This window comes from Streptomyces glomeratus (genome assembly GCF_021462825.1).
Taxonomy (GTDB): Bacteria; Actinomycetota; Actinomycetes; order Streptomycetales; family Streptomycetaceae; genus Streptomyces; species Streptomyces glomeratus.
This window is the reverse complement of record NZ_JAKEEB010000019.1, coordinates 1-57,671: the sequence shown is the minus strand read 5'-3', so window position 1 is coordinate 57,671 and position 57,671 is coordinate 1. Positions and strand designations below refer to the sequence as shown.

Here is a 57,671-nt window from a genome sequence, read left to right as displayed (position 1 = left end):
AAACGCACCGGCGCCAAGGTCACCTTTGTGCCCGCCCAGGACCCGATCGTCAACTTCCTCGGCTCGAAGATCGCCGGCGGCCAGCCGCCGGACGTCGCCCTGCTCCCGCAGCCCGGCGCCATCAAGCAGGCCGTGCAGAAGAAGTGGGCCAAGCCCCTCGGCCCAGAGGCCCGGGCCGAGATCGGCAAGAACTACTCCCAGGGCTGGCAGGACATCGGCAAGGTCGGCGGCACCCAGTACGCCGCGTACTACAAGGCCGCCAACAAGTCCCTGATCTGGTACAACGCGAAGGTCTTCCAGAACGCGGGAACCAAGGAGCCGGCGCGCTGGGAGGAGCTGCTGAAGGTGGCCGGGGACGTCTACGACTCCGGGGTCACCCCCTTCTCCATCGGCGGCGCCGACGGGTGGACCCTGACGGACTGGTTCGAGAACGTCTATCTCTCCCAGGCGGGCCCGGACAAGTACGACCAGCTCGCCCGGCACAAGATCAAGTGGACGGACCCGTCCGTGAAGGACGCGCTGGCCACGTTGGCGCGGATCTGGGGCAGGAAGGACTACATCGCGGGCGGTCCCGACGGCGCGCTGCAGACCGAGTTCCCCGCCTCGGTCACCCAGACCTTCACCGGAGGCACCCAGCCGAAGGCGGGCATGGTGTTCGAGGGCGACTTCGCGCAGGTCAACATCGGCGAGACCAAGGCCGAGGTGGGCACGGACGCCAAGGTGTTCCCGTTCCCGGCGGTGGGAGGCCAGGCGCCGGTGGTCTCCGGCGGTGACGCGGCGGTCGTCCTGAAGGACTCCCGGGCGGCGCAGGCACTGGTCACCTTCCTGGCCTCGCCGGACGCGGCGACCATCCAGGCCAGGCTCGGCGGCTATCTCTCACCGAACAAGGCGGTCCCGCTGTCCGCGTATCCGAACGCTGTGCAGCAGAAGATGGCCAAGGCGCTGATCGCGGCCGGCGACGGCTTCCGCTTCGACATGTCCGACCAGGCCCCGCAGGCCTTCGGCGGCACGCCCGGCAAGGGCGAGTGGAAGGACCTCCAGGACTTCCTGAAGAACCCGGCGGACATCGCGGGCACACAGGCGAAGCTGGAGAAGGACGCGGCGGCGGCGTACGGGAGCGGGAGCTGACCGGCGATGACGTCGGCCACGGCGGCGGGGGCGTCCGCGGCCCCCGCCGCTCCGAAGAGTCGCAAGAGCGTGACCGGCACCCGGAAGACCGTGGCGGCCCTCTTCCTGCTGCCCGCCCTGGTGCTGCTCGGCGCGCTCGTGGTCTACCCGATCGGGTACTCGGTCGTCCGCAGCTTCGGGGACGCGTCCGGCGACGGCTTCGCCGGGTTCGACAACTACAAGGCGCTGTTCACGGACGACGGCATCCGCACCGCCCTCAAGAACAACATCATCTGGGTGGTGTTCGCGCCGACGGTGTCCACCGCGCTCGGGCTGGTCTTCGCGGTGCTCACCGAAAGGGTCCGCTGGGGCACGGCGTTCAAGCTGGTCGTCTTCATGCCGATGGCCATCTCGATGCTCGCCGCGGGGATCATCTTCAGGCTGGTGTACGACCAGGATCCGGACAAGGGCGTCGCGAACGCGGTGTGGGTCGGGATCCACGACACCTTCGCGCAGTCGTCCGCGTTCCCCAAGGCGCACCCCGGCCGTGAGTCGCCCCTGACGGCGCAGGGAGGCGGTTTCATCACCCGGACCGCCGTCCACACGGGCCGCCCGGTCGCCCTGCCCCTGGTCGGGGTCGCCCCCGACCAGATGCCGAGCGGCGCGAAGAAGGCCGTGCAGGCCGAACCCGAGCCGGGGAGGATCACCGGCACCACCTGGCAGGACTTCACACGTGGCAAGGGCGTCGGCAGGCTCGGGGCGGTCGACCCGTCGGAGCTGGGCTACGCCGGGATGAGGATCGAGGCGGTCAAGGACGGCAGGGTGGTGGCCTCGGCCGAGGCAGCCGCCGACGGCACGTTCACCCTGCCCGCCCGGGCCGACGGCGCCCGGCTGCGGCTGCCGGCGGGCAACTTCAAGGAGCCGTACAACGGCGTGGACTGGCTGGGGCCGTCGCTGGTCACACCGGCCATCATCGGCGCATATGTGTGGATGTGGGCCGGCTTCGCGATGGTGCTGATCGCGGCCGGGCTCGCGGGGCTGCCCCGGGAACTGCTGGAGGCGGCACGGGTGGACGGCGCGAACGAGTGGCAGGTGTTCCGCCGGGTCACCGTGCCGCTGCTCGCGCCGGTGCTCGCGGTGGTCACGGTCACCTTGATGATCAATGTGCTGAAGATCTTCGACCTGGTCTTCATCATTCCGCCGGGCTCGTCCCAGGACGACGCGAACGTCCTGGCCCTGGAGCTGTACCGGAAGGGCTTCTCGGAGGACCGGCCCGGTATCGCGAGCGCGATCGCGGTGTTCCTGCTGCTGCTGGTGATCCCGGTGATGGCGTTCAACATCCGTCGGCTGCGGCGGGAGGTCAGGCGATGACCACGCAGGTCCGAACTCCGCCGAAGGCGGCGCACGTCACCGTCGTCCGACCGAGGCGCTCCCTGGCCGCGCGGCTCGCGGAAGGCGTCGGCGGCGGTCTGGTCCGAATGTTCCTGATCGTCGTCGGCCTGTTCTGGCTGGTGCCGACGATCGGCCTGCTGCTGTCCTCGCTGCGCTCGCCGTCCGACATGAGCACGTCCGGCTGGTGGACGGTCTTCGGCAAGCCCTCGCAGCTGACCGTGGAGAGCTACCAGAAGCTGCTGGAGAACGGTGACATCACCAACTCCCTGCTGAACACGGTGCTGATCACCGTCCCGGCGACCGTCCTGGTGGTGGTGATCGGCTCCCTGGCGGGCTACGCCTTCGCCTGGATGGAGTTCCCGGGCCGCGACTGGTGGTTCCTCGCGGTGGTCGGTCTGCTGGTCGTGCCCGTACAGGTGGCGCTGATCCCGATCGCGGAACTGTTCGGCAGGATCGGTCTGTTCGGGACGGTCTTCGGGGTGATCCTCTTCCACACCGGCTTCGGCCTGCCCTTCGCGGTGTTCCTGCTGCGGAACTTCTTCGCGGAGCTCCCCCGGGAGCTGCTGGAGGCGGCCCGCCTCGACGGCGCGGGCGAACTGCGGCTGTTCGCCCGGGTCGTGCTGCCGCTGGGCGGTCCGGCGATCGCGAGCCTCGGCATCTTCCAGTTCCTGTGGGTGTGGAACGACATGCTGGTCGCGCTGGTGTTCACCAAGTCGGGCACCCAGCCGATCACGGTGGCCCTGCAGACGCAGGTACGTCAGTTCGGCAACAACATCGACGTCCTGGCGCCCGGCGCGTTCATCTCGATGGTGGTCCCGCTGGCCGTGTTCTTCGCGTTCCAGCGTCAGTTCGTGTCCGGTGTCATGGCGGGCGCCGTCAAATAGCGGCGCCCGTACGGCAGTTCGCGGGGTGGGTCGCACCACGGCCCACCCCGCGCCGTTCACCTCGGGTTTCCTTCGCCGTTCCCCCGCATGTCGCACCCGGGCGTAACCAAACCAGTCCATCGGACGTTTTCGGGCAGTATGCCCGTGCCGACCCATGGATTCCCCTTGCCCAGGTTCAGTGTCATCGTTCCCGCGTACAAGGTTCAGGCGTACCTGGAGGAATGCCTGACATCCGTGCTGGACCAGTCGTATCCCGATCTCGAAGTGATCGTCGTCGACGACTGCTCTCCGGACGCCTGCGGCGCCGTCATCGACGAGTTCGCCGCCCGCGACACCCGCGTCCGCCCGCTGCACCTGCCGGAGAACGTGGGGCTCGGCCGGGCCCGCAACGCGGGGCTCGAGCAGGCGAGGGGCGACTATGTGCTCTTCCTGGACGGCGACGACTGCCTGACCCCGGACGCCCTCCAGGACATCGCGGACCGGCTGAAGGCGGCCTGCGAACCGGACGTCCTCGTCTTCGACTACGCCCGCACGTACTGGACGGGAAGGACGGTCCGCAACCGGCTCTCCGGTCTGCTCACCGAGGAGGGCCCGGCACCCTTCCGCCTCGACGACCGGCCCGGCCTGCTCTCCCTGCTGATGGTGGTGTGGAACAAGGCGTACCGCCGGGAGTTCCTGGAGCGGGAGGGCTTCACCTTCCCGCCGGGCTACTACGAGGACACGCCGTGGACCTTCCCGGTGCTGCTGACCGCGGAGACCATCGCCACCCTGGACCGGGTCTGCGTCCACTACCGCCAGCGCCGGCAGGGCAGCATCCTCCGCTCGACCAGCCGCAAGCACTTCGACGTGTTCGACCAGTACGACCGGGTCTTCGCACACCTGGACGCTCATCCGGAGCTCGCGCGGTGGCGGCCCCTACTGTTCCGCCGGATGGTCGACCACCTGGCCACGGTGTTCGTCCGGCGTGGCCGGCTGCCCCGCGGCAGTCACGCCGAGTTCCTGCGGCGGGCCCGCGCCCACTACCGCCGCCACCGTGTCCCGGGCGCCCCTTTGCGCGCGCGCCATCTGCTGGTCCGGTTCGGCGCGCACCGCACCTTCCGGCTGCTGTCCCTGACCTCCCGTCTCGCGCGCGGCGCCCGGCTCCTGGCCGCCCGCGTGGGCCGCCGGTCGGCCGGCGCCGCGCTGCGGGTGCACTACCGCCTCCAGCGGTGCCTCCCGCTGCGCGCCGACCGGGCCGTCTTCGCCAGTGACGCCTCAGGCGGGTACGGCTGCAACCCGGCCGCCCTGGAGTCCGCGTTCCGCAGGCTTTTCCCCCGGATCCGCACCGCGTGGATCGCCCACCCCGAGCACCACCACACCATCCCGGCGGCCACCCGCCGGCTGCGGCCCGGCACGGCCGCGTACTGGACGGCGCTGGCCCGATCCCGGTACCTCGTGCACAACGCCGACTTCGGCCCGCGGCTGGTCAAGCGTCCCGGCCAGATCCTGGTCCAGACCCGGCAGGGCACCCCGCTCAAGCGCATGGGCCTGGATCTCCGGGACCGTCCGGCCGCCGCCCGCGGCACCGACTTCGCGCGGATGCTGCGCTCCGCCGACACCTGGGACTACGTCGTGTCCGGCAACCGCCACTCCACCCTGGTGTGGGAGCGCGTGTTCCCGTCCCGGTTCACGACACTGGAGTACGGCCTTCCGCGCAACGACATCTTCGCGCGGGCGACCTCGGCGGACGTGACCCGGCTGCGCGAGACGCTCGGCATCCCCGCGGACTCGGTGGCGATCCTGTACGCGCCGACCAGCCGCGACTACCTGCGAGGACCGCGTCCCGGCCTCGACTTCGAGCGTGTCCTGAGCAGGCTCGGCCCCCGCTTCGTGCTGCTGACCCGGGCGCACCCCTCGTACCGCGAGCCGCTGACACGGGCGACCGGCGGCCGGCTGATCGACGTCAGCGACCACCCGAGCGTCGAGGCGGTGTGCCTGGCCTCGGACGCGCTGGTCACCGACTTCTCCTCGCTGATGGTCGACTACGCCAACCTGGACCGGCCGATCGTGGTGTACGCGGACGACTGGGAGGCGTACGAGGCGGCCCGCGGCACCTGCTTCGACGTGCGGGCCTTCCCACCGGGCGCGGTCGCCTACAGCGAGGACGAACTGATCGACATCTTCGCGACGGGCCACTGGTGCGGCTCGCGTTCGGCGCGGCTGCGGGCCGCGTTCCGCGAGCGTTTCTGCCCCTACGACGACGGGCGCGCCGCCGAGCGGATCGTGCGCCGGGTCGTGCTCGGGGAGAGCGCCGTGCTGCCGTCGGTGGTCCCCTTGGCGGGCCGTCACCCGGTCCCGTCCGCCGCCGCGGGCCTGCCCGCCGTACCACTTGCCGTCGTCCCGGCGCCCGGAGGTCCCGTCCCGGTCGCCGAGCGCCTGTGACCCCCTGAACCACCCGGAGTTCCGCATGCCGCGCAGACCCACCCCCACCAGGCCGTTCACCTGCCGCCCTGCAGGACGGCCCGGGCGCTGACGCACCCGCACGCCCACGACGCACAGGCCCCGGCACAGGCACCGGGGCCCGAGAGAAAGACCAGAATGCCCCGCTTCAGCATCATCGTCCCCGCCTTCGGGGTCGCCGGCCGCCTGTCCCAGGCGCTGGACTCCGTCCTCAGCCAGTCCTACGGCGACTTCGAGCTGATCCCGGTCTGCGACGCCCCGGACTCCTCCGCGGGCTCGGTCGCCGCCGCGTACGCCGAGCGGCATCCCAGGGTCGTCCCGCTGACCTCGCCGCCCTCCGGCGGCGTGGGCGTGGCCCGTACGACGGGGATGGCGGCGGCGGCCGGGACGTATCTGCTGTTTCTCGACGGCGACGACGTCCTCACACCCGGCGCGCTGGCCGCGATCGACGCGCGCCTGACGGGGACCGGTGACGTGGACGTCCTCTTCTTCGACCACGAGCGGGTCCACTGGTGGGACGCCGAGACGTCCACGCCCCCGCTGGGCCCGGCGCCCGACGGGGCCTTCGCGCCCGGCCGGGCGCCGGCGCTGACCGGGGTGTCCGTGCCCGCGTGGAGTGCCGCCTACCGGCGCGCGTTCGTCGTCGGGCACCGGCTCACGTTCCCGGCGAGCCACTTCACCGACATCGGCTGGGGCGGTCTGGTCACGCTCACCGCCGAGCGCATGGCGGTTCTGCGGTCGGTGTGCGTACGGCATCTGGTGCGACGGCAGGGCAGCCGGCTGCACAGCCCCGGAGCCCATCAGCTCGACCTCCTCGACCAGGTCGAGCTGGTCCTCACCCGGGCCGCCGACATCGCCCTGCCCGCCGACCGGTTAAGCCCTCTGTTCGAGCAGCTCTTCTCCGCCGTCCTGCGGACCGCCGCGCATCCGGAGCGGCTGCCCGCGCATCTGCGGCGTGCGTTCTTCCGGCGGGCGAGCCGCCTGTACCGACGTCACCGCCCGGCGGGGTTCCGGCCACCGGCGGGCAGCGTCGGGGTACAGCACCGTCTGCTCGCGTCCGGTGCCTACGACGCTTTCCGTGCGCTGCGGGCCTTCAACCAGGGCGTGGCGCAGGCGGCGCGGCGCACCCCCCGGTCCCGGGGGCTGCGCACCCGCGCCCGGTACGCGTTGCAGCTGCGCCGCCCGCTCGACGGTGATCTCGCCGTGTACTGCGCGTACTGGGGCCGGGGCTACGCCTGCAATCCGGCCGCCATCCACGCCAAGGCCCGGGAACTGGCCCCGCACATCCGCTCGGTGTTCCTGGTGGAGCCGGAGGCGGTGGCCGGCCTGCCGGACGACGTGGAGTACGCGGTGATCGGCAGCCGCGCCGCCTGGGAGGCGCTCGCGCGCGCCAAGTACCTGATCAACAACGCCAACTTCGCGGACGGCGTCGTGAAGCGCCCCGGCAGCGTGCACCTCCAGACCCAGCACGGCACCCCGCTGAAGAAGATGGGCGTCGACCAGTCGACGTATCCCGTGGTCGCGGCCGCCTCCGGGAGCTTCACCAAGCTGCTCACCCGGGTGGACCGCTGGGACTACAACCTCTCCTCCAACCAACACTCCACGCGGATGTGGGAGCGGGCGTTCCCGGGCTCGTACGAGACCCTCGAGTACGGCTATCCGCGCAACGACGTGTACTACACGGCGACCGCCGACGACGTGGCCCGCGTCCGCCGCGAGCTGGGCATCCCCGAGGGCAGGACGGCCCTGCTGTACGCGCCCACGCACCGCGACCACGACACCGGCTTCGACGCGCGCCTGGACCTGGAGGCGTTCTGCGAGGCGATCGGCGACGCGTATGTGGTGCTGCTGCGCGCCCACTACTTCTACGACCGGGGCTCGGCGCGCGGCGACGGCCGGATCATCGACGTCACGGGCCACCGCTCCTCCGAGGACGTGTGCCTGGCCGCCGACGCGCTGATCACGGACTACTCGTCGATCATGTTCGACTACGCCAACCTGGACCGGCCGATCGTCGTGTACGCGGACGACTGGGACGTCTACCGGGAGGTCCGCGGCGTCTACTTCGACCTGATGGAGGCGCCGCCGGGCCGGGTGGCGCGTACGCCCGAGGAGCTGACGGCGGTCTTCCGCGACGGCGCGTACGCGGACTCCTCCGCCGCCGCCCTGCGGGCCGCCTTCCGGCAGCGCTTCTGCCAGTTCGACGACGGGCGCGCCGCCGAGCGCGTGGTGCGCCGGGTGCTGCTGGGCCAGCCGCCCGAGTCGATCCCGCCCGTGATCCCGCTCGCCGAGCGCGTCCCGGCCCCGGCCCACTCCCTGGTGAGGAGCTGACCTTCGTGCCCCGCTTCAGCGTCATTGTCCCCGTCTTCAAGGTGCAGGGCTTCCTCGGCGAGTGCCTGGACTCGGTGCTCGGGCAGTCCTACGCCGACTTCGAGGTGATCGCCGTCGACGACCGCTCGCCCGACGGCTGCGGAGCGATCCTCGACGAGTACGCCGAGCTCGATCCGCGCGTACGGGTGCTGCACCTGCCAGAGAACGTCGGTCTCGGCCGGGCCCGCAACGCCGGGATGCCGTACGCCACGGGGGACTACCTGTTCTTCCTCGACAGCGACGACACGCTCACCCCGGGGGCGCTGCGCGCGATCGCCGACCGGCTCGAGGAGACCCGCGACCCCGACGTCCTCGTCTTCGACTACGCCCGCACCTATTGGTGGGGCGGCACCCGTCGCAACGTCCTGGCCCGGGTGCTCGCCGAGGCGGGCGGGGGGACCTTCACGGCGGCGGACAACCCCGAGATCCTCGACCTGCTGATGGTGGTGTGGAACAAGGTCTACCGCCGGGACTACGTCACCGCGCACGACCTCGACTTCCCGCCGGGCTACTACGAGGACACGCCCTGGACCTTCCCCGCGCTGCTGAGCGCCCGGCGGATCGCGGCCCTCGACCGGATCTGCGTGAACTACCGGCAGCGCCGCCAGGGCAACATCCTGTCCACCACCAGCCGCAAGCACTTCGACATCCACGACCAGTACGAGCGGGTCTTCGCGTACGTCGACGCCCATCCGGAACTGGACCGCTGGCGCCCCTATCTGCACCGCAAGATGGGCGAGCACTGTCTGGACATCCTCGCCAAACCGGACCGGCTGCCCGCGTCCGACAAGGGCGAGTTCTTCCGCCGCACCGCCGAGCTGTTCCGCCGGCACCGCACCCAGGAGCCGGTCCCGCCCGAACTGCGCGTTCTTCAGGGCGGCTACGCCCGCTACCGGGCCCGGCAGCGGGCCGCCGCGCTCGGCGGCGCGCTCGGCAGGCGGGGAGAGCGGGTCCGCGGGGCGGCGGCCACGCGCGTCAAGGGCATCTGGTCCCGGGCGCACGCGCTGCGGCCCCTGGACCCGGATCTGGCCGTCTACTCGGCGTTCTCGCACCGGGGTGTCCTCGGCGACCCGGCCGCCATCCACCGCGCGGCATGTGAGCTCGCCCCGCACATCCGGGGCGTGTGGGTCGTGCGCCAGGACCAGGCGGAGCACCTTCCACCGGACATCGAGTACGTGCTCCCGGACTCGCTGGCCTACCACCGGGTCACCGCGCGGGCCACGTACTTCGTCAATAACGTCAGCTGGCCAGGCATCCTGGTCAAGCGCCCCGGCACCGTCCACATCCACACCCATCAGGGCACCCCGCTGAAGTACATGGGGGCCGATCTGCTGGGCAAGCCGGGCGCCCGCCACGGGGTGGACGTGCCGCAGATGCTGCGCCGCGCCGACCGCTGGGACTACAGCCTGGTCGCCAACCGCCACTCGGAGCTGGTCTGGGACCGCGCCTACCCCTGCCATTTCTCGTCGGTCCGCACCGGCAGCCCCCGCAACGACGTCCTGGTGGGCGCGGGGCCCGCGGACGGGGCCGCCTTCCGGTCCCGGCACGGCATCCCCGAGGACCACACGGTCGTGCTGTACGCGCCGACCCACCGGGACCACGTCCGGGGCGGCCACGCCGACCGCTTCGACCTGGCCCGGTTCGCCGAGGATCTGGGGACGGGCCGCACCTTGGTCGTCCGTCTGCACCCCTCGCTCGCGGAGGGTCCGGCCCGCGGCCTGGGTCTGGCCGAGCTGCACCGCCGCGGCGTGCTGGTGGACGCCACCGACGAGGCGCATGTCGAGGAGGTGATGCTCGCCTCGGACGTCCTGGTCACGGACTACTCGGCCCTGATGTTCGACTACGCCAACCTGGACCGGCCGATCGTCGTGCACGCCGACGACTGGGGCGCGTTCACGGCCGCGCGGGGCGCCTACTTCGACATCACGGCACAGGCGCCGGGTCATGTCTCGCGTTCGTACCGGGAGCTGGCGTGGCTGTTCGCCTCGGGGTGCTGGCGGGACGCGGAGTCGGCGCGGCGGCGGGCCCGCTTCCGGGCGCGGTTCTGCGAGTTCGACGACGGGCAGGCGGCACGGCGGGTGGTGCGGACGCTGATGCTGCGCGAGCCGGACGTCCCGGTGTCGATCCCGGCCCCGGCGGCGGGCGACGTGGATGCGCTGACCACGGCATGAGAACGCGCCCGGCACCGGGAGGGAATCTCACCGGCGCCGGGCGCGGGTCGCGTGGTTACTCGACGACCAGCTCGACCGGGATGTTGCCGCGGGTCGCGTTGGAGTAGGGGCAGACCTGGTGGGCCTGCTCGATCAGCTTCCGGCCGGTCTCCTGGTCCACCGAGTCGGGCAGCTCGATGCGCAGCGTGACGGCGAGGCCGAAGCCCTCGCCCTGCTTGCCGATGCTCACCTCGCCGGTCACCGCGGCGTCGCTGACGTCGACCTTGGCCTGGCGGCCGACGAGGCCGAGCGCGCTGGCGAAGCAGGCGGCGTACCCGGCGGCGAACAGCTGCTCGGGGTTGGTGCCCTGGCCGCTGCCGCCCATCTCCGCCGGAATGGCCAGCTGCAGGTCGAGCTTGCCGTCGGAGCTGACGGCGCGCCCGTCGCGGCCGTGGGTGGCGGTGGCGACGGCGGTGTAGAGCGCGTCCATGGAAAACCATCCCTTTCGAAAGTCTCTTCCGGCGGCCGGCCCTTCGTTGCGTCCGGACCGCCTTGCGGAGACGATTAGAGCACACAATTCAATTGCGCACAACTAAATGGGCCATCGGAGCTACCCTTGAGCCATGACGACCACGCCGACCCCCAGCACGGCGGCCTCCGCCGCCCCCGCGGCCGATGAGTACCTGCGCCTCGAGCACCAGATCTGCTTCTCGCTGCACGCCGCCTCCCGCGCCTTCAACAGCGTCTACCGCGTCGTGCTCAAGGAGCTGGGCCTCACCTACCCCCAGTACCTGGTGATGCTGGTGCTGTGGGAGCAGGGAGAGCTGCCGGTGAAGAAACTCGGTGAGCACCTGCGGCTGGACTCCGGGACGCTGTCGCCGCTTCTGAAGCGGCTGGAGGCCACGGGCCTGGTGCGGCGCGAGCGCAGCGCACGGGACGAGCGGTCCGTGCACGTCCACCTCACGGACGAGGGCACCGCGCTGAAGGAGCGGGCGCTGCTGGTGCCCCGCCGGATCTCCGCGGCCACGGGCTTCGACCTGGCGGAGATCACGGATCTGCGGGCCCGCCTCGACCGGCTGACCCGGGCGCTGGACGCGGCGGCACTGGAGGAGACTCCGGACTGCCTGTAGGACACCCGTCCGTCAGGTGCGGTCCGCAGCGGTTCGCCCACCGCCGCGAACGCCCTCGCGGCGCACGTAAAGTCGAAGGGTGACACCGCGGTGCACGTACTCCGCGCGGGTGACGAACTCCTCGTCGAGCGCGGCGAGTTTGGCACGGTCGGTGGCGTTCCAGGGGGTCCAGGAGGGCCGCAGCGCATACTCCTCGGCGACCACCCAGACGTACTCCAGCCCGCCGAGCCGCCGCCGCAGCTCACGGGGGCCGACCTCCTGCCCGTACAGCGTCCCGCCCTCGGCCGCGGACACGTCCAGCGCCAGGTCCCGGACCCCCCGGAACCCCGCGGGATAGGCCAGCGCCGACCGCCGTTCCAGCGAGGGGAGGAACAGCACGGGGTCCCCGGGCCGCACCGTGCGGCCGACCGCGGCCGAGACGGCGGCGAGGTCGTCGGGCCGGTTGGCGGCCCTGCGGTCGGCCCTGAGCAGGGGAAACTGCACGACCAGCACCCCGCAGACGAGCAGCACCCCGACCAGGGCCCCGACATGCCGGCGCCCCGGGGAGGGCCGCCGCGGGACCGGGCGGATGCGGGGCACGGAGATCCGTCGCCGCTCCCGTACCGCCACTCCCGCAGCGTCCGGCACCGGCCGGGGGGGCGTGGACGGCAGGGGGACGCGCACGGCCGGGCGGTCGGTGTGCGGGGAGCCGCTCCGCACGATGGCCGTGGCCCTCCCGGCCGGCCGGCGGAACATCCCGGCCACCCGCTCGACACCGGCCGCGGCCAGCAGGGGCGCCCCGGCCAGTGAGTACAGCACGTACCGCTCGTCGTAGAGCGGGCTGACCCGGGACACCACCATCAGCACCGCCGGCGGGACCAGCAGCAGCGGCAGCGCCACCCCGGCCGGCGAAACCCCGTGCGGCGCCCCGGACTTGCGCACCGCCAGCGCCATCAGCACCAGATACGGCCCCAGCACCGCCCAGGAGGGCCCCGCGAACTGCCGTAGCAGCCGCTCCACGCTCCGCCCGTCCGGCGGCGTCAGCCACGCCACCTGCTCCGCCTGCCCCCGCGACACCAGCACCAGCGGCAGCAGCACCACGGCCACGGCCCCGGCCGCGCAGGCCCACCCCCGCCACACCCTGCCCGGCACCCGGGCGAGTGCCAGCGTGCAGGCGTGGGCCGGCAGCACCAGCACCGCGAACTCGTGCAGCACACAGGTGACGGCGAGGACGACGCCGTAGGCCCACCACCTCCCGCCCCCCGCCGCCCGCACCAGCAGCAGTGTCGCGCCCGCGACACCGGCCGCGACCAGCGCGTAGCTGCGCCCCTCCTGCGCGTAGTGCCCGACCATCGGCGTGACGGCGTACAGCAGTCCCGCCCACAGCCCCACGCGCGGACGGCACAGCCGCGTGCCCAGCGCGGCGACCAGCCCGGCCGCCGCGGCCGCCCCGCAGACCGAGGGCAGCCGCAGCAGCACCTCACCGGGGTGGACGGCCAGGACCCCGTGCATCAGCAGGTAGTACAGGCCGTGCACCGCATCCACACGGTGCAGCAGCCGCCAGATCTGCGGCAGTGAACGACGCGCGACCTGGAACGTGGCCGCCTCGTCGCGCCACATGCCGTCGCGGTCCAGTCCCCACAGGCCGAGGACGAACATGACGGCCACGGGCACGAGGACAGCCACGCGCTCCGTACGCCTCAACGGTGACCCAGTCATGAGGGCATTCAACATGCGCCAACTCAGTACTATTAACTGACTTTTACCGCTTATGGACGGTATATCTGCACACTCGGGACATCGTGGCGGCTTACCATCCGGGCTTGATGAGTGCCTTGAAGAGTGCCATGGAGCCCCCCGCACCCCCGTCCGCGGCTGCGTCGCCGCCACCGCTGTGGAAGAGGGGCCGGACGACGCATCGGTTGCCTGTGCTCGCCGCCGGCTGGCTCACCACCCGGGCGCTGATGCTGTGGCTGCTGGCCCACGACCAGTACCCCCTGCTCGGCCGCGGCGGGGTCGCACGCGAGGTGTGGGCGCTGTACTTCCACTGGTACGGGGTCCTCTCGCACGGCGCGTTCCCGTCGGGCGACCGGTTGTGGCAGTACCCGCCGGGAGCGGGCCCGGTCCTGCTCTCCCCCGCAGTGCTGCCGGGATTGACGTACTTTCAGGCATTCGTCGTCCTCACCCTGCTCACCGACGCCGTGATCACCCTCGCCCTCGCCCGCGCGGGCACCCGCCCGGGCCGCTCGCTGCGCGGCGCGGCCCTGTGGACGGCGGGCCTGCCGCTGCTGCTGCACATTCCGCTCGCCCGGTACGACGTCCAGGTCACCGCCTTCGCGGTGGTCTCGCTGCTGACGTTGTCGCGCTCCAGGCGCGTGGGCGGCGCGTTCGCGGCACTCGGCGCCCTGGTGAAGGTGTGGCCGGCGCTGGCGCTCCTCGGCACCCCACGCGGCCGCGGCACCCGCGAGGCGTGGACGGCGGCCGCGGTCACCACGGTCACGCTCCTCGCCCTGCTCGCGACCCTGTTCCGCAACCCGTTCGACTTCCTGCGTCAACAGGGCGGCCGGGGCGTGCAGATCGAGTCGCTGGGCGGAACGGCGCTGATGCTCGCGCGCCGGGCCGGCTGGTCGGGGCGCACCCGCTACCAGTACGGGGCGGTCGAGTTCGTCGGCCCGCATGTGCACGCCGTCGCCGTCTGCTCGCTGGCACTGACCGCGGCCGCCTTCGCGCTGCTGCTGCTGTGGCGGGTACGGGCCCGCCACTGGACGCCCGCGACCCCCTACGACGCGGCGCTCACGGCCGTCCTGCTGTTCACGGTGACAAGCCGGGTGATCAGCCCCCAGTACATGGTGTGGCTGATCGGGCTGACCGCGGTCTGCCTGACCTCACGCCACACCACGCAGCTCGCGGTGGCCCCGCTGGTCCTGGCGGCGAGCGCGGTGAGCACGGTGGAGTACCCCGCCCTCTACGGGGACGTCATCAACAGCACCTGGGTGGGATGCCTGCTCATGGTCGTACGCAACGGGCTGCTGGCGTCCGCGGCGGTGCTGTCCTTCGTCCGCCTGTGGCGCTCGGGCCGGCGCCCCACCCCGGAACCGGTGGAAGCGGACATCCCGCCGGGGAACCCGGACCGCGTTCCTGCCCTCTTCCACACAAGCGGTTAATTGGCTCTTAACAGATGATTACCAGGTTTCCCTAGGCTTCGGCTCGTGGATTCGATGCACCCTCACGATGCACAGGTCAGCGTCGTCGTCATCGGTTACGACGACGCCACTCATGTGACGGACGCGGTGCGTTCCGCCCTGGCCCAAGGCGGGATCGTCCGCGAGGTCATCGCGGTCGACGACTGCTCCACGGACGGCAGCCCCGCGCTGCTGGACGCCCTCGCGGCCGAGGACCCGCGGGTGAAAGTGGTGCGCAGAACCACCAACAGCGGCGGCTGCGGCACCCCGCGCAACGACGGGATCGACGCGGCGACCGCCCCGTATCTGATGTTCCTGGACAGCGACGACATCCTGCCGCCCGGCGCGGTGGACGCCCTGCTCATGGCGGCCGTCGCACACGCGACCCCGCTCGCCGCGGGTCTGTGCGTGCGCCGTGAGCTGCCGTCGGGCCGCGAGGTCCCCTGGCAGCCGGAGCTGTACGAGCGGCCCGCGCTGGTCTCCCGCCCCTCCCAGCGCCCCCGCCTGGTGGACGACACGCTGTGCGTCAACAAGCTGTACCGCACCGACTTCCTGCGTGAGCACGGCATCCGCTTCCCCGAGGGCCGGTTCCCCTACGAGGACTTCGTGTTCACCGCGCGCGTACTGGCCGCCGGACCGAGCATCGCCCTGGTGCCGGACACCGTGTACGTCTGGCACGTGCGCCGCTCGGCGCAACGGCTGTCGATCTCCCTCGACCGCGCCGCCATCGACAACTGGAAGGCGCGCATGGAGGCGAACCGGCAGGCGTACGAGATCCTGCTGGGCGCCGGTGAGAAGCGGCTCGCGCGCGCGGCCCGCGCCGCCTTCCTGGACCGTGGGCTGCGGATGTACGCGCGGGAACTGCCGTTGCGCGACGCCGAGTACCGGGACGAGTGGTGGAGGCTCACGCGCGCGTACCTGTCGGACTTCGACGCCGCCGACCTCGCGCAGGCGTCCGTGTCGGGACGGGTCGTGGCGCAGGTGGTGCTCGCCGCCGACCAGCCCCGCGACCTGCACCGGCTCAAGGAGCTGGCGGCCCACCCGGCGCGGCTGGCCCCGCCCTACGCGACGGCCGAGGACGGCGCTCCCGTCTGGTCGGCGGATCTGCCGCAGGTCCGGCTGGAGCACCTGCTGCACCGCCCCATGGGGCACCTGCCGGTCGCCGTCGACGCGGAACTGCATCCACGCGCGCGGGGCACCCGGCTGCGGCTGCGCCTGCACGAGCTGTACGGGCGGGTGGAGAACGCGCGACCGCACCGGGTGGACATGGCGTTCGTCCAGCGGGAGGACGACAGCCGGGTGGGACTCGCCGCCACGGCCGCGCTCCGGCCGGACGCGGAGCTCGGCGGCTGGACGGCCGAGGCGCCCGTGGGCCTCGCGGAGCTCGCCGACGGGACCTGGGACCTGAAGCTGACGCTGCGCTTCGACGACGGCACGAGCCGCGAGACGACGGCCCACGCCGTCGAGGGCCCCGGCCTGCTGGGCCGGCGCATGGTGCCGAGCGTGCGGCACGGGGTGCTGCTGACGCAGCCGTACGCGACGCACTCCGGGGCGCTGGCCCTGCGGGTGGCATCGGGCGTACGGGGAGTGACGGCGGTCGTGGGCCGCAGGCTCCGACGCCTGCTTCACTGGAGATGACCGCAGACGCACACTGGGCCAACTGACGAGGGACGGCCGCACATGACTTGGCTGATCACCGGCGGCGCCGGCTACATCGGGGCGCATGTCGTCCGCGCGATGACCGAGGCGGGCGAGCGCGCCGTGGTGTACGACGACCTGTCCACGGGCATCGCCGAGCGCGTGCCCGCCCAGGTGCCGCTGGTGGTGGGTTCCACGCTCGACGGCGACCTGCTGCGCCGCACGCTGTCCGAGCACGCGGTGAGCGGGGTCGTGCACCTGGCGGCGAAGAAACAGGTGGGTGAGTCGGTCGAGCTGCCGCTGCACTACTACCGGGAGAACGTGGAGGGCCTGCGGGTCCTGCTGGACGCGGTGACGACCTCGGGGGTTCCCTCTTTCGTGTTCTCCTCCTCCGCCGCGGTGTACGGCATGCCGGACGTCGATCTGGTGACGGAGGAGACGCCGTGCGTCCCGATGTCGCCGTACGGCGAGACCAAGCTGGCCGGCGAGTGGCTGGTCCGGGCGACGAACCGCGCCACGGGCCTCGCGACGGCGTCCCTGCGCTACTTCAACGTGGCGGGGGCGGCGGCCCCGGAGCTGGCCGACGTCGGCGTCTTCAACCTCGTCCCCATGGTCTTCGAGAGGCTGACGCAGCAGGGGGCCCCGCGCATCTTCGGCGACGACTACCCGACCCCCGACGGCACCTGTGTGCGCGACTACATCCACGTGGTGGACCTCGCGGAGGCCCATGTGGCGGCGGCCCGCGCGCTGCGAGCCGCCCCCGGCACGGACCTGACCCTCAACATCGGGCGCGGGGAAGGCGTATCGGTGCGCGAGATGATCGACCGCATCAACGCCGTCACGGGCTACGACATCCCGCCGACCGTCACCCCTCGCCGCCCCGGCGACCCCGCCCGCGTCGTCGCCTCGGCCGACCGCATCGCCGAGCAGCTGGGCTGGACGGCGAAACACGACGTGGAGGACATGATCACCTCTGCCTGGGAGGGGTGGGTGCGCAGGCATCCGGAGGCGGCGCGGGGCTAGGGGGTTGGGAACCCCTGGTCGAACTCGCACCTGCTCCGCGCGTCAGCCCGTCGTCCCCGCGCGCTCGGCAAGGTGCGGGAACACGACACCGGTCAGCTCCTCCGAGGCCGTCCACAGGCGGCGTGCCGACCGGGGGTCGCTGGCCGCGCGGGAGCGGCCGACCAGTGTGGGCGCGCCCCGCATCTCGCCGAGGCCGTCCGGGCCGACGTAGCTCGCGCCGGGCAGGTCCTGGATCGCGGCGTACAGGGTCGGCCGCGCGCCCGCCTTGTCGTCCTGGGCCAGGAACCGGTTGCCGGCCCGCATCGCCATCCGGCGTACGACGCTGGCGTCATGGCTCTGGAGATTGGTCGCGGCCCAGCCCGGGTGGGCGGCGAGGGCGCGCACCCGTGAGCCGGCCTCGGTCAGGCGGCGCTGAAGCTCCAGCGTGAAGAGCAGGTTGGCGAGCTTGGACTGGCCGTACGCCACCATCGGCGCGTACTCCCCGGCCAGGTTGAGGTTGTCGAAGTGGATGTGCATGCCGGCCGGGAAGCGGTGCGCACCCGACGAGACGGTGACCACGCGGTCCGTGACGTGCGGCAGCAGCAGGTTCGTGAGGGCGAAGTGCCCGAGGTGGTTGGTTCCGAACTGCAGCTCGAAGCCGTCCTTGGTGCTGGCCTCGGGGACGTTCATGACACCGGCGTTGTTGATCAGCAGGTCCAGGTCGCCCTGCCAGCCCGCGGCGAACTGCCGTACGGAGGCGAGGTCGGCGAGGTCGAGGCGGCGCACCTCGACGCTGCCCCTCGCGTCACGCATGGTCGCGGCGGCCGCCTCCCCCCGCCGCTCGTCCCGCACGGCGAGCACCACATGCGCGCCCGCCCGGGCCAGGGCGTCCGCGGCGGCGAGACCTATGCCGCTGTTGGCCCCGGTGACAACGGCAGTGCGGCCCACCTGGTCAGGTATGTCGGTTTCATTCCATTTGCTCTGCGTCTTTGGCATGCGTTTCAATGTAGGCGCCGACAACAATGCTGTCAATGACAACAAAGGTGACACCGCCAACAATGTAGGCGGCGGTCACATGCTCGGTACACTGATCGCATGCACACTCGCCGCCGCTACCACCACGGAGACCTCCGCGCCGCACTGCTCACCCGCGCGGAGGAAACCCTCCGGGAGAAGGGACCGACCGCGCTCTCCCTCCGGGAACTCGCGCGCGACCTGGGCGTCAGCCACGCCGCGCCGAGCCGCCACTTCAAGGACAAGCAGGCACTGCTCGACGCCCTGGCGCTGACCGGTTTCGACCGGCTCGACGAGCGGATGAGCGCCTCGCTGAAGGAGGCGGGCGAGTCGTTCGCCGAGCGGATGAAGGCGGCGGCGCGCGCGTACGTGGACTTCGCCACCGCCAACGCCGAACTGCTCGACCTGATGTACTCGATCAAGCACGACCCCAAGGCCTCCGAGGAGCTGATCGCCGCGTCCCAGCGGTGGACCCGGCAGACGCTGAATCTGATCGCCGAGGGCCAGCGGCGCGGAGAGGTGCGCGAGGGCCCCCTTGAGCGCGTGGGCATCGGCGTCTTCTCCACCCTGCACGGTTACGCGACCCTGGCGGCCAGCGACTCCCTGCCTCCGGATGTACGCGCCGAGGGCCTGGACGAACTCGTGGCCTACATCCTGCGAGGCTGCGCCCCGGAGAAGCCGAGGCAAACAGCCTGAGAAACCCGTACGCTGCCCCGATGACCGACTCGGCCGGCCACACCCGACGGGCGATCGCCACCATCCTCGGCTCCGCCGTCGGCGACGCCCTGGGCGCACCCTTCGAGTTCGGGCCCGAGGGCGCGTTCTCGGCCCGCTTTCCCCTGCGGGGCCACGGCGGCGAGATGTGCGGGGGAGGCGGCTGGGATCCGGGCGAGGCGACCGACGACACACAGATGGCGGTACTGCTCGGGGAGTCACTGCTGGAGCGCGGCGGCCTCGAACTGCCGGACGTCTTCGACCGGTTCCGGCGCTGGGCGGCGGCCGGCCCCAAGGACATCGGCCTGCAGACCGAGGCCGTCCTCTCCAGCGGCGACCCCTGGGACCTCGCGGCTGCCCTGCACTTCCAGGTGAACCAACGGGCCGCGGGCAACGGCGCGTTGATGCGCGCGGCCACCTCGGCGGTCTACTTCGCGCCTCACGGCCGTGAGCCCACCATGCGCGCCGCCCGCCGGATCGCCGCCCTCACCCACGGGGACCGCGCGGCCTGGGAGGGTACGGCGATCTTCCACGAGCTGATCCGTGTGGCACTCACCGGCGAGGATCCCCTTACCGCGCTCCCGGACGTCCTCGGGGCCGTCCACCCCGGCCACCGCGTCCGCTACGCGACCGTCCTGGCCCCCGACTGGCATCCGGACCGGGCGACGGAGTTCAACGGGGCGGTCTGGCCCTGTCTCGGCTCCGCCGTCTGGGCACTGCGGACCACCACCTCGTACGAGGACGCCGTGCGCGCCGCCGTGGACCTCGGCGGCGACACGGACACGGTCGCGGCGGTGACCGGCGGGCTGGCCGGAGCGGTCTACGGCCCGGCCGCGATCCCGGAGCGCTGGACCGAGCCGTTGCACGTCCCGCTGCCGGGCTTCGGCGATCGCGTCCTGAGGTCGCCCCAACTGGTGGCACTGGCCCAGGGCCTGGCTCGCCGGAACACGAACTAGTGCTGCCGCATCTCTGCAGTGTCTGCCGCGCTCGATGCCGGCGGTGTCCATGGCCGTGTGCATGCCGCTGTCTCCTCCGCCGGTGACGGTGGCGGTGTTCGTGACATGGGCGGGGGCGCCGCAGGAGACGCGGACGGCCGGGATGGGGTTGCATGCCGCTGTCTCCTCCGCCGGTGACGGTGGCGGTGTTCGTGACATGGGCGGGGGCGCCGCAGGAGACGCGGACGGCCGGGATGGGGGGTGGATACCTCCGGCCGGGCTCCAGGACGTCGCTGTGGGTGCACGTCGGTGCTGCCGGCACCCAGGACCGTCCAGGACCGGGGGGCGCCGGGCGGTGAGTCCGGGCGGGAGGGTGTCGACCACGGTCACCGCGGTGCCGTCGGTCGCGACCGGTCCGGCGTTGCCGACGGTGATGGCGCAGACACCTCGCTTGCCGCGCCGCGGGCGGCACCGCCGGGGCGTCGAGCGGGCGGCGCCCGACGCCCCGGCGGACCACCGCAACCCCGATCAGTCACCCACGGACGGCACGGACCGGCACACGGCGGGCTCGGGCGGGCGTGCCCACCTCACAACGCTTTCAACGCCCCCGCGGTCGCCCGGGCCAGACCCGCCAGGTATCCCTTCGGCAGCTTCGGGCCCCGTACCACCACCGCTCGCCAGTACAGCGGTCCCGAGATCAGGTCGAGGGCCAGGTCCTGGTCGATACCCTCACCGATCTCGCCGCGCGCGGCGGCCGCCGCGACGATGCCGCTCGCCACGCTCTGCTGGCCCTCCCGCAGCGCCTTCTGCATGGCCTCCGCGATCTCGGGGTTGCGGGCCGCCTCCGCCTGGAGGTCCGGGATGATCTGCCCGGCCACCGGGTGCCGCAGGGCGCGTGACGTCAGCTCGTACAGCAGCCGCAGGTCCCCCTCCAGGGATCCCGTGTCGGGGACCGGCAGGCCCTGGACCGCGACCGCCGAGACCAGGTCGAGGACCAGGTGCAGCTTGGAGCGCCACCGGCGGTACACCGCGGTCTTGCCGACGCCCGCCCGGCGCGCGATGCCCTCGATGGACATCCGGGCGTAGCCGACGGCCGCGAGTTCCTCGAAGACGGCCGCGCGAATGGCCTCCGTCACGTCCTCGCGCAGCACGGCCGCACCCGCGGGCGCCCTGCGGCGCCGTTGCGCCTGGGGAGTGTCGGCGTTCGTGGTCATGCGGACCAGCATAGGGCGTGACGACGAAACGGTTGCGTTCCGACGTCACAACGGCTTACGCTCACGTTGCGACGATACGGTCCCGTCCCGACGTAAAGAGCAGTAGTCCAAAGTCCCAAGAGCAGCAAAAGAGCCCTAGAGCCCGGCAAGACCCCGGCAAGAAATGTGAGAAAAGCCGGGCAGTGGTACCAGAAGGGGCGCTATGGCGGAAGACTGCGGACCGGTTCGCGTAACCGACCCCCCCGAGCGAAAGCAGCGGATGTGAGCCAGGTCCTCCACACACCGCCCCCCACGGCAGCCGAAGCGGCCGAGACCCCGGCACAGCTCGCCGCCCGGTACGGCCTCTCGGTCAGCGGTGCCCGTCCCTCGCTGCCCGAGTACGTCCGCCAGCTGTGGGCGCGCCGCCACTTCATCACGGCGTTCGCCACGGCCAAGCTCACCGCCCAGTACAGCCAGGCGAAGCTCGGCCAGGTCTGGCAGGTCATGACGCCGCTGCTGAACGCGGCGGTGTACTACTTCATCTTCGGCGTGCTGCTGGGCACCAAGCACGGCGTCCCGGACTATGTCCCGTTCCTGGTCACGGGCGTGTTCATCTGGACCTTCACACAGAGCTCGATCATGGCGGGCACCCGCGCGATCTCCGGGAACCTGGGACTCGTACGCGCGCTGCACTTCCCGCGCGCCGCGCTGCCCATCTCCTTCTGCCTCCAGCAGCTCCAGCAGCTGCTGTTCTCGATGGCCGCCCTGATCGTCATCCTGCTCTGCTTCGGCGTACCGGTCGCCGCCTCCTGGCTGCTGGCGATCCCGGCGCTCGTCCTGCAGTTCATGTTCAACGCCGGCGTGTCGATGATCATGGCCCGGATGGGTGCGAAGACCCCTGACATCGCGCAGCTGATGCCGTTCATCCTGCGGACCTGGATGTACGTGTCGGGCGTCATGTGGAGCATCGACAACCTCACCGCGAAGGACCATCTGCCGCGCCTGGTGACGGTCGCCCTGGAGACCAACCCGGCCGCCGTCTACATCGACCTCATGCGCTTCGCGCTGATCGACAGCTTCCACGCGCACCAGCTGCCCCCGCATGTGTGGGCGGCGGCCACGGGCTGGGCCCTGATCGCCGGTGTCGGAGGCTTCATCTACTTCTGGAAGGCTGAGGAGACGTACGGCCGTGGCTAACCCGATCAGCGACCAGCCCATCCCGACCGTCGTCTGCGACGGCGTCGACATCGTCTACCGCGTCAACGGCACGGGCGCCGGCCGAGGCACCGCCACCGCCGCGCTCAACCGCATCGTGCGCCGCAAGCAGGCGGAGAAGGCCGCGGGCGTACGCCGGGTGCACGCCGTCAAGAACGTGTCCTTCACCGCGTACAAGGGCGAGGCCATCGGCCTGATCGGAACCAACGGCTCCGGCAAGTCGACGCTGCTCAAGGCCGTCGCCGGGCTGCTGCCCGTGGAGAACGGCAGGATCTACACCGACGGCCAGCCCTCCCTGCTCGGCGTGAACGCGGCCCTGATGAACGACCTCACCGGCGAGCGGAACGTCCACCTCGGCGGCCTCGCCATGGGCATGACCCGGGAGCAGGTCAAGGAGCGCTACCAGGAGATCGTCGACTTCTCCGGCATCAACGAGAAGGGCGACTTCATCACGCTGCCCATGCGGACCTACTCCTCCGGCATGGCCGCCCGCCTGCGCTTCTCCATCGCCGCCGCCAAGGACCACGACGTCCTCCTCATCGACGAGGCCCTCGCCACCGGCGACCGCTCCTTCCAGAAGCGGTCCGAGGAACGCATCCGCGAGCTGCGCCGGCATGCGGGAACCGTCTTCCTGGTCAGTCACAACAACAAGTCGATCCGTGACACCTGCGACCGGGTGCTGTGGCTGGAGCGGGGCGAGCTGCGCATGGACGGCCCGACCGAAGAGGTCCTCGAGGCCTACGAGGCCTTCACGGGTGGCGAGAAGAAGGCCGCCCCGTCACCGAAGCCGCAGCAGAAGCAACCGGAACCGGCAAAGGCGGCTCTTCCGTCTTGAGCCAGTACAGCGCTCGAACACACCGATCATCGACAGCAGTGCCGCCGTGGGCGTCTGTAGAGCAAGGAGGCCACGTGCAACCAGGGCTGAGTGTCATCGTCCACGGCCCCGATCCGCAAGGTCATCTGGGTGAACTCCTGGATTCCCTCACCGCCCAGCCGTTCACCGGAGCCGAGGTGATCGTCGCGGCCGTGGGCGACTGGGCCAGACAACAGGCCGAGCAGCGCGCCGCCGAGGACCCCCGGATGGTGGTGCTGCCGCTGCCGGACGGCACGAGCGACGGCGCGGCCCGGGCCGCGGGCGCCGACCGGGCCACCGGCCGCTGGCTGCACTTCGTGCACGCCAAGGACGGACTGCCCGCCGGTGCCCTGCGCGCGATCGCCGACCGCACCGCCGAACTGGCCGACACGGCGGACGTCCTCGTCGTCAACCATGTCCGCTCCACCTGGCAGACCGCCGGCAGGCCCGGCCAGGACGGCCGGTACCTGGCCGGTGGCGGCCGCCGCGCCGCTCCGCTCGCCGACTTCCCCCAGCTGCTCTGGGTGACCTCGGTCCTGGGCAACCGGATCATCCGCGCCGACTTCTGGCGCTCCCGGGCCGTCAGCGACGACCTGGCCGACGCCGACTTCGGCGACGACGAGACGTACACCGCCCTCGCCGTGCTCCTGCACGCCGACGAGATCGCCGCGCTCGACGAGGTGGCCTACGAGATACGGGAGCTGCGCGAGCAGAGCCTGCCGCCGATGACCACCGCACAGCGGTACCAGTGCCTCGAGCGGTACGAGCGGCTGCACCGGCTGCTCGCCGCGCGCGGCGCCTCCGAGGGACCGCGGGCGGTCCTGTACGACCTGATGGTCCGCGACCTGCTGCGCGTCTTCAGCCGCAGCGGAATGCCGGAGGCCGAGGCGCGGGAGTTCTTCGGCCGCGCCTCCGAGGCCGCCGTGCGGTGGCGGCCGGAGCACCACCGGCGCCCGGCCGGCTTCGAGGGCGTCCGCCACGCCTTCCTGGAGGAGAACGCGTACACCAAGTACCGCGTCTTCCAGGCCGCCAACCAGAAGCGCCGCGAGGTGCGGTCCGTGGTCGCGGCGGGCAAGCGGCAGGTCGGCGCCAAGCTGCGCGACCTCCGCTACCACCGCGCGCTGACGGAGCCCGTCGATCCCCACCTCGCCGTCTTCTCGGCGTACTGGGACCGTGGCGTGGCCTGCAACCCGGCCGCGATCTCCGCGAAGCTCGCCGAGCTCGCCCCGCACATCCACCCCGTGTGGGTGGTCGCCCGGAACAAGGCGGCCCTTCTGCCTCCCGGCACCGACCACGTCATCCCCGGCTCGCGCCGCTACTGGGACGTGATGGCGAAGGCCAAGTACCTGGTCAACAACGTCAACTTCCCCAACGCGGTGGCGAAGCGCCCGGACGCGATCCATCTGCAGACCCACCACGGCACCCCGCTCAAGCGCATGGGCCTGGACCAGGTGGACTTCCCCGCCGCCTCCAAGGGGCTGGACTTCGACGCCCTGCTGGCCCGCATCGACAAGTGGGACTACAGCGTCTCCGCGAACAGCCACTCCACCCGCATGTGGGAACGCGCCTACCCCTCGCGCTACACCTCGCTGGACTACGGCTATCCGCGCAACGACGTCTTCTACTCGGCGACGGCCGAGGACGTCCGCGCGATACGCGACCGCCTGGGCATAGCCCCGGGCCGCCGGGCCATCCTGTACGCCCCCACCCACCGCGACTACGAGGCGGGCTGGACGCCGCGCCTGGACCTCGCCTCGCTCGCCGACCGGCTCGGCGAGGACACGGTCCTGCTGGTCCGCGGCCACTACTTCTACGGCGGCGCGGCCTCCCCGCTGGCCGGTCTGCGCCGCTCCGGCCGGGTGATCGACGTGTCGTCGTACGACCCGGTCGAGGAACTCTCCCTGGCGGCGGACGCCCTGGTCACGGACTACTCGTCGATCATGTTCGACTACGCCAACCTGAACCGTCCGATCGTGATCTACGCCGACGACTGGGAGACGTACGCGAAGACGCGGGGCGTCTACTTCGATCTGATGGCCGAGGCGCCGGGGCAGGTGGCGCACACCCAGGAAGAGCTGGCAGCCGTCTTCGAGACGGGCGCATGGCGGGACGAGGCCGCGCGAAAGGCGCTCACCGCCTTCCGGCGCAGGTTCTGCGAGTTCGACGACGGACGGGCGGCCGAGCGGGTGGTGCGCCGGGTCTTCCTGGGCGAGAGCGAGGAGTCGCTGCCGCCCGTGGTCCCGGTGGACGAACGGACCCCGGCCCCGACCCCCGAGGAGGCGACGGCGTGACGACGACCCGTACCCCCGATGTGACGATCACCGTCATCGTCTACAACGACGCGGAACGCCTGCCGCGCGCGGTGGCCTCGCTGCTGCGGCAGACGTACACCAACATCGAAGTGATCATCAGCGACGACCACTCGACGGACGACACCCCGACGGTGGCACGCCGGCTTCAGGCGCAGGACGAGCGGGTGCGGTATCTGCGCCTGCCCGAGAACAGCGGCGGTTGCAGTGCCCCGCGCAACAGGGCCGTCGACATCGCCCGGGCGCCGTTCCTGATGTTCCTGGACAGCGACGACGAGCTGCCCGAGAACGCCGTCGAACTGCTGCTCAACGCGCACCGCGAGCGTGACGTCGACTTCGCCATGGGCGCGGTGGAGCGCGTGCGCGTCGACACCGGCCGGCGCTCGACCTGGATGCCGCACCTGGTGGCCGAACGGCGCACGGTCGAGGGCATCGAGTCCGAACCGGGCCTGCTCTTCGAGCACCTCTCGACGAGCAAGATGTACCGGCGGGACTTCCTCGACCGGCACGAGCTGCGCTTCCCCGAGGGCATTCACTACGAGGACCAGCTGTTCTCGGCGCAGGCGTACTGCCTGGCCCGCGCCTTCACGGTCATCCCCGAGCCGGTCTACCGCTGGTACATAGCCCCGTATGTGGCGGCGGAGGCGGCGTCGATCTCCAACCAGCGGCACAAGCTCTCCAACGTCCGCGACCGCATCCATGTGCAGACCCTGATCGACGCGTTCCTGACCGAGAGCGGCCATGAGTCCCTCCGGGCGGACAAGGACTACAAGTTCCTCAAGCACGACTTCCGGATGTACGCGGGTGACCTGCCGTACCGCGACGAGGAGTGGCTGGCCGGCTTCGCGGAACTGGTGACGCCGTATCTGGAGACGCTGGACCCCACCGCATACGCGCGGCTTCCGCGCGCCGAGCGGGTGGTGACCCAGCTGGTGCGCGAGCGGCGGACGGCGGAGGCGCAGCTGGCGGCGCGGGGACTCGGCCACGGCGTCGCCCCCCGCCGGACGGTGACGGACGAATCGGGCCGGACCTACTGGGGGGCCGAGATCCCGTCCTCCACCTGGGCGCGCCGGGAACTCGACATCACCGACCTGGAGCTGGAGTACCGGCCGTTCTCCAGCGCGCAGTTCCGCCACGAGATCACTTCCGTGACGCCGGGTCCGGGCGTCACGGTCGACCTCTCGATCCGGACGTACGACCCCGGCCTGCGGCTGCCCGTGGGACCGCAGCGGGCCAGCATCGTGGTCACGCCCGGCCGGCGCCAGCTGGTGACGGCGTTCCGCCTGGACCCGGTCCGTCCCGGTGTCTTCGAGGGGCGGGTCCGGTTGGACATCGCGGCGGCGCACCTGCCCGTGCAGGGCTTCGACGGCGTCCGTCACCCGGTGCTGCGCCTGAACCAGCAGGGCATGTCCAACTCGGGCGTCCTGCTGGCCCCGCTGTCCTTCCCGGCCCTGACGGCCACCCAGGTCGGCACGCTGCCGCACCAGGTCACGGTGGAGCCGGAGGGCCGCGGAGCGGGCCGCCTGCAGATCCGGTGGCGCCCGGTGGGTCTCACGGCCCGGGTGGGACCGGTGGTCCGCAGGGTGGCGGGACCACGGGTGCGAGAGGCGGCACGGCTGGTCCGCAGCGTCCTGCGGTGACACGTTCTGGGGCGGACCGAGCGGTCCGCCCCACCGTCTCGGCACCGAGGACACCAGGCCGGGCTTCCCGCGACGGCGCCCGGCCTGAAGCGGCGGCGCCTCAGCGCACCACCTCGTACAGCACCTGGCCGCCCGGTCCCGACGCCACCCGGCGCAGCGCCCGGTCGCCCGGTGGCAGTCCGCCGTCGGCCCGCCGCTGCACGACCCACCGCACGCCGTACGTCCGCAGCACGCCCAGACGCTCGCTCCGCGACGACCTCGCCGTGAAGTACGTCCGCACCGCCGCCTCCCGCTTCGCCTCGTCCGGCAGGAAGAAGTCCGGATACCCCGGCGCCACGGTGTACGCCCCGTACGCCGGAATCTGCCGCGCGGGATACGTCGTCGCCATCACCACGTCCCCGTACCGCACCCACGGCGTGATCCAGTGGTACCCCACCCAGGGCACCCGGTACTTCGCGGCGACCGGCGCGGGCAGAGCGCTGCGCCCCACCACGTATCCGACGGTCTGCACCTGTGTCCACGCACCCACCCCGAGCGCGGCCGCCAGCACCCACGCGCCCGCGTTCCGGAGGGTGCCGCGCGCCGCGCCGGCCACCTCCACGGCCGCCGCGACCTGCGCCGGGATCAGCACCGCCGGCAGCGCCCGCCCCCAGGAGTAGTGCCCCGTCAGCCCGCCCGCCGCGAACATCAGCACACCGAGCAGGAAGAACACCACGAGCGGATCCCGCAGGTCACGCCGGGCCCGGAGGGCGAGCGCCGCCACCCCGACCAGGACCAGGCAGAACCGGGGGAACAGGTGCTGGTACAGCGGCCGGTGTATCACCTCCAGGCCGCCCACCCGGAACAGCGCGAAGAAGTCGTAGTAGGGCCACAGTGCGAGGACCAGCACACCGAGCAGGACTCCGGCGCCGAGCCGCAGCCACTCCCCGCGTCCGGCGCGCGCACCGACCACCGTCGCCAGCGCGCCCAGCGTCGCCACGACTCCGGTGAACTGGTGGCTGAGCAGAATCACCGCCCACAGCGCACCCAACCCGAGGCAGACCGTCCAGCCCGCGGACCCTCCCTTCAGTGCCCGCGTCAGCAGCGCCCAGAAGTGGAAGGCGAGCCCCAGCGCCAGAACGCTGGGGTAGGCCACGGTCAGCGCCAGCGAGTTGAGCCCGAGGAAGCCGCTCCAGTTGAACACCTGGGTGCCCCACAGCAGCACCACGCACAGCAGGGCGAGCGGCGGCGCGAGACGGTGGGCGGTCAACGCCCGGACGTATCGCCACACGCCCGTCACCAGCAGCGTCAGGCCGATCAGCGCGCCGATGCGCAGCACGACCCAGACGGACAGCCCGGTCAGGCGGGCGAGCACGCCGAGGAAGACGGTCCACGGCGAGTAGTACGGGCTCGGTGTGTTCTCGTCGACCAGGGGGTTGCCGGGGTCCAGCAGCCGGTGCCGCAGCCGCTCCACGGTCGCCGCGTGCATACCGAGATCGCCGGCCCAGGGCAGCCGCACGATCACCAGCAGCATCAGCACGACGAACAGCGCCGCGGCCGCCCACAGCGCGGCGCCCACGGCACCACGCGGCGTCCCGGCGGCCGCGAACGGCCCCCCGGGGCCGCTGAGCCGTCCCCCGGTCCCCTGCCCTCCGCCGGTGTCCTGTGCGGTCACGCTCATCGGGCGCCGTGGCCCTGCTTCGCCTCGTGCTGGAAGACCCAGGTGCGGTACACCAGGAAGCGGAACGCCGACGCCAGCACGATCGACAGCGCCTTCGCCACGTTGGAGCCGAACGGCCCGTCCATGCCCAGGCCGTGGTAGCCGGCGTAGAACAGCACGCTCTCCATCACCACGCCGATCCCGCTGAAGACGAAGAACAGCACGATCTGCTGCCGGGTGCGCGAGGCACGGTCCCGGTAGGCGAAGAAGCGGAAGCCCAGGTAGTTGGTGCCCATGGCGATGACGCTGGCGAGGACGGTCGCCGTCATGGGAGCCCATGCCAGGCCGTGCAGAAGGGCATTGAAGACGAGGAAGTTGACCGCGACACCGCTGCCGCCGACGACCCCGAACTTGGCCACCTCGACCGCGAGCCGCCGGACCCGGGCAAGCGCCGGGACGGGGGCGCTCACGGGCATGGGGACGGCGGGCTCGGCGACCGGGCGAGCGACCTGGGGCCGCTGCTCGGAGAGGTTCACAGTCACGGGTACGGGTCCTCCACGCTCGTCCGACGATCACGCCAAACCTAGTCCAAACGTCGTGTTTAGCGAGCGAGAGTAAAGTGACCGCCGGAATTCCCCTAGGTCTTGGCAAGAAAGCGGTACGTGACGGGTGGACGGGGGAATGCTCCGTCGATACGCCGACGGGGGCGCCCCACCCAGGAGGCGCCCCCGTCTTCGTACCGGGACTAGCTGTGCGTCCGCAGCAGGGTCCGCATCGTGCGCATCGCGACCGAGAGGTTCGCGAGGTCGAACGAGTCCGAGTTGGCGATCTCGTCGAGGGTCGTCCGGGCCCGGGCCAGGATCGCCCCGTTCTTCTCCCGCCACGCCTCGAACCGCTGCTCCGGCGTGGAGGTGCCGTTGCCCACGGCCAGGACATCGGCCGTCAGACCCGCGTGGGCCGCGTAGAGGTCCTCACGGATCGCCGCCCGCGCCATCGACTGCCACCGGTCCGCGCGCGGCAGTTCGATGATGCGGTCCATGAGCTGGGTGATGCCGAGGCGGTCGGCGAGGTCGTAGTAGACCTCGGCGACGTCCATCGGGTCCTTGCCGGTGCGGTCGGCCACCGAGACGATGTCGAGCGTCGGGAAGGCGGAGGAGAACCCGGCCACGCGCGTGGCGAGTTCGTCCGGGACGCCCGCGCCCGTCAGCTCGTCGTAGATCTTCTGCCACCACTCCAGGTCCGCGCCGCGCAGCAGCTTGGGCAGCTCGCTCCAGACCTGCTCGACACGCTCGCTGAAGAACGCGATGGTCTCGCCGAGCTGAAGCGGCTGCGGCCGGTTGTTCAGCAGCCAGCGCGTACCGCGCTCGACGAGGCGGCGGGAGTGCAGCCGGATACGGGTCTGGACGTCGGCGTCGACCTTGTTGTCGAGGGCCTCGACCGCGTCCCACACCGCGCCGGAGTGGAAGATCGCGCGGGACGCGGTCTGCGCCCTCACGATCTCCTCCAGCGAGGCGCCCGTCTCCTCGCGCAGACGGTGCAGGAAGCTCGTACCACCCGTGTTGACCGTGTCGTTGACGAGCAGGGTCGTCACGATCTCACGGCTCAGCGCGTGTCCGTCGATCTGCTCGGGGAACCGCTCGCGCAGCGCCGTCGGGAAGTAGGCGTGCAGCAGGCGGCGCAGATACGGGTCGTCGGGCAGCTGCGTCTCCAGCAGCTCCTTGGCGACCGTGATCTTGGTGTAGGCCAGCAGAACGGCAGTCTCCGGACCGGTCAGGCCCTGGCCGGCGTTGAGCCTCTCCCGGATCTGCCGGTCGGTGGGCAGGAACTCCAGCGCCCGGTCGAGGTGGCCCTCGCGGACCAGGTGGCGCAGGAACCGGTGCTGTGCGTGGAGCATGTCCTTCGACTGGAACAGGGCGTTGGCGATCGCCACGTTCTGCGCGTAGTTGTTGCGCAGCACCAGGAAGCCGACCTCGTCGGTCATCTCGGCGAGCAGCTGATTGCGCTGCTTGACCGTCAGATCCCCGTTGGACACGACCGCGTTGAGCAGGATCTTGATGTTCACCTCGTGGTCGGAGGTGTCCACGCCCGCGCTGTTGTCGATGGCATCCGTGTTGATCTTGCCGCCGTGCTGGGCGAACTCGATCCGGCCGAGCTGGGTCAGACCCAGGTTGCCGCCCTCGCCGACGACCTTGACCCGCAGATCCTTGCCGTCCACGCGGATGGCGTCGTTCGCCTTGTCGCCGACGTCCGCGTTCGACTCCGTCGAGGACTTGACGTAGGTGCCGATGCCGCCGTTCCACAGCAGGTCCACCGGCGCCTCGAGGATCGCCTTCATCAGGTCGGCCGGGGTCATCTTCATGACCGAGCCCTCGATGCCGAGCGCCTCGCGGATGTGCGCGTTGATCGGGATCGACTTCGCCGACCGCGGGAACACACCGCCGCCCGCCGACAGCAGCTCGGTGTCGTAGTCGGCCCACGACGAGCGCGGCAGCTCGAACAGGCGGCGGCGCTCCGCGTACGAGGTCGCCGCGTCCGGGGTCGGGTCGAGGAAGATGTGCCGGTGGTCGAAGGCCGCGACCAGGCGGATGTGCTCGGACAGCAGCATGCCGTTGCCGAACACGTCACCGGACATGTCGCCGATGCCCACCACGGTGAAGTCCTCGGCCTGGGTGTCGACGCCCAGCTCCCGGAAGTGCCGCTTCACGGACTCCCACGCGCCGCGGGCGGTGATGCCCATCTTCTTGTGGTCGTAGCCCGCAGAGCCGCCGGAGGCGAAGGCGTCACCGAGCCAGAAGCCGTAGCTCTCGGCGACCTCGTTGGCGATGTCGGAGAACGTCGCCGTGCCCTTGTCGGCGGCCACCACGAGGTAGGTGTCGTCGGAGTCGTGCCGGACCACGTCCGCGGGCGGCACGACCTCGCCGGCCACCATGTTGTCGGTGATGTCGAGCAGCGCCGAGATGAAGGTGCGGTAGCTGCGGATGCCCTCCGCGAGCCAGGCGTCGCGGTCCACGGCCGGGTCCGGCAGCTGCTTGGCGACGAAGCCGCCCTTGGCGCCCACCGGCACGATGACGGTGTTCTTCACCATCTGCGCCTTGACCAGGCCGAGGATCTCGGTGCGGAAGTCCTCACGCCGGTCGGACCAGCGCAGACCACCGCGCGCGACCTTGCCGAAGCGCAGGTGCACGCCCTCGACCTTCGGCGAGTACACCCAGATCTCGTACGCCGGGCGCGGCGCCGGCAGGTCAGGGATGGCCTGCGGGTCGAACTTCATCGAGACGTACTCGTGCGGCTTGCCGCCGTGCGACTCCTGGAAGAAGTTGGTGCGCAGGGTGGCCTTGATCAGGGTGAGGAAGGAGCGCAGGATGCGGTCCTCGTCCAGCGAGGCCACCTGGTCCAGGGCGGCGTCCAGCTCCTCCAGCAGGGCGTCGGTCAGCTCCAGGCCGGCCCGCTGCCGCCCCGGCGACATCCGCGCCTCGAACAGCGAGACCAGCAGCCGGGTGGTGTGGACATTGTTGCGGAGGGTGTCCTCCATGTAGTCCTGGCTGAAGGTGGAACCGGCCTGGCGCAGGTACTTGGCGTATGCGCGCAGCACCATCGCCTGCCGCCAGGTGAGCCCGGCGCTCAGCACCAGGGCGTTGAAGCCGTCGTTCTCGGCCTGCCCGGTCCAGCTGGCGGCGAAGGCCTCCTGGAACCGCTCACGGGCGTCGTCGCCGAGGTAGTCGCCGTTGCCGATCAGCGACTTGGGCAGGCGCAGACCGAAGTCGTAGATCCACGCGTTCGTGCGGTCCGCGCAACGCAGCTCGTAGGGGCGCTCGTCGATGACCTCGACGCCGAGCCGCTGGAGCACCGGCAGCACGGCGGACAGGGAGACGGACTCACCCTTGCGGTAGATCTTGAAGCGGCGCTCGCCGGGGCCGACACCGACCGGCTCGTACAGGCTGAGCGCGAAGTTCCGGCCGCCCTCCTCGGTGCTGAGCTGCTCGAGGTGGACCAGGTCGGCGACCGCGGCGCGCGGGGTGTGATCGGCCTTGTAGCCCTCGGGGAAGGCGTTGGCGTAGCGGCGCTGCAGCTCGGAGGCGCGCTCCTCGCCGAGTTCGGCGTTCAGCGCCTCGTTGAAGGAGTCGGTCCAGGAGCGGGCGGCCTCCACCAGCCGCGCCTCGATGCGCTCCTTGTCGGCGTCGGACAGCTGCGGCAGCTCGGTGCCCTGCGGGACGCGCACGACGAAGTGCAGCCGGGAGAGGATCGACTCGGTGTTCCAGGCCGTGAAGTCGACGCTGGTACCACCGAGCTCCTCCTTGAGGATGTCGATGATCCGCAGCCTCACGCCCGTGGTGTAGCGGTCGCGCGGCAGGTAGACGAGGGCCGAGTAGTAGCGCCCGTACTCGTCCTGACGCAGGTAGAGCCGCAGCCGGCGGCGCTCCTGGAGGTAGAGGACGGAGGTGACGATGGAGCGCAGCTCGTCGGCCGGGGTCTGGAACAGCTCGTCGCGCGGGTAGGTCTCCAGGATCTGGAGCAGATCGCGGCCGTCGTGGCTGTTGGGGGAGAAACCGGCGCCCCTGAGGACCTCGTCGACCTTGCGCCGGATGACGGGCACGCGGCGCACCGACTCCGTGTAGGCGGCGGACGAGAACAGACCGAGGAACCGGCGCTCGCCGACGACGTTGCCGTTCTCGTCGAACTTCTTCACGCCGACGTAGTCGAGGTACGACGGCCGGTGCACGGTCGCGCGGCTGTTGGCCTTGGTGAGAACCAGCAGCTTGTGCTCGCGGGCCTTGGCGCGGGCGTCGGCGGGCAGCCGCTCGAAGGACGGGCTGACCGGGTGGCTCTCGCCACCCGCGTGGTGCGGGTCCGATCGCAGTATTCCGAGTCCGGTGCCGGGCACGGCGGCCAGCGCGTCGTCCTCCCGCAGCTCGTACTCGCGGTAGCCGAGGAAGGTGAAGTGGTCGGCGGCCAGCCAGCGCAGCAGCTCGCCGGCCTCCTCGACCTCGGCCTCGGGCAGGTCTCCGGGCAGCGATTCCTTCTGGAGCCCCTCGGCGACGCGCAGCGCGCACTCGCGCATCTTCTCCCAGTCCTCGACGGCCTCACGGACGTCGGACAGGACGCGCAGCAGGTCGGCGGTGATCTGCTTGAGGTCGGAGCGGTCGGTCTCGCGGTCGATCTCGACGTGGATCCAGGACTCGATGTGCGCATCGTGCGGCAGCTCGACGCCGGGCGCCTCGGGCAGCACCTCGAGCAGCTTGCCGGTCAGGTCACGGCGGACGACGAACTGCGGGTGGACGACGACGTGGATGCCGCGGCCCTGCCGTGACAGCTCGTTGGTCACGGAGTCGACCAGGAAGGGCATGTCGTCGGTCACGACCTCCACGACGGAGTGGCTGCAGGTCCAGCCGTTCTCCTCGACGGTGGGGGTGTGGACCCGCACGTTGGCCGTGCCCTGGGGACGTGTTTCGGCCAGTCTGTAGTGCGAGAACGCGGCTCCCAGGACGTCGACCGGGTCGCGGTCGGTCAGGTCCTCCGGGGCGGTGTGCAGGTAGTAGCGCTGGAGGAACGCGAGCACGGTGTCCCGGTCCGGGGTTCCCGCGCCCGTCGTCCCAGTCGGTAGGTGCCCCCCGACCGGGCTGTTCTCAGCTACCCGGGTGGCCCTCTCGAGCAACTCGGCCTTGGCTTCGTCCAGCTTGGTCTGCATTGTCCTCTGGCTCCTGTCGCGCGCCGTTGCGTGACGTAGAAGGAAGTACGGTCTCTTCTCCGGCGTAACGCCGCGACGCGGGGTGTCCGGTCTGGTTCGACGCTATGCCGCATGGAGAGATGGGTGGGGGGTTATCGGCCAATTCCGACGCCCTCGGCGACTGTGACGCTGCTCTCGGCGCGCTCCGCGCCCCTCGCGTCCCCGGCGCCCCGGTTGCCGTACCGGGCGCCTGCGGCGCCCTGTCCGACCGGCCCCGCCTGCGAAGACCAGCGACCGCCGCCCGGTCACGGATGTCGTCCGTGCTCACCGGGCGCAAGGCAGGGACGACGACGTCCCCGCGAGGTATCGCGCTGATCACGCCACCAGGCTATCGCTCCCCACGGGGGGCACGTCATGAGCCGTATGTGTACAAAACAGGGGGTGGAAGTTTGACGTTCTGCACAGGGGCGCAGGAGGCACTGCCGTGCAGGGCCTTCGGTGCGAGCATGGCCGTACGAACCGTACGGGCCCCCTTGGCAGTGTCCCCGGCTTGAGGCACGTTGCCGGAAGGCACCCGACGGGGCCGCCCGCACGATTGAGGGGAGCACAGCGGACATGACGCAGAAGATCCTGATCGTCGCCGGCGACGCGGCGGAATCACTGGAGGTCCTGTACCCCTACCAGCGCCTGCGCGAGGAGGGCTACGAGGTCCACATCGCGGCACCCACCCGGAAGACCCTCCGCTTCGTCGTCCACGACTTCGAACCCGGCTTCGACACCTACACCGAGAAACCCGGCTACACCTGGCCCGCCGACCTCGCCTTCTCCGACGTCGACCCCGGTGACTACATCGCCCTCGTCCTGCCCGGCGGGCGCGCCCCCGAGTACCTCCGCAACGATGCCGAGCTCCGCAAGATCGTGAAGGCGTTCTTCGACACCGACAAGCCGGTCGCCCAGATCTGCCACGGCCCCCTCCTGACCGCCGCGGTGGACGCCCTGCGCGGACGTCGCGTCACCGCCTATCCGGCTCTGGAGCTGGACATGCAGGCGGCCGGCGCCACCTTCCAGGACGCGGAGGCGGTCGTCGACGGCACCCTCGTCTCGTCCCGCGCCTGGCCGGACCACCCCGGCTGGATGCGTGAGTTCCTGACGGTACTGCGGGCGAAGGCACCGGTGAGCTGAGTCGCCTCGCGAAGGTGCGGTGCGCCGGGGGGAAGCGGTGCGTGGGGGGTGGATGCGGCGCCCATGGGCGCCGCGTCCGTCACGCCGCCAGGCGCTCGGCCTCCGCGACCGCCTGCTCCAGTGTGTCGACGACGGGCACCCCGGCCACCTCCAGGCTGGCGCGGCCGTGCGAGCCTCCCGTGTACAGAACGGCCCGCGCTCCGACGTGCAGGGCGGCGACCGCGTCGTCGGCGGCGTCCCCGATCACCACCGTGCGCGAGGGATCGACGCCGTCGAGGGTCCGTATATGGCGGACCATGTGTTCGGCCTTGCTGCCCCCGGAGGGACCGGTCCGCCCCTCCACCCGCACGAAGTGCCCCTCGATCCCGAATCCCCGCACGAGCGGCACGAGTTCCTCGTGCATGTACATGCTCAGCAGGGACTGGCTGTGGCCCGCCGACCGCCAGCCCGCGAGCAGCTCCACCGCGCCCTCGGTGAGCCCGCACCGGATCCGGTGCTCCGCGTAGTAGCGGTGGAAGATCTCGTCCATGACCTCCCACTCGGTGTCGGTGGGCAGCCGCCCCATCAGCCGCTCGTAGAACTTCGGCACCGGCACGCAGTACAGCGCCCGGTACTTCTCCAGCGTGATCGGCTCCAGGCCGAGCTCCGCGAACGCCGCGTTCGTCGCCCCGATGATCGCCTCATTGTCGTGGAACAGCGTCCCGTTCCAGTCCCACACAATGTGCGCGCTTCCGTACATCCCCATGCCGGAAAAAGTACCCGGTACCACTGACAATCACCGGTGCCCCGGACTCGGGGAGCGGGATCCGCCAGGTCAGCGGCCCAGCCCCAGAAGATTCGGAATTTCCTGCGTCGCGTACCAGAGCAGTTCGTGGTCCTCGGCCCCGTCCAGGACGAACTGCGCGTCGTCGTCCCCGTCCTCCGCCGCCGGAAGCACCCGGGCCGCCTCGGTCACGTCCGCCTCCGCGTCGGCCGCGTCCACGTGCACGGCCGCCGCCTTGGCCAGCGGCACGGTTCCCGCGATCCGCACCTCGCCGAGCGCGGACGGGTCGAGACCACGGTCCGGGTCGGCCACCGCCGCGCCGTCCGGGACGTCGACCGCGACGACGACCCGCCGCCGGGGCGCCCCCGGGTCCGCCGCCAGCAGCCGCAGGGAGGCCAGCGCGGCCCGGCTCAGCGCCGCGTACTCCAGCTCCTCGATGTCGTCGGAGAGGTACCACTCCCGCAGGGCGGGGGTGACGGCGTACGCGACGACCGGCCCGGCGCCCAGCTCGCCCGTCTTGTACGCCTCGGCGAGACCGGAGAGGGTCAGGGGGACGTAGACGCGCATGACGAGCCGCTTTCGTAGTCGGTCAGGGACGCCGGGCGACCCGGCAAGGGCCCCGCGGAGATCGTTCCGCTCCTCCGGCGAGTCACCCCAGGATACGTGCGGGCGTCCCCCTTCGGGCCCCGTCGGCACCGTTCCCCGCCGTCAACCAGGGCGCTTGCCGGTCACCCGTCCCTCCCGGCCGGGCCGCGGGTCCCCGCCCCGCGGCCCCACCCTGATAGGTGAACCTTCCGCGGGCCTCCACGCGGACCCGGATTCCCTGCGAGGCCGGTCCGCCTCGTACAGGATCCCCACCGAGAAGTTACCGACCGGTATCCGCCGGTCCCGTGAAACGGGGATCCCGCATGAACAAGGTGATGACCAGGAACAGCACGAACCCCAGGGGGAAGGGCCGGCCGAGCGGCCGCCCGCCGGTCCGCCACGACAGCCGCCGCCCCGGCGGCACTCCTCGCCGTACGGCCCCCGGCCAGGGCACGGCCCGCGGTACGGCACCGGGCGACCGCACACCCGGTACGGCACCGACCCCGAGCACCCCCGCCCTCGCACTGGAACAGGGAACGCCGGTAACCGCGCCGCCCCCCACTCGGGGCCGGGCTGCGACGGTCCCCCAGCCCCGCCCGACCGACCTCTTCGCCGACCGCCTCCTGTCCGTGCTGAGCGGTCAGCGCCCGGTGCACAGCATGCTCCGCCACACCGTCGGCCGGGCCTACGACGAGCTGGCCCGGCTCGCCGAACGCGGCCCGCTGCGCACCCGCGGCACCCGTCCCGTCGTCCGTGACATCGGCTACTACGTCCCGCGCCCGGGGGCCATCGAGGCCTTCGCCCGGATCGGCGCGGGCGACCAGCTGCGCGCCATGGCGTTCCGTCTGGAGTGCGGCTCCGACCACCGCTGGCGCTGCACCGCGGTGGAACTGGGCGGGCCCCGGACGCCACGGGCGGAGCAGGACTGAGCGCCATGACACGAGGGGCCGGGCACCCTCGGGTGCCCGGCCCCTCATCCGGCTCTGCCGCCGGACGACGACGCTCGTGACGCTGCAGGCAGCGTCACTTCTTGCGGCGGCGTCCGCCCTTCGCCTGCTTGCGGCGCTCCGCCCGCGTGAGACCGTCGGCCTCCGAGCGCACCGGCTCGCCGTCGTCGCTGGCGAAGTCGCCCTCGATGATGCCGCCCTCACCGTCCACGGTGGGCGCGGAGAAGTGCAGCCGCTCGCGGCGCTGCGGGGCGTCCAGGCCCTTGGCGCGGATCTCCGGGCGGGCCGCCTGGGCCGCCACGGCCTCCTCCTTCTCCAGGGAGGGCTTGGCGTCCTCGACGGGGACCTCCTCGACCTGCTGCTCGACCTGGACCTCCAGGTTGAACAGATAGCCGACGGACTCCTCCTTGATGCCCTCCATCATGGCGGTGAACATGTCGAAGCCCTCGCGCTGGTACTCGACCAGCGGGTCCTTCTGCGCCATCGCCCGCAGGCCGATGCCCTCCTGGAGGTAGTCCATCTCGTAGAGGTGCTCGCGCCACTTGCGGTCCAGGACCGACAGCACGACCCGGCGCTCCAGCTCACGCATGATCTCGGAGCCGAGCTGCTCCTCACGCTGCTGGTACTGCTCGTGGATGTCGTCCTTGATGGACTCGGCGATGAACTCGGCGGTCAGCCCGGCACGGTCGCCCGCAGCCTCCTCCAGCTCCTCGATGGTCACCTTCACCGGGTAGAGCTGCTTGAAGGCGCCCCACAGCCGGTCCAGGTCCCACTCCTCGGCGAAGCCCTCGGCGGTCTCCGCGGCGACGTAGGCGTCGATCGTGTCGTCCATGAAGTGCTGGATCTGCTCGTGCAGGTCCTCGCCCTCCAGGACACGGCGCCGCTCGCCGTAGATGACCTCACGCTGCCGGTTGAGGACCTCGTCGTACTTGAGGACGTTCTTCCGGGTCTCGAAGTTCTGCGTCTCGACCTGCGACTGGGCGGACGCGATCGCACGCGTGACCATCTTGTTCTCGATCGGCACGTCGTCCGGGACGTTCGCCATCGACATGACGCGCTCGACCATCTGGGCCTTGAACAGGCGCATCAGGTCGTCACCCAGGGAGAGGTAGAAACGCGACTCGCCGGGGTCGCCCTGACGGCCGCTACGACCGCGCAGCTGGTTGTCGATGCGGCGGGACTCGTGGCGCTCGGTGCCCAGCACATACAGGCCGCCGAGCGCCTCGACCTCGTCCTTCTCCGCCTTGACCGCCTGCTCGGCCCGCTCCAGGGCGGCGGGCAGGGCGTGCGCCCACTCCTCGATGTGCTCCTCGGGGTCGAGCCCGCGCTGGCGCAGCTCGGCCTCGGCGAGGTCCTCGGGGTTGCCGCCGAGCTTGATGTCCGTACCACGGCCGGCCATGTTGGTGGCGACGGTCACGGCGCCCCTGCGGCCTGCCTGGGCGACGATCTGGGCCTCACGCTCGTGCTGCTTGGCGTTGAGCACCTCGTGCTGGATGCCGCGCTTGCTCAGCTGCTGCGAGAGGTACTCCGACTTCTCGACGGACGTCGTGCCGACGAGGATCGGCTGGCCCTTCTCGTGCTTCTCGGCGATGTCGTCGACGACCGCCTCGAACTTGGCGACCTCGGTGCGGTAGATGAGGTCCGACTGGTCCTTGCGGATCATCGGCTTGTTGGTCGGGATCGGGACCACGCCGAGCTTGTAGATCTGGTGGAACTCGGCGGCCTCGGTCATCGCCGTACCGGTCATGCCGGAGAGCTTGCCGTAGAGGCGGAAGAAGTTCTGCAGGGTGATCGTGGCGAGCGTCTGGTTCTCGTCCTTGATGTCCACCCCTTCCTTCGCCTCGATCGCCTGGTGCATGCCCTCGTTGTAGCGGCGGCCGGCGAGGATACGGCCGGTGTGCTCGTCGACGATCATGACCTCGCCGTCGATGACGACGTAGTCCTTGTCGCGCTTGAAGAGCTCCTTGGCCTTGATGGCGTTGTTCAGGTAGCCCACCAGCGGGGTGTTCACCGACTCGTAGAGGTTGTCGATGCCCAGCCAGTCCTCGACCTTGGTGACGCCGGACTCGTGGATGGCGACCGTGCGCTTCTTCTCGTCTACGTCGTAGTCGCCGGTCTCCTCGATGCCCTTCATCGGGTTGCCCGCCTCACCGCGCTTCAGGCGGGTGACCAGCTTGGCGAAGTCGCCGTACCACTTGGTGGCCTGGTCGGCCGGGCCGGAGATGATCAGCGGCGTACGGGCCTCGTCGATGAGGATGGAGTCGACCTCGTCGACGATGGCGAAATTGTGGCCGCGCTGCACCAGCTCGTCCTGCGACCACGCCATGTTGTCGCGCAGGTAGTCGAAGCCGAACTCGTTGTTCGTGCCGTAGGTGATGTCGCACGCGTACTGCTCGCGGCGCTGGGCCGGGGTCATGTTCGCCAGGATGCAGCCGACGCTCAGACCCAGGAACTTGTGGACGCGGCCCATCATCTCGGAGTCGCGCTCGGCCAGGTAGTCGTTGACCGTGACGATGTGGACGCCGTCTCCGGAGAGGGCGTTGAGATAGGCGGGCAGCGTGCCGACCAGGGTCTTGCCCTCGCCGGTCTTCATCTCGGCGACATAGCCGAGGTGGAGTGCGGCGCCACCCATCATCTGCACGTCGTAGTGCCGCTGGCCGAGGACGCGCTTGGCGGCCTCGCGGACGGTGGCGAACGCCTCGGGCAGCAGGTCGTCGAGGCTCTCACCGTCGGCGTACCGCTGCTTGTACTCCTCGGTGAGGGCCCTCAGCTCGGCGTCGGAGAGGTCGATGAAGTCCTCTTCGATGGAGTTGACCTGGTCCGCGATGCGGTGCAGCTTGCGCAGGATCTTGCCTTCGCCTGCACGCATGATCTTCGAGAGGACGGACACGGGGGTTTGTCTCCTTGCCGGTCGGGCCTGGGACGGTCGGTTACCTATGACAGCTTGAGCAACGGCCATCGTAAGCGAGGACCCCGCCACGCCGGGAGGTCTGTCGCCGACAGCCACTAGGACAACGGACGGGCGCGACGGAAGGTGCCGCGTCCGTGCCACGAAAAGTAACCGGCCTCTCACCCGATGACGGAGGAGGAATGGCGACGGCGTGGCGGGCGTGACGGCCGTCCGACGGGGCGCGACGGCGGCCGCGGCAGTGGTCCGTCGGAGGGCGAGCATACGACGGCGGAGGCGGGCCGTGGCACGAAATGTCGTGGCGGCGGGGCGGGGGGCCGAGCAGAATCGGGCGATGAACCCCGTCACCCTGACCACCGAACGCCTCCTGCTGCGCGCCGTGGGCCCGCAGGACACCGACGCGGTGTTCGCGGCCGCCCAGGACCCCGACATCCAGCGCTGGACCACGATTCCATCGCCTTATCTGCGCGAGCACGCGGAAGGTTTCGTCGGGCAGATGGCGCCCGACGGCTGGGCCGACGCCTCGATGTTCACCTTCGGCGTCTTCCTGCCCTCCGGGGAGCTGGTGGCCATGCTGAGTCTGACCATGCGCTCCCTGGGCGTCGCCGAGGTGGGCTTCTGGACGGCGAAGGAACACCGGGGCAACGGCTACATCGTGGAGGCGACCCTCGCGGCGGCCCGCTGGGCCTTCACGCATCTGTCGATCGACCGCGTGGAGTGGCGTGCCGAGGTCGGCAACGCGGGATCCCGCGCGGTGGCGGAACGCGCGGGCTTCGTCATCGAGGGCACCCTGCGCGCCGCGGTCAACAACAAGGGGGTCCGCCGGGACTGCTGGGTGGGCTCGCTCCTGCCGTCCGACCTGGGCCTGCCGTCGGCGGCGCCGTATCTGCCGGCACCGTCCCGGCCGGTATAGCCGGGCTGCGAGTGCCCGGCCGGTACAGCCGGCCGCGGTGCCCGCCCGGCGCACCCGCGTGCTGTGCCGGCCGTCACAGCCGCCCCCGTGCCGTGAGCCGGGACCGGAGGCACCCCCGGCGTTGTCAGTGGCAGGTCCTACGGTGTGACCATGCCGAGCCTGCCGCGTCCCACCGCCGAACTGACCGCCGACGATGCCCGCCGCATCGCCCTGCGGGCGCAGGGCTTCCTCGGGGCCCCCGACCGAAGGGCCGGTGTCCGCGGGGTCCTGCGCCACCTCGGCGCGGTCCAGCTCGACACCATCTCCGTCCTCGCCCGCTCCCACGAACTCATTCCCTACGCGCGCCTGGGCGCGATAGGCCGCAAGGCGGTGGACGCGGCGTACTGGACGTCCTCGCCCGCCGGCCGGTCCGCGTCCCCGCACGCCTTCGAGTACTGGTCCCACGCCGCCTGCATCCTCCCGATCGAGGAGTGGCCCCACTTCGCCTTCCGTCGCCGCGCCTACCGCTCCCGCCCGCACTGGAATCACGAGCTCCCGGACGGCGCCTACGACCAGGTGATCAAGCAGCTGCGCGCCGAGGGCCCGCTGACGGCGACGGACCTGGGCGGTGCGAAGCGGACGAGCGAGTGGTGGGACTGGTCCGGCACGAAGGTCGCGGTGGAGCGCGCCCTGATGTACGGGGAGGTGGTGTGTGTCGAGCGCCGCGGCTGGAAGCGTGTGTACGACCTCGCCGAGCGCGCCGTCCCGCAGGCTCTGCTCCACGACGAGCTGGACGACTCCGAGTGCATGCGTCGTCTGGTACGCCTCGCCGGTCAGTCCCTCGGCGTCGGCACACGCGCGGATATCGCGGACTACCACCGCCTCAAGGGCGAGCAGGTCGACGCGGTGATCGCGGACTCGGGACTGGTCCCGGTGACGGTCGAGGGCTGGGGCAGACCGGCATGGGCGGATCCGGCGGCCCTCGCGGCCCCGCCGCGCGGCCGCCACCGTACGACGCTGTTGTCGCCCTTCGACTCACTGATCTGGGAGCGGGCCCGCACGGAGCGGATCTTCGGCTTCACACACCGCCTGGAGGCCTACGTTCCCAAGCCGAAGCGTGTCTACGGCTACTTCGCGATGCCGGTGCTCGCCGGCGGCCGGCTGGTCGGCCGTGTGGACCCGGCGCGCGAGGGCAGAACACTGGTCGCGAAGCAGGTCACGCTGGAGGACCCCCGGGCGGTGACTGCGGTGGCCCAGGCCCTGCTGGAGGCGGCGTCCTGGGTGGACTGCACGAACGTGCGTGTGGAGCGGGTGGACGCCCCGGCCCTGCGTGAGCCGCTGATCCGGGAGCTGGCGGCGGCCCTGGACTGATACGGCAGCTCGCCGCTGCGGCACCCTGCGGACTAGCGGATCTCGAGGATCTTCTCCCGCATCGCGTAGACCACGGCCTCCATCCTGGAGTGCAGTTGCAGCTTCTCCAGGATGTTGCGCACGTGGTTCTTCACGGTGTTCTCGGAAATGAACAGTTCCTTGGCGATGTCCCGGTTGTTCATGCCGGTGGCGACGAGCTTGAGGACCTCCAGTTCGCGGTCGGTGAGCCGCGGGGCCGGGACCAGCCGGCGCTCGTCGGTCCGCTGGATCATCGACTTGAACTCGGTGAGGAGTTTCGACGCCATGGAGGGGCTGATCTGCGACTGTCCGTCGGCGACCGCCCGAATGGCCGTGGCCACCTCGTCCGTGGAGATCTCCTTGAGGAGGTAGCCGGTCGCCCCCGCCTTGATCGCGTCGTAGAGGTCGGCCTCCTCATCGCTGATCGTCAGCATGATGATCTTGGCGCTGGGTGCCACCTCCTTGATGGAGGTGCAGGCCTCGATCCCGCCCCGCTTGGGCATCCGCACGTCCATCAGCACGATGTCGGGCAGCAGATCGGCCGCCTTGTCGACCGCCTCCGCACCGTCTCCGGCCTCGCCGACGACCTGGATGTCCTCCTCGGCGGCCAGCACGATCTCCAGGCCGCGGCGGAAGAGCGCGTGGTCGTCCACGACGAGGACACGGATGGGCTCGTTGCCCGCAGGGCCCGCCTCCGGGCCCATGCCGACGACGCCGTCGTCGGCATCCTCGTCCTGCATCGGTCCGAAGCTGTCCGCCATCGTTCCTCCCCCTGAAGGCTGTGGCCTGTGGTCCTGTGCCATCGCCAACCCAAGGCAACGGCCCACCGGTTGAGCCGTTGCGGCCATGATTCCATGCCCGGGCTACCGCCAGGTGACAGTGCGCGGCGAGAAATGGCCGCACACCGATGCCCCTGGGGGCGCACGGGCTCCCCCAGGGGCACACCGGTAAAGCCGTCACCCAGCGGGTCAGCCGCCGAGCGGTCCGCCTGCCGTCGCCGACCGCGCCTGAGTCACCATCTGGTCGGTGCTCAGGTGGATGACGCCGTAGTCATAGGCGTGCCGGCGGTAGACGACGCTGGGTTGCTTGGTCTCGGAGTCGACGAACAGATAGAAGTCGTGCCCCACCAGCTCCATCTCGTAGAGGGCCTGGTCGAGCGACATCGGCGACGCGACATGTGTCTTCTCGCGGACGACGAGGGGGCCTTCGCCCTTCACCTCGAGCGATCCGATCTTCTTGGTCGGCACCTCCGGCTCCTCCGCCACGAGGAGGCCGTTGCCGTTGAGGGTCGCGGCACCCGGGACGTGGTCGGGCACCTCGGCTGCCGTGAGCCTGCGGACCCCGCGGCGGGTGTGACGCTTGTCGTGCTGCTTGCGCAGTCGCGCCTCGAGCTTCTCCGCCGCCAGGTCGAGTGCCGCGTAAGGATCGCTGGCCGCTGCTTCCGCCCGAATCACCGGACCGCGGGAGCGGAGGGTGATCTCCACTCGGTCGGAACGGTCGGCCTGTCGGGGGTTGGGCTCCTTGGACACCTCGACGTCGAGGCTGATCACCTTGGCATCCAGCTTCTGGATCTTGTCCAGCTTCAGCTTCTCGGCCACGTGCTTCCGGAACCGCTCGGGCACCTCGGTCTTGCGGCCCTTGACGACGATGTCCACGCAGAACTCCGTTCCCGGATCGCTCCGCATTCCCGGCGGAGCATCTCCCTTGTGCACCAGGCTCCGGCGAACTCCGGAGCCACGGACTCGGTGACTTCCACCTCCTCCTCCCCCGTGGGCGAGATCTCCATCCCACGGCTGCGGGTGATTGCAGAAAGCCCGCAGCACGGCATTCGGATAAGCGAGGGATGGCCTGCGCCTTTCTCTCACAACCGAACATATCTCGCCCGGCCTGATGTCGTCACCCTCTACTGCGGCGTACCTCCGTTCCGGTGAATTGACCTGCTCATTACCTGCAACGACGCATGTTCCTAGTCAGTTCCGGTTGATTTCGAAAGAATCCTGCGACGCAGCGATCACGGCCGCGCGGATCCCGTCCTCGGCGCCGAGAGCAGCGGTCATTCCCGAGAACAACCGGGTCCGGGTCGCCACTGCCATCGTCTCCACCGTTCTTCGTTCCCCCCTTGCTTCCCCCGCCGCACCCGCATACACCTCCATGTCCCTCTTTCGAGGGTGCCCCAGCGCCGCCCGTACCGCGCGCGCCGCCTCCGCCAGCGACGCTCCCGTCGTCATCAGGTCGTCGACGAGGATCACCGGCCCGTCGGTCAGCAGCCGCACGCCCCCTTCGGCCACCTCCAGCGCTCCCGCCAGGTTGTCCAGCCGCTGCCGGGAGCCGAGCCCCGACTGGTCGGCCACCTCCCGTCGCTGCCGCAGCGCGGTCACCACCCGGGCCGCCGTTCCCGTCCGGCGCAGCTCCCCCGCGGCCGCGAGCGCGATCCGCCGGGTGGGATCGTGCCCCCTCGCCCGCACGGCCCGGCGCGCGGAGGGCACGGGCACCAGCGCCAACGGCCGAGCGCCGCCGGCCCGCACCGCACCCGAGGCCCGCCGACGGGCGACGGCACCGGCCCCGGCCTCGCCCAGCCCCGCCCGTACCGCTCCGGCCAGCGCCGTACCCAGCGGCCTCGCGAGCGTCAGGACGCCCCTCTCCTTGTGGGCCAGGAGCATGGCGCGCACCGCACCCCCGTAGGGAGCCGCCGCATGCACCACGGGCAGCCCCACCGGCTCCGGCACCGGGCGCACCCGCCGCGGTGCGGTTCCGTGAAGGGCCGCTCGGCACTCCGGGCAGAGCACCGTGCGCGGCCTCCCGCAGCCTCCGCACTCGGCCGGCAGCACCAGATCGGTGAGGTCGTGCCACCACCCCCGCATGACCACCACTGTGGCAAGGCCTGAGGCGGCCTGCCAGGCCTGTGGAAAACTCCGCGTGCCTGCCGGTCCCCGCACGCCGGGGACGGCTCACCCCGGATAGACCGGAGCCGTCCCCGCCTTGACGACCTTCTGCCACTGCGCCCCGGCCGACAGCCGTACGATCCCGTCCTCCGAGTACGCCACCAGCGGCAGCCGCTCGTCCTCCGACGCCGCGATCTGCTTCACGCCGGTCGGCGAGGGCGGCGCATTGCCCGCCGGCGTGGAGCCGTCGACCTGCACATAGCGCATCTGCTGCACCCCGCCCGACTCCCGTCCGACCACCACGAGCCGGCTGTCCCCGGCCCACGACATGGCCGTGACCTCCTCCAGCTGGGGAGTGACGGAACGCAGTGCGGGGATCGACACGGCGGCCTTCCCGTCGGCCCCGGTCTCCCGGTCGATGCGCCCGATCTGCAGGGACGTCTTGCCGTCCTTCTCGACGATGAGCGCGATCCGCACACCGTCGGCCGCCACCCGCACCGCCTCGATGCGGCCGTCGAGGTCCGGTGTGCGCACCTCGACCGGCTGTCCGGCGCCCTGCTCCAGCATCACCAGCCGGGGGTTCTTCGGGTCGCGGTCGGCCACCCACAGGTCCCCCGCGCCGTCCCAGCTCGGCGTGGTCAGCCGGTCGTTCTCCGACAGGCCCCGGCTGGTCAGCACCGCGTTCCCCAGCGGCGAACCCGCCACCAGCGGCACGACGTACAGACTCTGCCCGTCGAAGGAGACCCCGGCCGCCCTGTCCTCGTCACGCGACACGGCGGCCGCGCGCAGCTTCCTCGTCCCGTCGCCCAGAGCGCCCGGCACCGGGATGAACTGATTGGAACCGCTGCCGGCCTGCATGCGGACCAGCCGCTGCTTGCCGTCGACGAAGTACTCGTACTCGGGCCCCCTGGCCGTGCCGTGCGACGCGATGATCTCGGCCCGGCTCTCGTCCAGCTCGCACAGCTTCCCGCCGTCCGAGCGCCGCAGCTCGACCTGGGTCACCCCCGTCGGTGTCAGATCCTGCAGCGTGAACAGCAGCTGCGCCGCCATCCGCGAGCACTGCGTCCGCCCGACCCGGTCGGCCTTGTCGTTGAGCGGCACCGTGAGCTTGTTCTGGTCGTCGGGCGACAGCGAGGTGACGCCCTTCCCGAGTGCGACCCCCGAGGGGAAGCTCGACGTCGCCACCGGGTCCAGCCAGTGTGTGGGGCCCTTCAGCAGCGCCCGGACCGTCGAGGTGACGGCGTCGACCTTGCTGCGCACATACACCGGGTCGGCGACCGTCTTCAGCTGGCCGCCCTCCGCAGCGGGCACGTTCGCGGCGTAGTAGTACTTGTTGACGGACACGTAGTTGCGCTGGAAGTCGGACCGGCCCATGATCACGCCCTGCGGCAGCGAGTCGATGCGCCACTGGTCGGTCTTCTTGTCCAGTGTGAGGTGCACCGTCCTGTTGTACGTGCCCGAGTCCGGCGTGTACGCGTGTTCGGCGTCCACGACGGCGAACTTGCTGCCCGTCAGCGTGTAGGAGTAGTCGTCGGCCGCCTCCCGGCTCCTGATGTGCTGGGGCACCGGGTTCGGTCCGTCGGAGAGCACGGTGGTGGACTGGTCCGGGCGCCATCTGCCCGACGCCCCGGGGGTCAGGTACTGGCGGGCCGTCTCGTACCGCGGGTCGTCACTGGTCAGCGCCTCCAGGAAGCCCTGCACGATCTCCGCGGGCCCGGCGTTCTCGCGCGGCGGCATCGCGAACACACGGACCTGGGCGTCCTGCCGCGGCGTCGACTCGACCCCGCGCAGATCCCCGCTGTCCGGCATCGAGGCGCACCCGGCCAGCAGCACGGCACCACAGCCGACGAGCACGCCGGTGCGCGGCGCACGCCACCGTCCGCCCCCCACAGCGCCCACGAAACGCCTCCCCTTGCTCACTTCACTCGTGCGTCCCGTCGCCACGCGACGGGTCCTGTGTGCTGTCGTCCCGGTGCCGCACGGCCCCGGTGGGCCGCGCCACCACCCGCGCGCCGTTGCCCGGCAGCGCGGTCGGGTCGGCTGTGGGCGTCACCGCGGCCAGTCTCGGCGCGATCGGGGCCCGCTCGCCCGTGGACTGTGCGGGAACCGTGGCGAGCTTGCCCGAGCCGCCCTGGGGCAGTCCGGCGTCGTTGAGCCCGCGGTTGCGCCGCGAGTCCATGGGCTCCAGGGGTATCGGGGAACCCCGCAGCGGCTCGTCCGCTGTCCGCGGCAGTGTCAGCCGGAACTGCGAACCGCCTCCCGGCTCGCCCCACGCCTGGAGCCAGCCCCCGTGCAGCCGGGCGTCCTCCAGGGCGATGGACAGCCCCAGGCCCGTACCGCCGGTGGTACGCGCGCGTGCCGGGTCCGCCCGCCAGAAGCGGCTGAACACCCGGGTCGCCTCGCCCGGCTTGAGCCCCACGCCGTAGTCCCGCACCGCGATCGCGACCGCGCCGCCCGCGGCGGCGAGCTTGACGACGACGTCCTTGCCCTCACCGTGCTCGACCGCGTTGACCACGAGATTGCGCAGCACCCGCTCCACACGCCGGGCGTCGGCCTCCGCGACAACGGGCTGCTGGTCGCCGACGACGCGTATCTGCGTCCCCTTGCGCTCGGCGAGCGGCTCGGCCCCGCTCACCACCCGCCTCACGACCTCGCGCAGGTCGATCGGCTCGGCCTCCAGGGCCGCCGCACCCGCGTCGAAACGGCTGATCTCCAGCAGGTCCGCGAGCAGCGACTCGAAACGGTCCAACTGGTCGGCGAGCAGCTCGGCCGACCGCGCGGTCACCGGGTCGAAGTCGACGCGGGCCTCGTGGATGACGTCGGCCGCCATCCGCACGGTCGTCAGCGGTGTGCGCAGCTCGTGCGACACGTCCGACACGAACCGCCGCTGCATCCTCGACAGATCCTCCAGCTGCTGGATCTTCAACTGGAGGTTCTGCGCCATCTTGTTGAAGGCCTCGCCCAGGCGTGCGATGTCGTCCTCGCCGGTGACCTTCATACGTTCCTGCAGATGTCCGGCGGACAGCCGCTCGGCGATGCCCGCCGCCATCCGTACGGGGGTGACGACCTGGCGCACCACGAGCCAGGCGATGGCCCCGAGGAGTACGACGACGAACAGCCCCGCGGTCGCCAGCGTCCCCTTGACCAGGCTGAGCGACTTCTCCTCCTGCGTGAGCGGGAAGAGGTAGTACAGCTGGTAAGGGTGTCCGTTCGGGTCGTTGATCTGCTTGCCGATGATGAGCGCCGGCTGCGGCTCACGGTCGCTGTCGGTGTAGACGATGCGGGTGTAGCTCTGCGCCACGCCCATGCCGGCACCGACGCGCCGGCGCAGGGCATCCGGCACGCTCAGGTTGGGGTCCACATCACCCGACGCGCGGGGCCCGAGGCCACGGTTGTCGCCGCTGTCCACGACGGTGGTGCTGAGCGTGACCACGTCGAAGGCGCCCTGGCCACCACTGGACAGCGACTCGACCAGGTCGCTCATCCACCCGCTGACGTTCTGCACGGGGTTGTTGCCCGTGCCCGCGTTGTCGTCGCCGCCGCCCGCGCTGGCCGCGCTGTCCGCCTTCTGCCCGGCGACCGTGAAGCCGCCGACGGCCTGGCTCTGGGACGCCTTCACCTTGGCGTCCAGCAGACCGTTGCGCACCTGGCCGATGACGACGAAGCCCAGCAGCAGCACGACGCCCAGGGACATCAGCAGCGTCGTCACGACGATCTTGAGCTGGATGTTGCGTCGCCACAGCCGCATCACCGGCAGCAGCGGACGGCGCACCCAGCGCATGACGAGCCGGAGGACCGGGCTGCCCTGGACTCCGCCCTGCAGCAGCCCGCCCTCGAAGAACCGTTCCCATCCGGAGCCCGCCGTGCGCCGTCCGACAGGCCGCTCCGGTTCGGCTACCGGCCGGGCGGTAGCCGAAGCGGCACTGTCCCGCGGCACGTCAGCTCGGTCCGGCCTTGTAACCGACGCCACGGACGGTCACTACGATTTCCGGCCTTTCCGGGTCCTTCTCGACCTTGGAGCGCAGCCGCTGGACGTGCACGTTGACGAGACGGGTGTCCGCCGCATGGCGGTAGCCCCAGACCTGCTCGAGCAGGACCTCGCGGGTGAACACCTGCCACGGCTTGCGCGCCAGCGCCACCAGCAGATCGAACTCCAGGGGCGTCAGCGCGATCGACTGCCCGTCCCGCTTCACCGAGTGACCGGCCACGTCGATGACCAGGTCACCGATGGAGAGCTGCTCGGGCGCCGGCTCCTCCGACCTGCGCAGCCGCGCCCGGATCCGGGCCACCAGCTCCTTCGGCTTGAACGGCTTGACGATGTAGTCGTCCGCGCCCGACTCGAGGCCGACCACCACGTCCACGGTGTCGCTCTTGGCGGTGAGCATCACGATCGGCACGCCTGACTCCGCCCTGATCAGGCGGCACACCTCGATACCGTCCCGTCCGGGCAGCATCAGGTCGAGCAGCACAAGATCGGGCTTGGTCTCGCGGAAAGCGGCCAGCGCCTTGTCGCCGTCAGCTACGAAAGACGGCTCAAAACCTTCACCACGCAGCACGATGCCGAGCATCTCGGCCAGTGCGGTGTCGTCGTCGACGACAAGGACTCGTCCCTTCATGGACCACATCATCCCATTAACTAAATTGTTACCTGGCGTGACCTGTCACACAGCGCAGCGAGTGCATCGGCGGTCACAGGGGAAACGACACCTTCCTCGGTGACGATCGCCGTCACCAACTCGGGCGGCGTCACGTCGAACGCCGGGTTGTACGCCTGGGTCCCCAGGGGTGCCACCGGTATCCCGCCTCCCGCCTCCGCTCCCGCCACCGGAACCCGGGGCGCGGTGACCTCCGTCACCTCGTGTCCGGCCCGCTGCTCCACCTCGATGGACGCCCCGTCGGGCGTGCCCGGATCCACCGTCGTCACCGGTGCCACCACGATGAACGGCACATGGTGGTACCTGGCGAGTACGGCGAGCGGATAGCTCCCCACCTTGTTCGCCACCGAACCGTCGGCGGCGATCCGGTCCGCCCCGATCAGCACGGCGTCCACCTCGCCCGCCGCGAACAGCGAACCGGCCGCGTTGTCCGTGAGCAAGGTGTACGCCATCCCGTTGCGGGCCGCCTCGTACGCCGTCAAGCGAGCACCTTGCAGCAAAGGCCGCGTCTCGTCCACCCACAGCCTGCGCAGCCGCCCCGCCCGGTGTGCCGCCAGCGCCACCGCGAACGCCGTGCCCTCACCGCCGGACACCAGTGCGCCGGTGTTGCAGTGGGTCAGCACCCGGTGCCCGCCGCCCGGCAACAACTCCTCCAGCAGCGCCAGACCGTGCCGCGCCATCCGCGCGCTGGCCGCGGCGTCCTCCTGGTGCAGTGCGCGCGCCGCGGCCAGCGTCGCCTCGGCGGCCTGACCCCGGTCACCGCCCCCCGCGACCGCGGCCCGGTACGCGGCCTGGGCCCTGCGCACGCCGACGGCGAGATTCACCGCGGTCGGCCGGGCACCCGCCAGCGCGGCGGCGGCCTCCTCCACGTCGAAGCCACGCGCCGCGGCGAGCGCGACACCGTACGCCCCGGCGATCCCCAGCAGCGGCGCCCCCCGCACGGCGAGCGTGCGGATCGCGTCCACCAGCGCGGACGCGTCCGTACACACGAGCTCGACCTCCTCGGCCGGCAGTCTGCGCTGGTCGAGAAGGACCAGTACGGGCCCTTCGGGCGGCTCCTCCCAACGGATCGCGGGCATCTCCGCCGACTGGTTGTCCTCGTCTGCTCGCGCGTACTGATCAGCCATGCGGTCAGTCTGCCCCGTAACCGGCCGACAATTGAAGGTGTACAGCCCACACCACCCCTGGTCCCCCACCGGACGCAGCGTGGCACGATGTCTGCCAACTCGCCGCCGCATCCGCGGAGCGGGCACCGTGAAGGAGCGACGATGAATGACACTCCGGGCTGGGCTTCGCCCGGATCTGCCCCCTCCGAGGGGACGCAGCCGGACGCCACCGGCGCGCAGCCCCCGGAGCAGCCCTCGGGCCAAGGCGGTGGCGATCAGCCGCAGACGCCGACGCAGTGGTCCAGGCAGCAGCCCCCGCCCGGGCAGTGGAGCGCTCCGCACCCTCAGGTTCCCGGTCAGGTCCCGACGCCTCCGCCCGGAGCGGGCTGGGGTGCCCCGCCCACCGGTCCCGGCGGCCACGGGGCTCCCGTCGGCGGTCACGGCGGCTGGGGAGCTCCCTGGGGGCCGCCGGCCGCCGCCAAACCCGGTGTGATCCCGCTGAGGCCGCTCGGGGTCGGCGAGATCCTCGACGGCGCCGTCTCCACCATGCGCACCCACTGGCGCTCGGTCCTCGGCATCGCGCTGGGCGTCTCCGTCTTCACGGAGATCGTCGCCATCCTGTTCCAGAAGCTGGTCCTCGACGACCGCGCCACCGCGGAGACCCTCAGCGACCCCAGTTCCTCCGCACGCGAGGTGGGCCGCGCCATGGGCGGGGTGCTGCTGAGCTCCGGCGTGGTCTTCCTGGTGACCCTGATCGGCACCATCGTGGCGACCGCCCTGCTCACGACCGTCACCAGCCGGGCGGTGCTCGGCAAGTCGGTGACCATAGCGGAGGCCTGGCGCGACGCCCGCCCGCAGCTGCTGAAGCTGGCCGGACTGACGCTCCTGCTGCCGCTCATCGCCCTCACGATCTTCGCCGTCGGCACGGTGCCCGGCATCCTCATCGCGGCGGGCGGCTCGACCGCCGCGGGCGTCTCGCTGGCGGTCCTCGGCGGCCTCGGCGCCGCGGTGGTCGCCACATGGATCATGATGCGTTTCTCGCTCGCCTCGCCCGCGCTGATGCTCGAGAAGCAGAGCATCCGCACATCGATGAGCCGCTCCGCCAAGCTGATGCGCGGCTCGTGGTGGCGCGTCAGCAGCATTCAGGCCCTCGCCCAGATCATCGCGGGCATCGTGGGGTCGCTGGTCGTCATCCCCTTCGCCGTCATCGCCGGCATCCTCAGCGGTGACGGCATGAGCGGCCTCTTCAACGGCACCGGAGACGGCCCCGGCTGGACGTTCCTGATCATCAGCGGTATCGGCTCGGTGATCGGGCGCACGCTCACCTTCCCGATCAGCGCCGGCGTGACCGTGCTGCTCTACATCGACCAGCGCATCCGCCGCGAGGCCCTCGACCTCGACCTGGCCCGCGCCGCAGGCGTCCAGAGCTACAACGCCGCCGTCACCGACGCCACCCCGGGGAGCTGATGGGGTGAGCCCGACGGGGGGAGTGGGGAAGGTCGTGCCGGTGCTGTGGCGCTCGGGCGACCAGCCACCGATCACGATCCCGCGCGACCCGGCGCGGGAGGCGGCTCGGCGTGAGCTGTCCAAGCGGATGTACCACGAGAGCGACCCAAGCCTGCTGCAGCGGGCCCTGAACGCCTTCTGGGACTGGGTCGGCGGCCTCTTCGACACCGCCTCGTCCGCGGCGCCGGGCGGCTTCGTCGGCCTGCTCGTCATCGCCCTGGCGGTCCTCGCGCTCATAGGGGCCCTGTGGTGGCGCCTGGGCACCCCGCGCCGCATGCCCACCTCGTCCGCCGCCCTCTTCGAGGACCGCCCCAAGAGCGCCGCCGAGCACCGCGCGGCCGCCGAGGCGCACGCCGCCCAGAGCCACTGGAACCAGGCGGTCCAGGAACGCATGCGCGCCGTCGTCCGCTCCCTGGAGGAACGCGCCCTGCTCGAGGTACGCCCCGGCCGTACCGCCGACGAGGCCGCCATCGAGGCCGGCCGCGCACTCCCCGACCACGCAGACCGACTGCGGGTGGCCTCACGGGACTTCGACGACGTCACATACGGCGGCCGGGCCGCGGCCGAAGGAACGTACCGCCGGCTCGCCGACCTCGACGACGACCTCGAGCGCACCAGGCCCCAGCTCACCGACAGCGCCCCCACCACAGCCCCCGGCGCCCGCTCGGGAGCCGCCGGATGACATCCCAGGCCACGCTCCCCGCCACGTCCGTCTCGCCCACCGCCCGCCAGGTGTGGACCCGTTCGCGCGGACTGCTGCTCGCCGCCGTACTCGTGCTGGTCGCCGCCGTCGTGATCGCCGTCGTCCGCTCCAGCGCCCACCACGGCCGCCTCGACCCGCGCTCGGCCGACCCCTACGGCAGTCACGCCGTCGCCGCACTCCTCGCCGAACGCGGTGTCTCGACCCGGGTGGTCACCACGCTCGACGCGGCGCGCTCCGCCGCCGGCCCCGACACCACTCTTCTCGTCGCCGCGCCGGATCTTCTGACGCGCCATCAACAAAGCGGTCTGCAGCAGGCGACGCAGAACTCCGGGGGACGCACGGTCCTGATCGCGCCCGAGACCTCCGCCGGCGGCCTCGCCCCGGGCGTCTCGGCGGACCCCGCACCCAGCTTCGACTGGCTGCTGAGTCCCCGCTGCGCGCTCCCCGCCGCCCGGCGCGCGGGCACCGCCCACACGGGCGGGGTCCGCTACCTCACGGCCGGCGCCCACGCCGACCGCTGTTACCCCAGCGACGGCCTGCCCACCCTGGTGCGGCTCCCGGCCGCATCCGGAAGCGGCGACACCGTCGTCCTCGGCGCGCCCGACATCCTCTACAACAACCACCTCGACGAGCAGGGCAACGCCTCCCTCGCCCTCCAACTGCTCGGCTCTCGCTCCCACTTGGTCTGGTACCTCCCCTCGCTCTCCGACACCTCGGCCACCGACTCGGGCAGCCGCAGCTTCTTCGACCTGCTCCCCTCGGGCTGGCTGTGGGGCACACTGCAACTCTTCATCGCGGCGGCCTTGGCCGCCCTCTGGCGGGCCCGCCGACTGGGCCCGCTCGTCCCCGAGAGACTTCCCGTCGCGATCCGCGCCTCCGAAACCGTCGAAGGCCGCGCCCGCCTCTACCGCAAGTCGCGTGCCCGCGACCGCGCGGCCGCCGCTCTGCGCTCCACCACTCGCACCCGCCTCGCCGCCCTGGTGGGCATCCCCCTCGCCCAGGCGCATGCGCCCGAGGCCCTGCTCCCGGCGCTCTCCGCACACCTCCACGGTGACGGACAGTCCCGGCACTCCCTCCTCTTCGGCCCGCCGCCCGGCGACGACGCGGCCCTGATCGCACTCGCCGACCAACTCGACGCCCTCGAAAGAGAGGTACGCCGTCCATGATGGACCCGACCACTGACAAAGCCGGGCACACCGGGGATCCGGACGCCGTCCGGGCCTCTCTGGAGGCTCTGCGCGCCGAGATCGCCAAAGCCGTGGTCGGCCAGGACCCCGCAGTCACCGGTCTCGTCGTGGCCCTCCTGTGCCGCGGACACGTGCTCCTCGAAGGGGTCCCCGGGGTCGCCAAGACCCTCCTCGTCCGCACTCTCTCCGCCGCACTCGAACTCGACACCAAGCGCGTCCAGTTCACACCGGACCTGATGCCGAGCGATGTCACCGGATCCCTCGTCTACGACGCACGGACCGCGGAGTTCTCCTTCCAGCCCGGGCCCGTCTTCACCAACCTGCTGCTCGCGGACGAGATCAACCGAACCCCGCCGAAGACGCAGTCGTCCCTCCTCGAAGCCATGGAGGAGCGTCAGGTCACGGTCGACGGCACCCCGCGCCCGCTCCCCGAGCCGTTCCTGGTCGCCGCGACCCAGAACCCGGTCGAGTACGAGGGCACCTATCCCCTCCCGGAAGCCCAACTGGACCGTTTCCTGGTCAAACTGACGATCCCTCTGCCGTCCCGGCAGGACGAGATCGACGTCCTCACCCGTCACGCCGCCGGCTTCAATCCTCGCGACCTGCGCGCCGCCGGCGTACGCCCGGTGGCGAGCGCCGCCGACCTCGAGGCGGCACGCGCCGCCGTCGCCAAGACGACGGTGTCCCCCGAGATCACCGCCTACGTGGTGGACATCTGCCGTGCCACCCGCGATTCGCCGTCGCTCACCCTCGGTGTGTCCCCGCGCGGCGCGACCGCTCTCCTGGCAACCTCCCGGGCCTGGGCCTGGCTGACGGGCCGTGACTACGTCATCCCCGACGACGTGAAGGCCCTGGCTCTTCCGACGCTCCGTCACCGGGTGCAACTCCGCCCGGAGGCCGAGATGGAAGGCGTGACCGCGGACTCCGTCATCAACGCGATCCTCGCCCACGTCCCCGTGCCCCGCTGATGGCACTCACCGGACGAGCCGCGCTTCTCGCGGCACTCGGCACCCTCCCCGTCGGCATCTGGGCACCCGACTGGACGGGCATCCTCGCCGTCAACGGCCCGCTGGCCCTGGCCTGCGCCTGTGACTTCGCGCTGGCCGCGCCCGTACGCCGCCTCGGCCTGACCCGGTCCGGCGACACCTCCGTACGCCTGGGCGAGGCCGCCGACGTGACGCTCACGGTCACCAACCCCTCCCGCCGTCCCCTGCGCGCCCATCTCCGCGACGCATGGCCGCCCAGCAGCTGGCAGCCGGGAACCGAAGTGGCCGCGTCCCGCCATCGTCTGACGGTCCCTCCGGGTGAGCGCCGCCGGGTCACGACCCGTCTCACCCCGACCCGCCGGGGCGACCGGCAGGCGGACCGCGTCGCGATCCGCTCCTACGGACCCCTCGGCCTCCTCTCCCGCCAGGGCACCCACAAGGTCCCCTGGACGGTGCGGGTCCTGCCACCCTTCGCCAGCCGCAAGCACCTTCCCTCCAAGCTGGCCCGCCTCCGTGAACTGGACGGCCGGACCAGCGTGTTGATCCGCGGCGAGGGCACGGAGTTCGACAGTCTGCGCGACTACGTCCCTGGCGACGACACTCGCTCCATCGACTGGCGCGCCACGGCCCGCCAGACCACGGTCGCAGTACGCACCTGGCGGCCGGAACGCGACCGCCACATCCTGCTGGTTCTGGACACGGGCCGAACGTCCGCCGGACGGGTCGGCGACGCGCCGCGCCTGGACGCCTCCATGGACGCGGCGCTGCTGCTGGCCGCCCTGGCTTCCCGGGCCGGTGACCGAGTGGACCTGCTGGCCTACGATCGCCGGGTGCGCGCCCTGGTCCAGGGCCGGGCGTCCCGTGAGCTGCTGCCGGCACTGGTCAACGCGATGGCGACGCTGGAGCCGGAACTCATCGAAACGGACGCCCGCGGACTGACGGCAACCGCGCTCCGCACGGCACCGCGCCGCTCCCTGATCGTCCTGCTGACCACGCTCGAGACGGCGCCCGTGGAGGAGGAGCTGCTGCCGGCGCTGTCCCGCCTCAGTCAACGCCACACGGTACTGGTCGCCTCGGTCGCCGATCCGCATATCGCCCAGATGGCCACAGCGCGCGGCAGCGCCGATGCGGTGTACGAGGCCGCGGCGGCGGCCCGGGCCCAGACCGAGCGCACCCGCACGGCAGAACAGCTACGGCGCCATGGCGTCACCGTCGTGGACGCGACACCCGAGGATCTGCCGCCGGCACTGGCGGACGCCTACCTGGCCTTGAAGGCGGCGGGCCGACTCTGAGCGTCAGGGCCGGTGCCTCCGGCCCTGACCCCAAAACGCAGAAAGCCCCCGTGCCGACTGGCACGGGGGCTTTCTCAAGAATTGTTCGGCGGCGTCCTACTCTCCCACAGGGTCCCCCCTGCAGTACCATCGGCGCTGTAAGGCTTAGCTTCCGGGTTCGAAATGTAACCGGGCGTTTCCCTCACGCTATGACCACCGAAACACTATGAAACTGACAACCCGGCCGCCGTATCACTAC

42 protein-coding genes and 1 rRNA gene (1 of these 43 running past the window's edge) are annotated in these 57,671 nt (G+C 71.4%); 25 read left to right on the top strand and 18 right to left on the bottom strand.

Annotated features, from left to right (window positions below):
* The 6 genes from LZ604_RS21880 to LZ604_RS21855 form a co-directional block, all read left to right on the top strand.
* Positions 1-1,128, top strand: partial view of an ABC transporter substrate-binding protein gene (locus LZ604_RS21880; protein WP_234517123.1) — the 3' portion only. 261 nt of this gene lie to the left of the window's left edge; the window shows 1,128 of its 1,389 coding nt (coding positions 262-1,389); the start codon falls outside the window, past its left edge; its stop codon occupies positions 1,126-1,128.
* Between the two features lie 6 nt (positions 1,129-1,134).
* On the top strand, positions 1,135-2,478 hold the full coding sequence (locus LZ604_RS21875; RefSeq protein ID WP_234517122.1) for a carbohydrate ABC transporter permease: 1,344 nt from the start codon (positions 1,135-1,137) through the stop codon (positions 2,476-2,478).
* Positions 2,475-3,383, top strand: coding sequence for a carbohydrate ABC transporter permease (locus tag LZ604_RS21870; protein WP_234517121.1), 909 nt, complete (start codon positions 2,475-2,477; stop codon positions 3,381-3,383). The genes LZ604_RS21875 and LZ604_RS21870 overlap by 4 nt, the downstream gene beginning before the upstream one ends.
* Before the next feature lie 165 nt (positions 3,384-3,548).
* Complete coding sequence (locus tag LZ604_RS21865) at positions 3,549-5,804, top strand: bifunctional glycosyltransferase/CDP-glycerol:glycerophosphate glycerophosphotransferase (protein WP_234517120.1); 2,256 nt, start codon at positions 3,549-3,551, stop codon at positions 5,802-5,804.
* A 60-nt stretch (positions 5,805-5,864) separates the two neighbouring features.
* Positions 5,865-8,153 carry a bifunctional glycosyltransferase/CDP-glycerol:glycerophosphate glycerophosphotransferase gene (locus tag LZ604_RS21860; protein ID WP_505016493.1) on the top strand — a complete coding sequence of 763 codons (2,289 nt, stop codon included), beginning with the start codon at positions 5,865-5,867 and terminating at the stop codon, positions 8,151-8,153.
* A 5-nt stretch (positions 8,154-8,158) separates the two neighbouring features.
* Positions 8,159-10,363 (top strand): bifunctional glycosyltransferase/CDP-glycerol:glycerophosphate glycerophosphotransferase, encoded by a 2,205-nt coding sequence (locus LZ604_RS21855; RefSeq protein ID WP_234517118.1) that lies wholly within the window; start codon positions 8,159-8,161, stop codon positions 10,361-10,363.
* Between the two features lie 55 nt (positions 10,364-10,418).
* Here the strand turns inward: LZ604_RS21855 and LZ604_RS21850 are convergent, their stop codons facing one another.
* Positions 10,419-10,832 (bottom strand): organic hydroperoxide resistance protein, encoded by a 414-nt coding sequence (locus LZ604_RS21850; RefSeq protein WP_234517117.1) that lies wholly within the window; start codon positions 10,830-10,832, stop codon positions 10,419-10,421.
* Positions 10,833-10,965: 133 nt separating this feature from the next.
* Here LZ604_RS21850 and LZ604_RS21845 point away from each other — a divergent pair, with 133 nt between their 5' ends.
* A complete protein-coding gene (locus LZ604_RS21845) occupies positions 10,966-11,472 on the top strand; it encodes a MarR family winged helix-turn-helix transcriptional regulator (protein WP_234517116.1) in 507 nt (168 codons plus the stop codon).
* Positions 11,473-11,484: 12 nt separating this feature from the next.
* On the opposite strand, the gene LZ604_RS21840 is transcribed toward LZ604_RS21845, so the two are convergent.
* A complete protein-coding gene (locus LZ604_RS21840; RefSeq protein ID WP_234517172.1) occupies positions 11,485-13,110 on the bottom strand; it encodes a glycosyltransferase family 39 protein in 1,626 nt (541 codons plus the stop codon).
* 305 nt (positions 13,111-13,415) lie between these two features.
* On the opposite strand from LZ604_RS21840, the gene LZ604_RS21835 reads away from it, so the two are divergent.
* The 3 genes from LZ604_RS21835 to galE are packed head-to-tail and all read left to right on the top strand — an operon-like array spanning position 13,416 to position 17,294.
* Complete coding sequence (locus LZ604_RS21835; protein WP_234517171.1) at positions 13,416-14,615, top strand: glycosyltransferase family 87 protein; 1,200 nt, start codon at positions 13,416-13,418, stop codon at positions 14,613-14,615.
* Positions 14,616-14,669: 54 nt separating this feature from the next.
* On the top strand, positions 14,670-16,271 hold the full coding sequence (locus LZ604_RS21830) for a glycosyltransferase family 2 protein (RefSeq protein ID WP_234517170.1): 1,602 nt from the start codon (positions 14,670-14,672) through the stop codon (positions 16,269-16,271).
* 42 nt (positions 16,272-16,313) lie between these two features.
* Positions 16,314-17,294: a UDP-glucose 4-epimerase GalE gene (gene galE, locus LZ604_RS21825; RefSeq protein WP_234517115.1), complete on the top strand. Its 981-nt coding sequence runs from the start codon at positions 16,314-16,316 to the stop codon at positions 17,292-17,294.
* A 42-nt stretch (positions 17,295-17,336) separates the two neighbouring features.
* Here galE and LZ604_RS21820 read toward each other — a convergent pair whose 3' ends face one another.
* A complete protein-coding gene (locus tag LZ604_RS21820) occupies positions 17,337-18,269 on the bottom strand; it encodes an oxidoreductase (protein ID WP_234517114.1) in 933 nt (310 codons plus the stop codon).
* Between the two features lie 99 nt (positions 18,270-18,368).
* Here LZ604_RS21820 and LZ604_RS21815 point away from each other — a divergent pair, with 99 nt between their 5' ends.
* Together LZ604_RS21815 and LZ604_RS21810 are read left to right on the top strand one after the other, a co-directional pair.
* On the top strand, positions 18,369-18,983 hold the full coding sequence (locus LZ604_RS21815) for a TetR/AcrR family transcriptional regulator (protein ID WP_234517113.1): 615 nt from the start codon (positions 18,369-18,371) through the stop codon (positions 18,981-18,983).
* 20 nt (positions 18,984-19,003) lie between these two features.
* Positions 19,004-19,957 carry an ADP-ribosylglycohydrolase family protein gene (locus tag LZ604_RS21810; RefSeq protein ID WP_234517112.1) on the top strand — a complete coding sequence of 318 codons (954 nt, stop codon included), beginning with the start codon at positions 19,004-19,006 and terminating at the stop codon, positions 19,955-19,957.
* Positions 19,958-20,523: 566 nt separating this feature from the next.
* Here the strand turns inward: LZ604_RS21810 and LZ604_RS21805 are convergent.
* On the bottom strand, positions 20,524-21,150 hold the full coding sequence (locus tag LZ604_RS21805) for a TetR/AcrR family transcriptional regulator (protein WP_234517111.1): 627 nt from the start codon (positions 21,148-21,150) through the stop codon (positions 20,524-20,526).
* Positions 21,151-21,411: 261 nt separating this feature from the next.
* Between LZ604_RS21805 and LZ604_RS21800 the strand changes: the two genes are divergently transcribed.
* The 4 genes from LZ604_RS21800 to LZ604_RS21785 all read left to right on the top strand — a co-directional run bounded on the left by LZ604_RS21800 (position 21,412) and on the right by LZ604_RS21785 (position 27,146).
* Complete coding sequence (locus tag LZ604_RS21800; protein WP_234517110.1) at positions 21,412-22,326, top strand: ABC transporter permease; 915 nt, start codon at positions 21,412-21,414, stop codon at positions 22,324-22,326.
* The gene (locus tag LZ604_RS21795) at positions 22,319-23,179 is read left to right on the top strand and encodes an ABC transporter ATP-binding protein (protein WP_234517109.1); all 861 of its coding nucleotides are present in this window, start codon (positions 22,319-22,321) and stop codon (positions 23,177-23,179) included. The genes LZ604_RS21800 and LZ604_RS21795 overlap by 8 nt, the downstream gene beginning before the upstream one ends.
* A 74-nt stretch (positions 23,180-23,253) precedes the next feature.
* Positions 23,254-25,488, top strand: coding sequence for a CDP-glycerol glycerophosphotransferase family protein (locus tag LZ604_RS21790; protein WP_234517108.1), 2,235 nt, complete (start codon positions 23,254-23,256; stop codon positions 25,486-25,488).
* The gene (locus LZ604_RS21785) at positions 25,485-27,146 is read left to right on the top strand and encodes a glycosyltransferase family 2 protein (RefSeq protein ID WP_234517107.1); all 1,662 of its coding nucleotides are present in this window, start codon (positions 25,485-25,487) and stop codon (positions 27,144-27,146) included. Before LZ604_RS21790 ends, LZ604_RS21785 begins: the two co-directional genes overlap by 4 nt.
* Positions 27,147-27,246: 100 nt before the next feature.
* Here the strand turns inward: LZ604_RS21785 and LZ604_RS21780 are convergent, their stop codons facing one another.
* The 3 genes from LZ604_RS21780 to LZ604_RS21770 all read right to left on the bottom strand — a co-directional run bounded on the left by LZ604_RS21780 (position 27,247) and on the right by LZ604_RS21770 (position 34,471).
* The gene (locus LZ604_RS21780) at positions 27,247-28,806 is read right to left on the bottom strand and encodes a putative glycosyltransferase family protein (protein ID WP_372482177.1); all 1,560 of its coding nucleotides are present in this window, start codon (positions 28,804-28,806) and stop codon (positions 27,247-27,249) included.
* Positions 28,803-29,327 (bottom strand): GtrA family protein, encoded by a 525-nt coding sequence (locus tag LZ604_RS21775; RefSeq protein ID WP_234517106.1) that lies wholly within the window; start codon positions 29,325-29,327, stop codon positions 28,803-28,805. Before LZ604_RS21775 ends, LZ604_RS21780 begins: the two co-directional genes overlap by 4 nt.
* Positions 29,328-29,530: 203 nt before the next feature.
* Positions 29,531-34,471: an NAD-glutamate dehydrogenase gene (locus tag LZ604_RS21770; protein WP_234517105.1), complete on the bottom strand. Its 4,941-nt coding sequence runs from the start codon at positions 34,469-34,471 to the stop codon at positions 29,531-29,533.
* Positions 34,472-35,065: 594 nt separating this feature from the next.
* Between LZ604_RS21770 and LZ604_RS21765 the strand changes: the two genes are divergently transcribed.
* Positions 35,066-35,632: a DJ-1/PfpI family protein gene (locus tag LZ604_RS21765; RefSeq protein ID WP_234517104.1), complete on the top strand. Its 567-nt coding sequence runs from the start codon at positions 35,066-35,068 to the stop codon at positions 35,630-35,632.
* A gap of 79 nt (positions 35,633-35,711) precedes the next feature.
* Here the strand turns inward: LZ604_RS21765 and LZ604_RS21760 are convergent, their stop codons facing one another.
* Both LZ604_RS21760 and LZ604_RS21755 read right to left on the bottom strand, forming a co-directional pair.
* Positions 35,712-36,377 carry an HAD family hydrolase gene (locus LZ604_RS21760; protein WP_234517103.1) on the bottom strand — a complete coding sequence of 222 codons (666 nt, stop codon included), beginning with the start codon at positions 36,375-36,377 and terminating at the stop codon, positions 35,712-35,714.
* 69 nt (positions 36,378-36,446) lie between these two features.
* Positions 36,447-36,962, bottom strand: coding sequence for a DUF6912 family protein (locus LZ604_RS21755; RefSeq protein ID WP_234517102.1), 516 nt, complete (start codon positions 36,960-36,962; stop codon positions 36,447-36,449).
* A gap of 341 nt (positions 36,963-37,303) precedes the next feature.
* Here LZ604_RS21755 and LZ604_RS21750 point away from each other — a divergent pair, with 341 nt between their 5' ends.
* The gene (locus LZ604_RS21750) at positions 37,304-37,909 is read left to right on the top strand and encodes an Rv3235 family protein (protein WP_234517101.1); all 606 of its coding nucleotides are present in this window, start codon (positions 37,304-37,306) and stop codon (positions 37,907-37,909) included.
* Positions 37,910-38,003: 94 nt separating this feature from the next.
* Here the strand turns inward: LZ604_RS21750 and secA are convergent, their stop codons facing one another.
* Positions 38,004-40,817 (bottom strand): preprotein translocase subunit SecA, encoded by a 2,814-nt coding sequence (gene secA / locus LZ604_RS21745; RefSeq protein WP_234517100.1) that lies wholly within the window; start codon positions 40,815-40,817, stop codon positions 38,004-38,006.
* Between the two features lie 352 nt (positions 40,818-41,169).
* On the opposite strand from secA, the gene LZ604_RS21740 reads away from it, so the two are divergent.
* Both LZ604_RS21740 and LZ604_RS21735 read left to right on the top strand, forming a co-directional pair.
* Positions 41,170-41,748, top strand: coding sequence for a GNAT family N-acetyltransferase (locus LZ604_RS21740; RefSeq protein ID WP_234517099.1), 579 nt, complete (start codon positions 41,170-41,172; stop codon positions 41,746-41,748).
* 150 nt (positions 41,749-41,898) lie between these two features.
* Positions 41,899-43,098, top strand: coding sequence for a winged helix-turn-helix domain-containing protein (locus tag LZ604_RS21735; protein ID WP_234517098.1), 1,200 nt, complete (start codon positions 41,899-41,901; stop codon positions 43,096-43,098).
* 32 nt (positions 43,099-43,130) lie between these two features.
* Here LZ604_RS21735 and LZ604_RS21730 read toward each other — a convergent pair whose 3' ends face one another.
* From LZ604_RS21730 to mtnA, 7 genes are all read right to left on the bottom strand, one after another.
* Positions 43,131-43,877 carry a response regulator gene (locus LZ604_RS21730; RefSeq protein WP_234517097.1) on the bottom strand — a complete coding sequence of 249 codons (747 nt, stop codon included), beginning with the start codon at positions 43,875-43,877 and terminating at the stop codon, positions 43,131-43,133.
* A gap of 207 nt (positions 43,878-44,084) precedes the next feature.
* The gene (gene hpf, locus LZ604_RS21725; protein ID WP_372482176.1) at positions 44,085-44,771 is read right to left on the bottom strand and encodes a ribosome hibernation-promoting factor, HPF/YfiA family; all 687 of its coding nucleotides are present in this window, start codon (positions 44,769-44,771) and stop codon (positions 44,085-44,087) included.
* Positions 44,772-45,086: 315 nt separating this feature from the next.
* Positions 45,087-45,977, bottom strand: coding sequence for a ComF family protein (locus tag LZ604_RS21720; protein WP_234517095.1), 891 nt, complete (start codon positions 45,975-45,977; stop codon positions 45,087-45,089).
* Positions 45,978-46,064: 87 nt separating this feature from the next.
* Positions 46,065-47,897, bottom strand: coding sequence for an LpqB family beta-propeller domain-containing protein (locus LZ604_RS21715; protein ID WP_372482175.1), 1,833 nt, complete (start codon positions 47,895-47,897; stop codon positions 46,065-46,067).
* A 22-nt stretch (positions 47,898-47,919) separates the two neighbouring features.
* Entirely contained in the window at positions 47,920-49,935 is a 2,016-nt protein-coding gene (gene mtrB, locus LZ604_RS21710; protein WP_234517094.1) for an MtrAB system histidine kinase MtrB, read from the bottom strand.
* Between the two features lies 1 nt (position 49,936).
* Positions 49,937-50,626 carry a two-component system response regulator MtrA gene (mtrA, locus tag LZ604_RS21705; RefSeq protein ID WP_308283616.1) on the bottom strand — a complete coding sequence of 230 codons (690 nt, stop codon included), beginning with the start codon at positions 50,624-50,626 and terminating at the stop codon, positions 49,937-49,939.
* Positions 50,627-50,634: 8 nt separating this feature from the next.
* Positions 50,635-51,780, bottom strand: a complete 1,146-nt coding sequence (gene mtnA / locus LZ604_RS21700; RefSeq protein ID WP_234517093.1) for an S-methyl-5-thioribose-1-phosphate isomerase — start codon at positions 51,778-51,780, stop codon at positions 50,635-50,637.
* Positions 51,781-51,921: 141 nt separating this feature from the next.
* On the opposite strand from mtnA, the gene LZ604_RS21695 reads away from it, so the two are divergent.
* Genes LZ604_RS21695 through LZ604_RS21675 form a run of 5 tightly spaced genes read left to right on the top strand, consistent with a single transcriptional unit; the run spans position 51,922 to position 57,433 of the window.
* Positions 51,922-53,226 (top strand): proline-rich domain-containing protein, encoded by a 1,305-nt coding sequence (locus LZ604_RS21695; RefSeq protein ID WP_234517092.1) that lies wholly within the window; start codon positions 51,922-51,924, stop codon positions 53,224-53,226.
* 4 nt (positions 53,227-53,230) lie between these two features.
* Positions 53,231-53,947 carry a DUF4129 domain-containing protein gene (locus LZ604_RS21690; protein WP_234517091.1) on the top strand — a complete coding sequence of 239 codons (717 nt, stop codon included), beginning with the start codon at positions 53,231-53,233 and terminating at the stop codon, positions 53,945-53,947.
* Positions 53,944-55,134: a DUF4350 domain-containing protein gene (locus LZ604_RS21685; protein WP_234517090.1), complete on the top strand. Its 1,191-nt coding sequence runs from the start codon at positions 53,944-53,946 to the stop codon at positions 55,132-55,134. The genes LZ604_RS21690 and LZ604_RS21685 overlap by 4 nt, the downstream gene beginning before the upstream one ends.
* Complete coding sequence (locus LZ604_RS21680) at positions 55,134-56,123, top strand: AAA family ATPase (RefSeq protein WP_234517167.1); 990 nt, start codon at positions 55,134-55,136, stop codon at positions 56,121-56,123. Before LZ604_RS21685 ends, LZ604_RS21680 begins: the two co-directional genes overlap by 1 nt.
* Complete coding sequence (locus LZ604_RS21675) at positions 56,123-57,433, top strand: DUF58 domain-containing protein (RefSeq protein WP_234517089.1); 1,311 nt, start codon at positions 56,123-56,125, stop codon at positions 57,431-57,433. The genes LZ604_RS21680 and LZ604_RS21675 overlap by 1 nt, the downstream gene beginning before the upstream one ends.
* Before the next feature lie 83 nt (positions 57,434-57,516).
* Here the strand turns inward: LZ604_RS21675 and rrf are convergent.
* Positions 57,517-57,633, bottom strand: a 5S ribosomal RNA gene (gene rrf / locus LZ604_RS21670).
* Positions 57,634-57,671: the final 38 nt, after the last annotated feature.

What these genes read in the sequence shown, in the direction of transcription:
- mtnA (WP_234517093.1), bottom strand. Translation starts at nt 51,780, where the DNA reads ATGGCTGATCAGTACGCGCGAGCAGACGAGGACAACCAGTCGGCGGAG.
- LZ604_RS21780 (WP_372482177.1), bottom strand. Translation starts at nt 28,806, where the DNA reads ATGAGCGTGACCGCACAGGACACCGGCGGAGGGCAGGGGACCGGGGGA.
- LZ604_RS21740 (WP_234517099.1), top strand. Translation starts at nt 41,170, where the DNA reads ATGAACCCCGTCACCCTGACCACCGAACGCCTCCTGCTGCGCGCCGTG.
- LZ604_RS21680 (WP_234517167.1), top strand. Translation starts at nt 55,134, where the DNA reads ATGGACCCGACCACTGACAAAGCCGGGCACACCGGGGATCCGGACGCC.
- LZ604_RS21675 (WP_234517089.1), top strand. Translation starts at nt 56,123, where the DNA reads ATGGCACTCACCGGACGAGCCGCGCTTCTCGCGGCACTCGGCACCCTC.
- LZ604_RS21840 (WP_234517172.1), bottom strand. Translation starts at nt 13,110, where the DNA reads ATGTTCGTCCTCGGCCTGTGGGGACTGGACCGCGACGGCATGTGGCGC.
- LZ604_RS21730 (WP_234517097.1), bottom strand. Translation starts at nt 43,877, where the DNA reads ATGGCGGACAGCTTCGGACCGATGCAGGACGAGGATGCCGACGACGGC.
- LZ604_RS21830 (WP_234517170.1), top strand. Translation starts at nt 14,670, where the DNA reads ATGCACCCTCACGATGCACAGGTCAGCGTCGTCGTCATCGGTTACGAC.
- LZ604_RS21850 (WP_234517117.1), bottom strand. Translation starts at nt 10,832, where the DNA reads ATGGACGCGCTCTACACCGCCGTCGCCACCGCCACCCACGGCCGCGAC.
- LZ604_RS21815 (WP_234517113.1), top strand. Translation starts at nt 18,369, where the DNA reads ATGCACACTCGCCGCCGCTACCACCACGGAGACCTCCGCGCCGCACTG.
- LZ604_RS21765 (WP_234517104.1), top strand. Translation starts at nt 35,066, where the DNA reads ATGACGCAGAAGATCCTGATCGTCGCCGGCGACGCGGCGGAATCACTG.
- LZ604_RS21805 (WP_234517111.1), bottom strand. Translation starts at nt 21,150, where the DNA reads ATGACCACGAACGCCGACACTCCCCAGGCGCAACGGCGCCGCAGGGCG.
- galE (WP_234517115.1), top strand. Translation starts at nt 16,314, where the DNA reads ATGACTTGGCTGATCACCGGCGGCGCCGGCTACATCGGGGCGCATGTC.
- LZ604_RS21720 (WP_234517095.1), bottom strand. Translation starts at nt 45,977, where the DNA reads ATGCGGGGGTGGTGGCACGACCTCACCGATCTGGTGCTGCCGGCCGAG.
- LZ604_RS21835 (WP_234517171.1), top strand. Translation starts at nt 13,416, where the DNA reads ATGCTGTGGCTGCTGGCCCACGACCAGTACCCCCTGCTCGGCCGCGGC.
- LZ604_RS21755 (WP_234517102.1), bottom strand. Translation starts at nt 36,962, where the DNA reads ATGCGCGTCTACGTCCCCCTGACCCTCTCCGGTCTCGCCGAGGCGTAC.
- LZ604_RS21820 (WP_234517114.1), bottom strand. Translation starts at nt 18,269, where the DNA reads ATGCCAAAGACGCAGAGCAAATGGAATGAAACCGACATACCTGACCAG.
- LZ604_RS21870 (WP_234517121.1), top strand. Translation starts at nt 2,475, where the DNA reads ATGACCACGCAGGTCCGAACTCCGCCGAAGGCGGCGCACGTCACCGTC.
- mtrA (WP_308283616.1), bottom strand. Translation starts at nt 50,626, where the DNA reads ATGATGTGGTCCATGAAGGGACGAGTCCTTGTCGTCGACGACGACACC.
- LZ604_RS21685 (WP_234517090.1), top strand. Translation starts at nt 53,944, where the DNA reads ATGACATCCCAGGCCACGCTCCCCGCCACGTCCGTCTCGCCCACCGCC.
- LZ604_RS21695 (WP_234517092.1), top strand. Translation starts at nt 51,922, where the DNA reads ATGAATGACACTCCGGGCTGGGCTTCGCCCGGATCTGCCCCCTCCGAG.
- LZ604_RS21750 (WP_234517101.1), top strand. Translation starts at nt 37,304, where the DNA reads ATGAACAAGGTGATGACCAGGAACAGCACGAACCCCAGGGGGAAGGGC.
- LZ604_RS21735 (WP_234517098.1), top strand. Translation starts at nt 41,899, where the DNA reads ATGCCGAGCCTGCCGCGTCCCACCGCCGAACTGACCGCCGACGATGCC.
- LZ604_RS21810 (WP_234517112.1), top strand. Translation starts at nt 19,004, where the DNA reads ATGACCGACTCGGCCGGCCACACCCGACGGGCGATCGCCACCATCCTC.
- LZ604_RS21875 (WP_234517122.1), top strand. Translation starts at nt 1,135, where the DNA reads ATGACGTCGGCCACGGCGGCGGGGGCGTCCGCGGCCCCCGCCGCTCCG.
- LZ604_RS21770 (WP_234517105.1), bottom strand. Translation starts at nt 34,471, where the DNA reads ATGCAGACCAAGCTGGACGAAGCCAAGGCCGAGTTGCTCGAGAGGGCC.
- LZ604_RS21760 (WP_234517103.1), bottom strand. Translation starts at nt 36,377, where the DNA reads ATGGGGATGTACGGAAGCGCGCACATTGTGTGGGACTGGAACGGGACG.
- LZ604_RS21845 (WP_234517116.1), top strand. Translation starts at nt 10,966, where the DNA reads ATGACGACCACGCCGACCCCCAGCACGGCGGCCTCCGCCGCCCCCGCG.